Raw genomic sequence first — 56,691 nt, forward strand, 5'->3', positions numbered from 1 at the left:
TCACCACGGCCGAGTGGAGACGCCAGACCACGTCCTGACGATCCGGCGAAGGCGGTGGTGCCGCTCAGGGGGAGTGCTGGGCCGCTGGTTCCTGAGGCCTCAAGTCAGGCAGCCGAAATACAGTGGCGCAGGGGTGCGGACGACGTCACTCTGGATGGCATGCAGCTCACCTTCCAGCATGATCCGCGCGGCGAGAGCCTCACGCTGATCCGGCGGGCGGACGGCGCGGTCTTCACCCTCTCGTCGTACTCGCGCAAGTGGCGCGTACCTCACGACCTCTCCCACGCCGTGACCGAACGAGAGCTCGGCATGGCCGACGGAATCTTCGGCTGCATCGCGGCAGGCGCGGTGTTCGACACCATGCGCCAGATCGAGGGCAAGAAGCGCCACGACGCCAAGGTCCGCAGTGCCCGCATTCTGAAAGCCGCGCAGAACCTCGGCTGGACGGAGGCGATCTCGGCAGTCATCCATAAAGCTGTTGAAACTCGCCGGCCGACGCCCTACGCCCAAGCCCGCGAAGCGTGGGGTATCGCCGCCCAGGATCCCTATCCCTATCTCGACGAAGACATCCGCCGGGCCACGACGACTCTGCGCGAACTGGGCGAACTATGGAGCGCCGGCTCCGAACCCCTTGAGTTCCCCTGGCCAGACAGACTGCGTGCGACCGAACCGAGGCGCTAGGCGTCTCGCCGCGCGACGCGGGAGTAGATATCGCGGCTGCGTGGTCAGCGGGTGTAGCGGCGGTCAGCAGGCTCAGGTTCGACATAGCCAAGGCGAGGGCGATCACGGACGGGATCTGTCCGCTATCTACGCAAGGCTGAAGCCGTGACCGACCAGACCTGGAATCCTTTCCGCGACCAACTCGCCCACCACTGGACCGCCCGACGACCGGCCCAGCTCGACGGCGTCCCCGACGATGAGTACATCTATCTGCACACTCATGGAAAGGAGCAGTGAGATGGCACGCGAGATCCAGGTGACGTTCGACTGCGCCGACCCGGGCGCGCTGGCACCGTTCTGGGCGGAGGCGCTCGGCTACCGGGTGCAGGAACCGCCGGGGAACTTCGACTCCTGGGACGAGGCGCTGGCGGCGATGGGCGTGCCCCCGGAACGCCGTAACGACGCGTCGGCGGTTGTGGACCCCGATGGCGCCGGCCCTCGCCTCTTCTTCCAGCAGGTGCCCGAAGGCAAGGAGACCAAGAATCGGGTGCACCTAGACGTCCGGGCGGCGCCTGGCCTCGAGGGCGAACAGCGGATGGCAGCCCTCGAGGCCGAGTGCGACCGGCTGGTGGCCCTCGGCGCCAGCCGAGTCCGCCGCTTCGAGCCCGATCCGCCTCTCGGCGCCGGCTTCATCGTGATGACCGACCCCGAGGGCAACGAGTTCTGCCTGGACTGACCTCACGGTCGCCACCCCGACACGGGAACGCTGGTGAGCCCAGCGACCCTGGCTGCTTCAGCGTCAGACCGACTGAGCTGTCACCGGAGTTCGCCCCGTTCCAATGGGTCTACGGGGATCTCGTCGGGTCGGAACCGCAGCGTGCGGAAGACAGCGGCGGCGTCTAGCTCCAGATGCTCGGGATCCAACTCTATGCCGAGCTCGTCCTCGACGTCCTCGGCGGCGCCGATGAGTACGACCTCCGCCCCGGGCTGGTCGAGGAAGCGTGGGTCGTCGACCGGAGCGAACCGTCGGCCTCTGAACCGCTCCATCAGCTCGGGCGGGTACTGCGCGCGGGCGTGCGGGGGCAGACCCCTGCCGGGTGGTGTCGCGGCTTCGGGATTTCGGATCGCCATCACGAAGCTCGCCTCGGGACGGACACCGAACGTCGCCTGGGCGGGACCGGGCTCACGTGGCAGCTCGAGTACGTACGCGAGGTGCGTATGGCCTTCGTGGTCCACGATTGCGTACCGGCCTTCACCGACCGGACGCGCCTCGGGCTCCACCCGGGTCCCGCGGGTGTTGGTCTCGTACTCCCGCCGCTCGAGGTCTTCCTTGAGCTTTTCCGGATCGTCGACCACTTCGTAGACGAACGCCCACTCGCGCTCGTGGTGGTCCGGCTCGGGGAGGCGTTTCCGGCCGACAATCACCCTCCGGTACCTTCGCTTCCGGTCGGGTTTCAGGATGAAGGAGAACCGGGCCACGTCGCCGAGCCCCCTGACCTCCTCGACCCCGACCCGAGGTTGGTAGAAGAAGAAGATCTCACCCTGCTCGAGGATTCGACTCACACCGGCTGAGTGCCCAGGAGACCGCGGACCATTCGCCGTTCTACCGCTCCTACCAGAGCGGACCGCGAACCGGCCGCGAAATACCGCAGTACCACATTTGCCGGCTGCAGGTGTCGGGCCAGTCGAAGGTCATCGATGACACGGTCGCTGCCGCCATGAAGGCAAGGGTTGCGATGACGAACAGGCCGCCTACGACCTGCGAGGCTCCCCGCGACGACGCAGCCGATGGAACAGTTGCGGCGACGGATCGCTGACACCTCTGCTCTGCGCCCCATGCGTCACCCGGATTCCTTCACCGCCGCGCACGAACTGTCAAGAAGTCTGCAGGGAGAGGCAACTCGCCGTCGCTGCCAATGTTTAGCGTTGATGCAGTAGGCCTGCCAGATATCGGCAGGCCGGGCACATCGGCGTACGGCGCTATCAGGGCTGCGCTCCGTTCGCTGACGCACTTGGGCGACGGAGCTCAAAGCGGCCGCCGTCCGCGTGGTCGCACGGCTGCTTAGGACTCGGGACCTCCGATGGCGCGAGCGTAGCCGCGCCGGACACGCTCCTTGACCGAGTCGCCGTAGGAGGACCGTGCTCGCGCCGCTGCACCAACCCGCCGCGGTGGACCAGAGCATCGATTCGTTGGGGGACATTCCGCGCCGCGGGACCGTTGAGAGGTGGAACCGAATGGCCCGGTTGAGAACCCGACAGCGCCGCCCGGTGGCGGACGAGGAGCTCATCCGTACGTTGTGCAACGAGCACGGCAACGCGATGCTCGCCTATGCCACCCGGTTGACCGGCGATCGGGCGAGTGCCGAGGACGTCATCCAGGAGGCACTGGTGCGGGCCTGGCGGCATCCCGACAGCCTGACCAACGGCAAGGGCCCGCTGCGCGGGTGGCTGCTCACGGTCGTGCGGAACATCGTCACGGACCGGGTCCGGGCGCGCAACGCCCGTCCGGCCGAAGTGGCCGAGTCGCCGGCGACCGAGCCAGTCGAACTCGACCACGCCGACCAGGTGGTGAACACGATGGTGGTTCTAGCGGCCCTGGACCAGCTTTCGCCTGAGCATCGCGTCGTGCTGGAACAGGTCTATTTGCAGGGGCGCAGCGTCACCGAGGCGGCCGAAGTGCTCGGGATCCCGCCCGGCACGGTGAAATCACGCTCCCACTACGCGCTCCGCGCACTGCGCGAGCGCTTTTCCGCCCGTCGCGTGGGGATGGAACGAGTGGTGCGAGACGGGCGTCAGCTGCGAACCGCCGGGCACCTCCCGGATGTGGGAGTGGGCCGTGGCGGAGCGCACTCCTCTACCCGCTAGCAGGAACCCCTACTGGGTGCGAGCCGCAATCTCTGTCTCCTTCTTGAACCAGGCCGTTGGATCCCCGCGTGTGGAGGGTGTGTCAACTGTTCAACACATCAAGGAGAAACCTGAGATGAAACGTATCGCCTTCGTCGTCGGCACCGCGGTGGTCGGACTGTCCACCCTGACCGCCTGCGGCGGCAGCACCAATGCCTCCTCTCCCGTCTCGCAGAACACTCCCAGTGCATCGGCGCCGGCAACCGCCAGCCCGTCAGCGCCGGCCACCACTGGCGCGGCCAACCTGTCCACGGCCACCGTGGGGAACTTTGGCAAGATAGTTGTCGACGGCACCGGTCGCACGCTGTACGTGTACGACCTGGACACCGCGAAGCCCTCGAAGTCGAACTGCAACGGCTCGTGCGCGACGGCTTGGCCACCGCTGCTGGCCGGCACCGGTACGCCGCAGGTGAGCGGGGTATCCGCCTCACTGGTGGGCACGGTGACTCGTTCGGACGGCACCAAGCAGGTCACTCTCGCCGGGTCGCCGCTCTACTACTTCGCCAACGACGCCAAGGCCGGTGACGCGAGCGGCCAGGCCGTCGGCGGGATCTGGTGGGTCGTCGGCGCGAACGGCCAGAAGATCACCACCCCGGCCTCCCCGAGCAACTCCCCGAGCAGCCCCCCGAGTAGCTCCTCCGGATACTCCGGCTACTGATTCGATGAGCCAGCTCGACCGGCTACGGCCGCCCGAGGGTCCACGGAGAAGACCTCGGTGGGGCATCGGGCCGCCGTCCGGAGCGAGCCGTCGCGCGCTGATCTGCTCGCTCTACGCCGGGGCCGGTCCGTGCCAGGTGCCGCGGCACGTCGTCACCGATCGGCCCCCGGGTTCGGCCCGGCCAGTGCATCTGACGAGATTCGAGGGCACGAGGATGGCTGACAGACCGGTCCGCGACAACCAGATCACAGTGGGCTGGTAGCGGATGCTTTCCACTACAGCTGCCGGCGGTGCTCGGGAAGCGCTGCGCAGGTTGGGCCGCAGCAGCCTCGATCCGCAAGGGTTCCTGTACGAGGTGTCGGCCCTCATCCGCCGCACGGTTCCCAACGACGTCTCCGGGTGGATGACGCTGGATCCGGACACGCTGCTCTCCAGTGGCACGCTCGTGACCCAGAAGTCGCCAGAACTCGATCGCGCCTTGTGGCGCAACGAATTGCTGCAGGACGGCGAGGTGCACAAGCTGGCTGAGCTCGCGACGCGGCGGTCGCCCGTCGCTGCGTTGAGCGAGCTCGATGCCGCGACCGCGGCGAACAGTCCGCGCGTTCAGCAGATCCTTCGCCCGGCCGGGATCGGCGACGGGTTGAGAGCCATGTTGCGTTCTGGCGGATCGACCTGGGGGCACGGCGCGATCTACCGGGAGCTCGGTGCTCGCGACTTCGACTCCGACGAACGGACGTTCCTGGCGGCGATCGCCGATGACATCGCCGAGGGCTTGCGGCGGAGTCTGTCCCGTCGACCGGAGCCCGGCGGCGCCGCAGTCGTCGTCCCGGGTGTAGTGGCCTTCGATGCTCAGGGCCGGGTCGTTTCAGCAACTGCCGAGGCGAGCCGGGTGATAGCGCTCATGCCGGGTGATGCCACCTCGACGCTTTATGCCGTAGCGATCGCGGCCGGCCTTCGCGACCGCGCGTCGGCGCGGGTGCGCCTGACCGACGGCCGGTGGCTGCTGGCCCAGGGCGGGCGAATGCACGGCGCCCCGAACGACCGCCTGTGGGTAACGCTCACGCTCGTGCAGGTCCCGCGTGCAGACCTCACCTCGCTGCTGCTTCGCCTGCACACACTCAGCGCACGTCAGCGTGAGGTGGCCGAGCTACTGATGAGCGGCCCTCGGACAGACGAGATCGCGGCGCAGCTTCACATCTCGCAGCACACCTTGCACGATCACGTGAAAGCGATCTTCGCCAAGCTCGGAGTCCAAGGCCGCGCCGAGCTGATGGCCTTGGTCACGGACTATGTCCAGCCGGACCTCTCGACCAACCTGCACAGTTCCCCCAGGTAGGGGATTAACCAAGCCCGCTTGACGATCAACGATTCAACTAACAGGTTTCGCGCCGGCCTCGCCCGGCACAACCCGAAGGAGAACAGGAAACATGATCGGAAAGCGTCTACCCGGAATGGTGCTCGCAGCCGCTGCCGTGACCTCGGCCGCGCTCGTCGCCACCGGACCCGCTGTCGCAGCGCCGTACCAGCAACCACACCGTCCGGCGCCGGTGCATGGTGTGGTGCACGGTGTGACCCAGACGAACCTGGTGTCCGACCAGCCGGGAAAAGCCCAGCTCACCGACCCCAACCTGGTGAACGCATGGGGCATGTCCCGTGGCGCTGACACGCCCGTTTGGGTGTCCGACACCAACACGGGCGTCTCGACGTTGTACTCCGGTGCGGTCAAGGGCAGCCCGGTCGTGGCCGCACCCGCGGGCAAGCAGTTGGTTGTCAAGGTGCCCGGCGGCCCGGTCACCGGCCAGACCTTCAACAGCGCGTCGTCCGGTTTTGTCGTGCCGGGCACCCACGCGTCGGCCAACTTCATCTTCGCCACCATCGGCGGAACCATCGCCGCGTGGAACGGCGCGGCCGGCACTCAGGCGGTAACTGTCGCCACCACTCGCGGCGCCATTTACACCGGCCTCACCGAGGTATCAAGCCGGTTCGGTCCGCTACTGCTGGCGGCCAACTTCCACAACAACAGCGTCGATGTCTTCAATTCCTCGTTCCACAAGATCAATGCGGCAAGCATGTTCCGTGACCGGTCGCTGCCACGCGGCTACGCACCCTTCAACGTCCAGGTCCTCGGCAACGCTGTCTACGTGGCCTTCGCCAAGCAGGACGCCGACAAGCAGGACACCGCGGACGGCGCTGGTCACGGCTTCGTCGACCGGTTCACGACCATCGGCACCAACGAGCAGCGGGTCGCGTCTGCCGGCGCCCTGAACTCACCGTGGGGGCTGGAGATCGCACCACAGAAGTTCGGCAAATTCTCCAACGACCTGCTCGTCGGCAACTTCGGAGACGGGACGATCCACGCCTACAACCCGCACAGCGGCCGGTTCCTGGGCACCCTCACCGACACCAAGGGCCACGTGATCAAGATCGAGCGGCTGTGGAGCCTGCTGACCGGTGACGCTGTCGCCGGTGGGCCGAACTCGGTCTGGTTCAGCGCCGGACCCAACGACGAGCAGCACGGTCTGCTGGGCATCCTGACCGCCCGCTGACAAGCTCGCTGGTCCCCGGACGACGGCCACGGGGACCAGCGACACGGGACCATAGGAGATGCAATGCGGAGTTATGAGTACGTGGTGGTGGGCGGTGGCACTGCGGGATGCGTGCTGGCGGCACGGCTGTCGGAGGACGGCGTACGGGTGTTGCTTCTCGAGGCGGGTAACGCGCGGCCGCTGGAGTCGATGGCGGTCCCGCCGGCATGGCCTAGCCTGATGGGATCCACAGCCGACTGGGCTGACCAGACCGTGCCTCAGCAAGCCACTGGCACTCGCGTGGCCTGGCCGCGCGGCCGCGGGCTGGGCGGGTCCTCGTCCATCAACGCGATGAACTTCGTGCGTGGGCATCGAGCGAGCTACGACGCCTGGGTCACCGCAGATGCGAAGGGTTGGGGCTTCGACGACTTGTTGCCGGCCTTCAAACGCAGCGAACACACCGAAGGGCGCGATCCCATGGTCCGCGGTGTCGGTGGCCCGCTGAGACCTGGGCCTGCCGTCCAGCGGCATCCCATCGCGGAGGCCGGCCTGGAGGCAGCCGAGCAAGCCGGTTTCCCGATTGCGCGGGACATCAGCGGCGGCCTGGAGGAGGGCTTCGCATTCTGCGACCTGAGCATCGTTGACGGTCGCCGCCAAAGCGCGGCGGATGCCTATCTCACCCCGATCCTGAGCCGGCCGAACCTGGATGTGGTCACCGACGCGCTGGTAGATCGGCTGCTGATGGACGGCGACCGATGCAGGGGACTGGAGTATCACGTAGGCGCCGGCACCTCCGTCGCTGAATGTACGGGTGAGGTCGTGCTCGCGGCGGGCACCATCGGCACGCCGCAACTGCTGATGCTGTCCGGGATCGGGCCGGCGGATCATCTGGAGGACCTCGGTATCGAGGTGGTTGCGGACCTGCCCGGCGTCGGCGCGAACCTGCACGACCATCCAATGTGCGGACTGGTCTACGAGTCCGCACAGCCGGTGCCGCATGGGATCAACAACCACGGCGAGGTCCAGGGCCTGCTCAGCACCGGGATCGGGGGGCACGGCCCGGATGTGCAGATCATGTTCGTGGACGTTCCGCTGCGTGCGGAGTCGTTGCCGGGTCCCGCTATCGGTCACGGCTACGCCATCATGGTCTCGCTGATGGCGCCCTTCAGTCGCGGTTCCCTTCGCTTGGCCGGGATCAGCCCTGGTGCACATCCGTTGATCGATCCCGCGTACTACACCGACCAGCGTGACGTCGACATCGTGGTTGCAGGACTGCGCATCGCCCGCGAGATCGGCGCCGCGCCGGCCTTGTCCCCGTGGTGCGGTAGGGAGGCGCTACCCGGACCGGATGTGCGTGGCGAAGAACTGCGGAGCTACATCAGGTCGAACCTCCGCAGCTACTCGCACTACGCCGGAACCTGCGCCGTCGGTACCGATGATCGGTCCGTGGTCGACACCAGCCTGCACGTACACGGCATCAGCAACCTGAGGGTCGCCGACGCGTCGGTGATGCCCTCTCCGATCTCCGCCAACACCAACGCAACCGTCTACGCGATTGCCGAGCGAGCAGCGGAACTCATCCGTTCGTGACCAGCGACGGATGGTCTACAAGGGAGCCAACAACATGAGGAAAAGTCTGTGGGTCGTCGTCGGTGGTGTGGTGGCAGTCCTGGGGCTGCTCTTCACCCTGCAGGGCACCGGCGTCATCGGCGGCAGCGCGATGAGTGGAAACACCTTCTGGGCGGTGGCCGGACCGATCATCATCGTGATCGGACTGGTAGTGGCTGCGGCGGGAGTCAGGGGACGAGGTCGGTGAGGTGTCGGTTGTGTCCGGGGGCCGATGGTGAGCGAACGGCAGTGGGAGCGTGTCCAGAGCTACATCCGGCGCGGTGTCGAGGAAGGCGCCCGGATCGTCGTTGGCGGACCCGGCCGCCCCGAGGGACTAGCGGACGGATATTTCGTGCGGCCGACACTGTTCGCGGACGTCACCAACGACATGACGATCGCCCGCGAGGAAATCTTCGGACCGGTGCTGTCGATCCTCACCTATCGCGACGAGGATCACGCGGTTGAGATCGCCAACGACACCGACTACGGCCTGCATGCCTATGTGTTTTCGTCGGACATCGCGCGAGCGCATCGCATCGCGTCGCGGCTTGAGGCGGGCCGGGTGGCGATCAACGGTGGCTTTGAGCCGCTGTCCCCGTTCGGGGGGTTCAAGCAGTCGGGCATTGGGCGGGAATACGGCACCTTCGGTCTTGAGGGCTTTCTCGAACCGCGGTCTGTGATGGCCTGACTTGCATGCCCCGGCCTGGCCCTTGTCCTCCGCTGAGCCGTGACCGCACCGTTGAGCCGGTCGCCCGCCGCTGACCTGGTTCAGCGCGCTGGGCGGCCGTCGACGGTGTAGAGGCCTTCGACGCGTGGTGAACCGGACTGGATACCGGAAACCGGGGCCACCAGGCTGCGGGTGTAGAAGGCTTGGGCGCGGAAACAGAACAGGACAGAATCGCCCGGACGCAAGGTTCGACCCTCCGTTTGCGCGAGCCGGCCGTAGAAGTCGATCACCTGGTGGTTCTGGCTCAGGGCTGCGTCCACGGACTGCTTGACGGCTCTCTCGAAGTCGGGGCCCACCAGCGCCTGCGGTTGATAATCCACCGAACCGATGCACAGGTAGAGTCCACCGCCGAAGCAGAACGCCGCATCGCCGTCGAGGTGGGACACCTCACTCAGATACAGCATCGCCGGACGCTCGGGAAGTTCGGCGAAAGCGTGGTAGGCACCGGTGGCGGTGAAGCCGTGACCTGGCTCTACCTGCGTGACCCCGGCGTTCGCCAAAGTGGCAAGGGTCTCTGTCGAGGTCTCACCCGGACCGTTGACGCTGAGCCCGCTCCGGCCGCCCCGGCGCAGGCGCTCAATCGTGCGTTCCAGCGTGCCAAGATTCGGCGTCGGCACCACCTTGCGGGCCACCCGGTCGAAGGTCAACGCAGGATAGGTGGTGATCCCGCCGAAGTGACCGCCGTCCAGGGCGTCGAACCGATCGGCGACAGCCTCGATCTCGTCGGCATCGAAGCCGCCTGCGTGGGTCTCGATCACCATCCCGTCCAGGTCATACACCCGTGCCAGCAGTCGCTGGTCCAGGCCGGCGGCGCCGGCCGCCGCGGCGGCTTCCTCGGCCTTGGTGTCGCTGAACACCGTCCAGTTCTGCGGTCGCATGGCGGCCGCGGCCGGTGCCTCGTGCCGGGGGATCTGGACCAGGTGGCCGACGTGCCCCACCGGTTGCCCCGCGCGGTCGATCGCCCGGGCGCAGGTCATGTCGACTGCGACGAAGGAATCCACGCCGTTCTTCTTCAGGGTGTCCAGCGCGACCGGGTTCCGGCCGAACTGCTTGGTCATCGCGATGACGTCGAGTCCCAGCCGGTGCGCCTCCGAGCAGAGCGTCTCCGCGTTCGTCCCGAGCATGTCCAGGTCGATGACGTAGGTGTCGGGGGGCAGCTCACCGGACTGGTGGAGCTCGATCGCCGCGCGGGCGAACGCCGGGTTCTGCGCGACGAGGTTCTTGAGGAACATGGTTTTCCCTTCAGCAGCAGGCGGCTGCGGCTCAGACGTCCGCTTCCTGTAGGCCGGTGATCATCGAGACGATCTCGTTCTTGTGGGTTTCCGCGGTGACCCGGGTGCCGATCTGGTTGCCACGACGCAGTACGGCGATCCGGTCAGCGATCCGGAACACCTGGTCCAGGTTGTGGCTCACCACCAAGACAGCCGCACCTCGCTCACGCAGCCGCAGGATGAGTTCCTCCACCTTGGCGGTCTCGGCCACACCCAGTGCCGCGGTCGGCTCGTCCATCAGCACCAGGCTGCTGGCCCAGTGGGTGGCGCGGCAGATCGCGATGCCCTGACGCTGACCACCGGACAGTGCGCTGATGGTCACCCTGGCGGACGGGATGCGGACGTCGAGTGTGTCCACCAGCGTCTGGGTCTCCCGGGCCATCCTCTTGCGGTCGAGCAGCCGCAGCGGTCCCTTCACCAGTTCGCGGCCGAGGAACATGTTCATGTAGACCGGCTGGTCGTCGACCAGGGCGAGGTCCTGGTAGACCACCTCGACGCCCTTGCGGCGGGCGTCCGAAGCGTCGGTGAAGGAAACCTGCTCGCCACCGAGCCAGATCTCGCCCTCGCTCGGTTTGTAGAGGCCCGAGATCATCTTCACCAGGGTGGATTTGCCCGCTCCGTTGTCGCCGACCAGTGCGACGATCTCGCCCGCGGCGACCTCGAGGTCGAACCGCCGGACCGCGACCACGCCACCGAAGTGCTTCGCCAGTCCGATCAGCCGCAACGGCGGCACGGACGGATCCGCCACCGCGGTCGTCCCGACCAGCTCAAGGTTCTCTGCCATGGTCACCTCACCTCTTCACGTACGTCGTACGAAACCAGCGGGGCGGAGCCGTCGGAGGCCCAGACACCTTCTACCCGCGGCGATCCCGAGGAGATCCCCGAGATCGCGGCGGTCAGTCCACGGGTGACGAACACCTGCGGCCGGAAGCCGAACATCACCGTGTCGCCCACCGCCACGTCGTTTCTGCCACCCAGCGGGATCGGCGCGTAGTAGTCGATGGCCTCGGGCGCAGGCATGTCGACCGGCAGCACCGGCGCACTCGCGATCCCCTTGTCCAGCGCGTCCCGGGTGACGACGATCGCGGAGGTGCTCGAGCGGCCGAGGACGGGGTCGACGTACAGGCCGCCACCGAAGGTGTAGGCCTCGTCGTTCCAGAGGTGCGAGACCTCGCTGACATAGACGATCGCGGGTTCCTCGGCGAGGTCCTCGACGGCATGCCACGGGGTCGTTCCGGTCAGGCCGTGCCCCGGCTCCACCTGGGTGGCGCCGGCCTCAGCGAGCCGCTCGAGCATCGCGGTGGACGTCGTACCGGGGGCGTTCAGCTCCAGGTCGGTGCGACCCGCGGCTCGCAGTACGGCAGCGGCGGCGCGAAGCGTCTCGAGGTTCTGCGTCGTCTTGACCGTGCGGTTCTCGGCGTCGAAGAGCGTGGCGGGGAAGGTGGTGATGCCCGCGAACCGCGCGCCGTCGAGCGCATCGAGGCGATCCGCCAACGCCGCCACGTCGGCGGCGGGAAAGCCGCCCTCGTGCCCGCGGTAGTACCGGTCGTCCGGGCCGATCAGGCGCGCGAGCAGATCCTGGGTCCGTCCGAGGGCAGCGCTCGCCGCGGCCGCCTCAGAGGCCTTCTCGTCGTTGAACACAGTCCAGTACTGCGGTTCGAGCGCCGCGCCTGCGGCGGCTTGGTATCGGGGAATCTGAACCAGATGGCCTAGGTGGCCGGTGCGAAGACCACCGGATGCGGCGGCGACCGCGCACTCCAGGTCCACACCCACCGCATGGGTGATCCCCGACTCGACCAGCCTGCGCGACACGTCGGGATTTCGGCCGAGTTGCTTCACCATCGCGAAGGTCTTCAACCCCAGGCGGTCCGCCTCGGTCCGGATCGTGGTTGCGTTCCGCCCGACCGCGTCCAGGTCGATCGCATAGCAGTTCGCCGGCAGCCGGCCACTGCGGTGCAGGCTCGCGGCAGCCTCGAGGAGGGCCGGATTACGGCGTCGTAGCAGGTCAAGGAACATTGTCAGGTCTTCCTTTACTGGCTCTTCTTGCCGCGGAGCGAGAACGACACCGCGATGAGGATGATGATGGCGCGCGCGATCATCTGCTGGGACACGGTTAGACCGGCCAGGACCAGGCCGTTGTTCAGCATGCTCATCAGCAGACTGCCGATCAGGGCACCGACGACCGACCCCTTGCCGCCGAACAGGCTGGTCCCGCCGACGATCGCGGCGGCGATCACGGTCATCAGGTCGGCCTCGCCCAGCGTGTACCGGGCGCCCTGAAGGCGGCCCGCGTAGAGCAGACCCGCCAGGGCGGCCGTCATGGCACTGCCGACCAGCACCATCAACCGGACCCGGTTCACCTTGATACCGCTCACCCGGGCGGCGGACGAGTTGTTGCCCACCGCAAGGACATGCGCGCCGTACCGCCGCTGGCGCAGGAACATCCACCCGACCGCGATCGCGACGGCGGTCCACCAGATGAGGATCGGGATGCCCAGCACGCTGCCACCCCCGAAGAGCGACACGAAGGTGGCGTTGGTCACCGGAACCGATTGCAGGTCCGTGAGCTGCCTGGCCAGACCTGCCACCAGCCCCATCGTCGCCAGCGTGACGAGGAAGGACGGCAGCCGGACCATGGTGACGAAGAGGCCGTTGAGGAGGCCGACCAAGGCGCCGACGAGGAGGCCGGCGGCCGCGGCGAGCAACCACTGGTCGGTGCTCCGCAACGTCACGGCCGTGACCAGTGCGGAGAGGGCAACGACCGATCCGATCGACAGGTCGATCTCACCGGCGCTCAGGACGAACACCATCCCGACGGCCATCACGGTCACCGGCGCCGCCTGGATCACGATGTTCGCGAGGTTGGTGCCGGTCAGGAAGTACTGCGTCTGGGTGATCGCGAAGTACAGGAACACCAGCACGAAGCCGACGTACACGACATAGTTCTGCAGTCCCAGCCGGCGCCACCAAGGCGCCTGCATCAGTTCGGCCGAGGTCGTCATCGCCCGGCTCCGCCCGCTGCGGCGATGTCAGTCGGAAGGGACACTCCGAAGGTCGACTCCCAGCCCTTGGCCAGGTTGTCCTTGGTGACCGGGAAAGCGGGAACGATCACCATCGGCGGGGCCTTCTTGCCCAGCAGACCGTACGCCCCGGCGACCGCGAGCGAGTTGCCGAACTCGACGGCCAGTGTGGACGTCATTTCCTTGATCATGCCCCCCTTGGCCATCTCGAGGGCATTGGTGTTGCCGAGGTCGATCGTGTAGACGCCGACGTCAGTCCGCCCGGCGTTCCGCAGCGCCGCCACGACCCCCTCGGCCGCGGTGTCCCAGGGAGCGAAGATCGCTTTGATGTCCGGATGCCTGGCGATCATCGCCGCGGCCACGTCCTCGACCTTGGCCGGATCGGCCATCGGGACCCGATCCACCACCTCGATGCCGGGATACTTCGACTTCAGGGTCTGCTCGAACGCCTTCTCCCGCTGGTTGGTCACGTAGAAGTTGGCGTCATAGTAGATCTGGCCGATCTTGCCCTTGCCGCCGAGACCGTTGCCGACGGCATCGGCCGTCGCGTTGCCCAGGCCGCTCAGGTCGTACGTCACCAGGCTGACGTACTCCTTGCCTGCCTTGTAGTTCTGCGGCTTCACGCTGGCGAAGACCAGCTTGACACCCTGGTCGACCGCAGGCTTGAAGGTGGCCACGTCGGCTACCGGGTCGATGGCGATCGTGATGATGACGTCCGGCTTCAGCGCGAGGACGCTGCGGACGTTGTTGGCCAGCGTGGTCTGGTCGAAGTTGGCCGCGGTCGTCGAGACGATCTTGATGCCCAGCGCCTTGTACGTCTGCTCCACCCCCTTGCCGAGGGCGTTCATGAACGGGGAGGCCTCCTGCCACACGATCGCGGCGCGGTAGTTGCCCGCCTTGACCCGCTGGACCTCGGCAGAGGTCAGATTCAGCTGCGTGTACCAAACTGGCTTCTCCCCGTCGGGACCGCGAGTGTCCGTGCTGGCCGGCAGCGCCACCGGCGAGACGTAGCGGGACAGACCTCCCGGGTCCGGGGTGACGACGTTGGCGATGGGAGTGCCGCCGGCTCCGGCCGCCGTGGCACTGTCGTCGGTCGCGTTGACCGAGCAGGCGCCTAGCAGCAAACTCGCGGTGATTGCGGCGACCACCGTGATTCGCGTTCTGGTCATTCAGAGACTCCTTGTTGTGCTGGCTGGGAGCCAGACGATCCGATCAGGGGAGTGGGCATCCGGCTGGGGGACCGGCGCCACGGTGTCAGCCGAGCGCCTCCTTCACGGCCTTGGGCAACTGCTGGTCCCACGCGGAGTACCCCTCGGTGAGAGTGCTCTTCGTGACCGTCACCGCTTCGACGATGCCGAACTCGGGCGCCTTCTTGCCGAGGATGGCCAGGGCTGCCGACACTGCCATCGCCCTGCCGAAGTCGTACGCCCGGTCACAGGCGAGCGCGACCGTCACGCCACCACTGGCCATGTTCGTGGCCATGGTGTCGTCCAGGTCGAGGGTGACCAGTTTGGTCCGTGTGTTCCCGGCGTTGTTCAGCGCCGCCAGGACCCCCTGAGCAGGCTGCGCCCAGCTCGTGTAGATGCCGCCGAGGTCGGGATGCTGGGCGATCATCGCGTTCGCGATGTCCTCGGCCTTGTTGGGGTCGGAGAAGCCCTGCTGGGCAACGATCTTGATGTTCGGGTACTTCTGCTGCAACGTCTTCTTGAACGCGGAGTCGCGCAGGTTGGTGACGTGGAACTGTGCGTCGTAGAACAGAATCCCGACGTTGCCCTCGCCGCCCATGGCCTCGCCCAGTGCCTCGGCGGCGCGACGTCCCAGCTGGAAGAGGTCGCCGGTGACGATTGCTTGGTACTGCTGCGGGTAGGTGAACCCGATCGGCGCCTGGTCGGCGAAGACGAGTTTCACGCCCTTGACGACGGCCGGCCGGTAGGCGGCGGCGCCTGTGGTCGGATCGACGGCCTGCCCGAGGATGACGTCGGGGTTGGTGGCCAACGCGTTCTGGATCTGGTTCGCCTGGGTCGCGGGGTCGAACTTCGCGTCGGCGGTGGCGACCACCCGGATCCCCAGGTTCTTGAACTGGTCCAGCGCGCCGCGCTGGACGGCGCTCGACCAGGCCGACATCTCGTGCCACAGCAGCGCGGCCCGATAGTTGCCGGCCTTGACCTTCGCGGCGTCGGCGGGACTCAGGGCGAGGTCGGTGACTCGCGTCGGTTTCTCGCCGTGCGGGCCCACCGTGTCGGTCGCGGCCATGTCGATCACCGTGTGGGAACCGACCGCTCCTTGAGCCTGCTTCCCGCCGCCATTGCAGGCGGCGAGCAGCAGGCAGAGCACGATCGCCGGTGCGACGACCAGCTTGTTGACCTTCATACTCGTTCCCTTCGCGACAGTCCGGAGGCGGTGCCGGGTCATCGTCCGGTCCCGTCGTCGAGGTCGCGGACACCGCAGTGCTCCGCGATGAACCGGACATAGACGGCCACGGCCGCGAGGTACTCGTCGACCGGCACGTGCTCGTCGAAGGTGTGGCAGTGACTGATGTCGCCCGGCGCGAGGTAGACCGTCGGAATCCCCAGGTCTCGCTCGAAGAAGGGGCCTTCCGACCAGTACGGCCCGGCCGCGATGTCACCGCGGTCCGGCAGGAACTCCTTCACCGTGGCCTGCAGGTGGGCCACGACGTCGAGCTTCGGGTCAGTGACGAGGGCGGATCCGCCGACCGCGTGATCGCGAGTGGCCGGATACGACGTACCGACCTCGATGCGCTCGTCGGTGACCGCGCCGCGGATCACGTCCTCGAGCTCCGCGCGCGCGGCGTCCAGGTCCTCGTCGGGCGTGAGTTTGCGGATCAGGCTGATCCGGCATTCCCCTGGTACGGCGATGTAGCCACCGCCGGACATCCCGGTGACAAGCAGCGAGGGTGCTCCGATCAGGGGATCGGCCGGCCGGGTCGACAGGTCGTCGCCGTACGCCCACAGGGCGCGGAGCACCTCGTCCGCGGGACGGAGGGCGTCGACGCCGAGCTCCGGCGTACCGAAGTACGCGGCCTTGCCAGTCAGGGTCACGTCGGTGATGAAGAACCCCATGTGCGACGTGAAGACCTGCATGGTGGTCGGCTCGCCGTAGATGACCAGGTCCGCCGAGATCTCCTGGTCCCCGTCCCGTGCGACGGCGATGGCGCGGCGGACGCCATCGCTGGTCCCGCTGCCCTCCTCGCCGCTCTCCTCGTCGGCGAGGAACAACGCGGTGACCGGCGCGACCGGTGCGAGTCCGGCCCGGTGGAGCTGCTGGAGTGCCGCGATGGCGACCGCAACCCCCGCCTTGCAGTCGGCCGTGCCGCGACCCCAGACGGCGCCGTCGATCACCGGCGCGGCGAACGGGCTCTCCCGCTCGGTGCCGGCCCAGTGCTCCTCCCAACCACGGACATGCACCGTGTCCAGGTGCGAGGCGAGCACCAGACCGCGGCGGTTGGTCGGGTCGCCCACCGACCAGCGAGCCCAGGTGTTCGCCCGTCCGGGCGCGAAGCTGTCGACGTGCACCTCGGTCGTGACCCGGCGAAGCTGCTCCGCCGCCCAGTGGGCGACGGCCTCCTCCTCACCAGTGACGCTCGGCACCGACACCGCGCCGCGCAGTACGTCGATCGCGCTTCCGTCGTCCGCTGCTGCGGCGAGGCGAGCGGCGACATCGTCGCTGATGGTCATGTTGGCTCCTGAAGATTTGCGTGGTCGATGGGTCAGTGAGCGGGGATGACTTCCGCGACGCCGGCCGGGAGTCCTAACTCGTGGAGTGCGAGTGCGACGGCGCCGTGGAGTGAGGCGTCCTGGGTGAACCGCGCCGGCTCGAGCTCCGGAGGGAAGGGCACGGCCCGGGTGAGGCGGGCGCCGATCACCGGCAGGATGGTGTCGGCGGAGGCCATCAGCCCACCCCCGATCACGACCCGTTCTGGATCCAGCAGGATCGCGACGTTGGCAATCGCGGTACCGAGGGCATCGAGGGCCTCGCCGACCAGTCGCCTGGCCGGCTCGTCCGTGCGGGCGAAGAGTTCGGCGGTGGTCACCGGCGCACCGAGGGCAGTAGAGGCTCGCTCTCCGAGTGCCTTGCCGCCGACGATCTCTTCCAGCGGAGCGCGCCCGGCTGCGATGTCCGCAGGGAGGCTGGGCTCGACCGCGAAGTACCCGATCTCTCCAGCAGCCTGGTGTGCCCCGGCGATGACCCCGCCGGCGGTCGTCACGGCGGCCGCGACACCGGTGCCCAGACTGACATACAGCCCGGGATCGACCCCCTGCAAGGCACCGAATCGCAGCTCGGCGAAGGCGCCCGCCCGGACGTCGTTCGCGACCGGCACGAACGGTACGCCGAGGCCGTCCTCGAGGCGCCCGGCCAGTGCCAGGCGTTCCCAGCCCGGCAGGTTCGGCGCCAATAGGATTCCATCCGGTCGGATGACACCGGGGCAGACGGCCGCGTGCCCGGCCACCGGTACGCCGTACCGACGGTCCGAAAGTTCCGTGAGCAGCTTTACGGCCGACAACACGCGCTCGATCGCTTGGTCGGGACCGGCCTCTGCGCGCGTCTGGAGCCGGGTCCGGTCAAGGATCCGCCCGGCATCGTCGGCCAGCGCCACGTCGATCTTCGTACCGCCGACATCGATCGCGACGACGTGCCGCGGCTGGTCAAGCGGAGGCGTCTGGGTCATAATTAGGAGTCTTTAATAAAGAGTCCTAATGTGTCAACTCCCTTCCTCCCGGCGGGGGGATGCTCGATCATGGACCGGCAGCGCCAGCCGCCGACAACGACGACCCCGAGGTGACCGATGTCCCCGACCGAGCGGCCACCGTCAAGGCTGACCGCGGCCGTTGCGCCGTCACTGCTCCGAGAGATGAACCAGCGCCTGCTCCTGGACCTGCTGTTCAGCTCCGGCCCGGCGACCCGGCCACAGCTCGCGCGCGACGCCGGACTCTCACAACCGACCGTATTCGCCGCTCTATCGGGTCTCGAGAAGGCTGGGCTCGTGCGCCCCGCCGGACGGCCCGAGGTCAGCTCCGGGCGTCCCGCGGTGCTCTACGAGGCAGACCCCTCGGCGGGCTCGGTGGTCGGCGTCGACATCGGCCGGAACTGGCTGCACCTCGTCCTCGCGGACCTGGCCGGCGACGAAGTCGCACGTCTCGATGTCCGCAACACCGCTCGGACTTCGCGCTCGTTGGTGGACCAGGTCAGCGTGGCCGTCCAGCAGCTCACCGCACGGGCCGGCCTGACCGCTGAGGCTGTCACCCACACCGTCGTCGGGTCGCCAGGCGTACTCGATCCGCACCGGGGGAGGGTCAGGTACGCGGGCAACCTGCCGGGCTGGCAGCGCGCCGGCCTTGCCGAGGCACTTGCCGACAAGCTGGGCATGAGTCTGACCATCGACAACGACGCCAACCTCGCCGCCTTGGGCGAGTACACCTTCGGTGCCGCACGGAAGGCGCGGCAGTTCGCCTACCTGCACATCGGTACCGGTGTAGGGCTGGGTTTGGTCATCGACGGTGAGCTCTACCGGGGTTTCAACGGATCGGCCGGTGAGGTCGGCTACCTGCCGATCCTGGGCGAACCGCCCTCGGGCGAACCGCAGTGGCCCCAGCGGGGAATGCTCGAGATGGCGCTCGCAGCCGATGCTGTCGTCCGGTATGCCACCGAGGCGGGGATGGCCGACAACCTCACGGCGGAGGACGTCTTCCTTGCCGCTGGCAACGGCGATCCCGCGGCGCGGCAGGCTGTCGTCACAGAGGCCCGGGTCCTGGCTCGCCTGGTCACGGGTATCTGTGCCTTCTTCGACCCGGAGTTGGTGGTGGTCGGTGGCGGTGTCGGTCAGAATCTCGCTCAGCTCGAGCACCCGATGCGGGAGGAGATGGCCCGCTTCACGCCGATGCGACCGCAGATGGCAGCCGGGGACCTCGGCGCCGACGCGGTCGTCCGTGGGGCGATCGCGACGGGCATCCATATCGCCCGCGAGATCGTCTTCACCTCGCAGCTGGCCGGTACGGCCGCTGGCGGCGACGAGGCAGGATGAGCCCGCCGGCGGAGTGGCGTTGGGGGGCTTTGCAGTCCCAGAAAGCGCCAAGGCCCAGGAGCAGATTGCGATGTCTGCCTGGGCCGCTGTGCTGGTGCGCCGCAAGGGACTCGAAGCCCGAAGGTTCATCGGGGTACGCTGCCCGGTCATCGACGTCGACGACCTGAAGATCAGCGCTGGTACGCGCGGGCAACGGGAGTAAAGTTTGGTGCCGTGGCTCGTGGAGGAGAGCTCGCGGGGGGTGATGGCGGATCACAGCGATGGAGACCTACCGCGGGACTGTTCGGTCGCGACACTGAACTCGAACAGCTTGGCGGCTTCATCGCCACCGCCGCTGTCAGCGGCGGTGGTCTGCTCCTGACCGGAGACGCGGGCATCGGCAAGTCGGTGCTCCTGGATGCCACTGCGGCCCGGGCGACGGCACAAGGAACCCGGGTGTTGCGGGCCGCCGGTGTGGAGTTCGAGGCGGACATGAGTTTCGCGGGACTCCACCAGTTGGTGCATCCGCTCCGTGAAGAACTCAATCGGCTCAGCGACAGACACCGCCAGGCGTTGGAGGTCACGGCCGGCCTCGAGGACGGGACCCCGCCGGACCAGTTGACCGTTTCCAACGCGATGCTCGTACTGTTCACGGAAGCGGCGGCGGACAGACCTCTGTTGGTGATCGTTGACGACATGCCGTGGCTGGACCGCATGAGCGCCGTCGTTCTCGGGTTCGTCGCTCGCCGTCTGACGGGCAGCCGGGTCGGGTTCCTGGCCGCGTTCCGGTCCGACGAGGTCAGCTTCTTCGAGCGCGGCGGCCTGCCGGAGCTCGAGGTGCCGCCGCTCGCGGATGATGCTGCCACCGCGCTGGTGGATGATCGTTTCCCTACATTGGCGCCACGGGTCCGGCAGCGTCTCCTCGAGGATGCGCAAGGCAATCCGCTGGCATTGCTCGAGATGCCGATCGCTCTGAGCGGCTACCGGGCTGCCCGGGCTCCGACGTCTTCGGTGCGCCCGCCACTCAGTCGGCGCCTGCAATCGCTCTTCGCGTCGCGGATCAGCAACCTGCCGGACGCGACGCGTGGCCAGCTACTCCTGGCTGCCCTGGAGAGCACCGGAGACTTACGCATCGTGCGCAAGGCCGCGGCGGGGCTGTGGGGAACGCAGTCACTGGAAGCGGCCGAACGGGCGCGACTGATCCACGTCGACGGTGGAGCCGGACGGGTGGCATTCCGGCATCCGCTGACTCGGGCCGCAGTCGTCGAGCTGTCGACCAGTGAACAGCGCAGGGAAGCCCATCGAGCCTTGGCCGGGCAGTTCGAGACTGACTCCGAGCGGCATGCCTGGCATCTGGCGGAAGTTGCTGTCGACCCGGACGAAGAGGTCGCAGTCCTGCTCGAAAGAGCTGCCACCAAAGTACGTCGGCGAGGGGATCCCGTCGGCGCCATTACCCTGTGGCTCCGCGCCGCAGACCTGAGCCCCCAGGAGCCTGATCGGAAGCGGCGATTCGGTATGGCCGCCTTCATCGGCGTCGACATCACCGGCGATCTCCAAAACACGCCGCAACTGCTGGACGTTCTCGAACCCGCAACACCCGGCGACCAACCGACTGCTGCCCTCGCTGTCGCCGCTGCCGCATACCTGCTCAACGTCGATGGTGCCGTCGACACCGTCCACCGGCTGATCATCAGCGCGATCGAGACCTGCCCCGATCCGAGCGACGCAACTGACGAGATCCTCGTCGAAGCCTTGTGGGTTCTGCAGTCGGCGGTCGCTTTCGGCGCACGGCAGGAGCTGGTCGAGTCGTTCCGCAAAGTGCTCGCGCGACTTAGGCCGGGACCTCCTGGACTGATCGATCTGCTGGGCAGCACCTTCGTGGAGCCGGCGCGGCTGGCATTGCCGGCGCTCGCTCGACTCGACAACGAGGTCGCCAGGCTGACTGAGCCATTCGATCCAGCGCGCACTATCCGCGTCGGCGTCGCCGCACTGTACGTCGACCGGCTGCCGGCCTGCCGAGCCGCGCTGTGGCGGGCAGTCGAGCACGGCCGGGTCGGTGGTGCGATCACCTCATCGATCGAGGCGCTGCTCCTCTTGGGGTGCGATGGGTTGCTCTCCGGAAGCTGGGATGAGGTTTCTCGGCTGGCCGACGAGGCCATCGCCCAATGCGAGGCGCAGAACTACCAATTGCTCGCCTATTTGTTGCGGTTCCAGCACGCCCTGATCGCCGCTGCGCGTGGGGACGAGCCCACGATGAGCGCCCTGACCGACGCGATGATCCAGTGGGCCGGGCCGCGCCGGTTCGGATTCGTTCTCAACTACGCGTTCCACGCCAAGGCGCTCGCCGCGCTCGGCCGAGCTGACTACGAGGCGGCGTACCAGCATGTGACAGCGATCAGCCCGGCTGGCACTCTGGCGTCGCACTCGGCGCACGCGCTCTGGGTCATCCTGGACGTCGTCGAGGCCGCCGTACGATCCGGCCGATATGCCGAAGCCGCCGCACACGTCGCCGCGGTGGACGCCGCCGGAATCAGTGAGATCTCGCCACGGTATGCGTTCGTCACGACGGCCGCGGCAGCTCTGGTTGCCGCCGAGCCAGAGGACCGCACGTTGTTCGAGGCAGCTTTGGCCGTACCAGGCGCCGAGCGTTGGCCTTTCGAGTTGGCGCGTGTACACCTTGCGTACGGCGAACGCCTGCGCCGGGCCAAGAGCCCCGGCCAGGCACGCAGTCATCTCACCGCCGCGCGCGATATCTTCCTGCGCCTCCGCGCCGCACCTTGGTCGGAGCGGGCTCGCTCCGAGCTGCGGGCCACCGGCCTACCGGCAGCACACGCCGACGCCGTGCGGAAGCTCGATCTCCTCACTCCACAGCAGCGCGAGATCGCACAGCTCGCCGCGGCCGGACTGACCAACAAGCAGATCGGGGACCGGCTCTTCCTTTCTCCGCGGACGGTCGGAACGCACCTGTACCAACTGTTCCCCAAACTTGGCATCACGTCCCGCGCCGCCCTTCGCGATGCCCTGGCGGAACACCCGACCGACTAGCCGGTCCACCTACTGCCTGTCGCCCCGAAGGCCATATCTGTCACCCAGTCATATGACGTAAGCGGTGGACGGCGCCGCGAACCTACCTTCGAGTCACCGAGTTTTCGGTTCACAGAAAGAGGAGTAATCATGACCACCACTACGCCCGTACGAAACGTCGTCCTCGTGCACGGAGGCTTCGTCGACGGCTCCGGCTGGCAGGGTGTGTACGACCTGCTCGTCGAGGACGGGTACCACGTCAGCATCGTGCAGAACCCGACCGTCTCGCTGGAGGAGGACGCAGCCTTCACCAGCCGGGTCCTCGACCTTCAGGATGGCCCGACCGTCCTAGTCGGGCACTCCTACGGTGGGGCGGTCATCACCGAAGCAGGTACGCACGAAAAAGTCGCAGTGCTCGCCTATGTCGCCGCGTTCGCTCCGGACAAGGGCGAGTCGGTCAACGCCCTGATCGCCGACCCGCCGCCGGATGCACCGGTCCCGCCGATCCTGCCTCCCCAGGACGGCTTCCTGTTGCTCGACCGCGCCAAGTTCGCCGACTCCTTCGCCGCCGACCTGCCGCCGGCGCTTTCCTCGTTCATGGCCGATGCTCAGGTGCCCTGGGGTGTGGACGCCCTGGCCGGGACGATTACCGAGCCGGCGTGGCGCGTGAAGCCGAGCTGGTACCTGGTCGCTACGGCGGACCGCATGATCCCTCCGCCCGCGCAGCGGGCCATGTCAGAGCGGGTAGGCGCGACAGTGGTCGAGGCCGCCGGCAGCCACGCGATCTACGTGTCACAGCCGCAGGCTGTGGTGGATCTCATCAAGCAGGCGGCCTCAGCGGCGGGAAGCCGACAGTAAGTTCGAGCGTCGAAGCCGGCGGTCTCCAATCTGCGGCGATCGCGCGCACGCCAGCACAGCGCCTGGTACCCCGGTCACGGCCCGGCTCGGTTCCCCGCCCGAGCCGGGCCTCACTCCGACCGACGGTAGTTGCTATTAGCAACTATCTGAGAAGCCCGTCTGATGCGCGCTGATGGCAGACTGCCTCAGCTGTGGCGCCGCTACTTGAGCCTGGTCTTCGACGGCATCCGTTGCCAGACCTCGGAGCCCCTGCCGCACCCCCTGCCGGCCCGCCTCGAGTTCACCAGCCCTTAGGGGGTCGGCAAAGTGGTCCTGCGGGGTGAAGGAAGGTTTGCGACACCGCCGGTGGCGGGTGATGCCGGACGGGCGTGGCCCGTGACGTGATCGTGGGGTTCCTACGCCGGCCAGATCCCCGCAGAGGGGTCATGCCCGCCGAGTCATCATCACAGATCGGCACCGCACCGCCACCCCACTCGAGCGCCGGCTGGCGATCGCCACCCGCGACGGGACCGGCGCATAACCGCGGCCCGGTTCAACCCCACCGAACCGCGTGGCGGCAATGTCCCGTTCGCCCTCCGGTTAAGGTCGCCGCCGGACGCCCGGCGTGCGACCAACTGGGTGCGTGGATGCGGCATACTCCGCCTGCTGAGCATCACCAGCCGTGCTCGCGAGGTCACGCTACGGTGATTGACCGGCCAATTCAACACGTGTAAATATGACGCCCACATGTAGTCAACTCGTGTTGAGGAGGAACTGGTGGAGCGGATCATCCTGGACGTCGACCTCGCGATGGGTGCCCCCGGCAGCGATATCGACGACGGTTTCGCGCTCGCCCTGGCACTCGCCGATCCCGGCATCCAGGTCGACCTGGTCACGACGGTCAACGGCAACACGGACGTGGCCACGGCCACCACGCTCACCCTTGAGCTCCTGCACCAACTGGGCCGGAGCGATATCCCCGTGCACCGTGGCGCACTGCGGCCGCTGATCCGGCCCCAGACTCGCCACGGCATGGTCCCCGAGGGGGTCCCGGCGCGTGAGCCGCACCCAACGGCGGCCGCGGTCGCCATGGTCGACCACGTCCGGGCGAACCCCGGTGAGATCACGGTCGTCGCGGTTGGCCCGCTCACCAACGTCGCGCTCGCTATCCGGCTCGACCCGAGCTTCGCCGCCAACCTGAAGCAGCTCGTCATCATGGGCGGCGTCTTCGACGGGCACACGCACCGGGCCTCGATGCCAGGTGAGTTCAACATCTGGAACGACCCTGAAGCGGCGGACATCGTGCTGACCTCCGGTATCGCCGCTCGCTGGGTCGGGCTCGACGTCACTCTGCAGGTTCGGGTCTCCCGCGGCGAGGCGAAGGCGATGGAGGCGAGTGACAAGCCGTTCGAATCATTCGCCGGGAGGTACACAGCGGCGTGGATCGACCACTTGAACCTGCGGAACACCGAGCAGGTCGACTCCTGCGCGATGCACGACCCGCTCGCCGTCGCCGCCGTCACCCATCCGGAATTCCTCACCTGGGCTCCGGCGTACGTGCAGGTCGAGACCGGAGATCGGATGCGCGGCGCCTTCGTCACCGACTACCTCGACAGTGACTGGGCGCCCGACGAGAGCAGGGTGTCGCTGAGCCCCAACGCCCTGGTCGCCAGAGCCGTGGACGCGGCCGCGTTCCACGAGTTCTTCCTCACCAAGATCAAGGAGCTGTCATGAAGGTACTCACAGCACTCCGCCTGACCGCGGCCTGTGCCGTGACCGCGCTCGTGGTCACCGCCTGTGGTGGAGGCTCCGGCCAGGACAACGTCGCGTCCTCGGGGACCTGGTCGGTGCCAAAACAGGACCCGACCGCGACCCTCAACGTCGTCGGCATCCTCGACCCGAAGGCCGACGGCATGGCCGCAGTGGTGGCCGCGTTCGAGAAGGAACACCCGACCATCAAGGTCAACTACCAATACGTGCCGTTCGACAACCTCAACAGCGTGCTGGACTCGCGGATCACCTCGAAGACCGGCGACCCGGACGTCTACTGGGTCGACCAGCCCCGCGTGCCGGCGCTGGCCAAGCGCGGTTACCTGGAGGACTTGACCACGCCGTTCAGCGGGCTCACCAGCGGTCTGCAGGAAGCCACCGTGAAGAACAGCTCATACGACGGCAAGCTGTGGTCGCTGCCGATCGCGAACTCCACGCAGGTCCTGTTCTACAACAAGGATCTGCTGGCCAAGGCCGGCGTCAAGCCGCCGTCGGTGGACCCGAACCAGCGGACTACTTGGCAGCAGCTGAAGACCGACGCGCAGAGTGTTCAGCAGCGGGGCGGTGCCCGCAACGGCCTCCTGTTCGGCCAGCCGAACCGCTACTACCAGCTCGAGCCGCTACCGGTCTCCGCGGGCGGCGGGACGGGTGCCACTGGTGATGGCAACCTCGAGCCCGCGGTCAACAACGACGGCTGGGTCAAGGCGATGACGTACTACGGTTCGCTGTTCGCCGACAAGGTCACACCGCGCGGAATCGCGGCCGAGCAGATCGACTCCACGTTCCTGGCCGGCAAGACGGCGTACCTGGTGGAGGGCAACTGGATGGTGGGCAAGCTCGCCGACTCCAAGCTCAACTGGGGTGCCGCCCTCAACCCGGTGTGGGAGGGCGGCAAGCCGGCCACGCCGAACGGTTCCTGGTCGGTCGGCCTGAACCCGTTCTCCAAGAACAAGGAGGCCGCGGCGGTCTTCATGAAGTGGCTGGCCATCGACGGTGAGAGCGGCTATGCGAAGTACCGGGCGTACGCCGAACTGCCGGCCAACGCCGCCGGACTCAAGTCGTACCTGGCGAGCAAGGCCTTCACCGGTTCGGAAGGCGGTAAGCAGGCGGCGACCGTCGTCGGCCAGGAGACCGAGAACACGTCGGTCGGACGCGTTCCGACGGTCGGCTACATCGAGTTCGAGGACATCATCGGCCGGGCGTTCTCCGACATCGCGAACGGCGCCGATCCGAAAACCGCGCTCGACTCGGCCCAGTCCCAGCTCAGCACTGCCTGGAAGCAGTACAAGTAAACGCATCGGAAGAGAGTGGTCGCTGTGCAGTCTGGTACTGCTCGCCTGTCGCCTCGGCGCAAACAGGTGGTCACGGCAGTCTTGTTTCTCGCTCCGGCTCTGCTGGCCATCGGCCTGCTGCGGATCGTGCCGTTCGCCGGCGCGGCGTGGTCGACCCTCTACAAGAGGGTCGGCGTCGGGCTTCTGGCCGAGCAGAGGTTCGCCGGCATGGACAACTACGTAACGCTGTTCAGCGACCCTCTCTTCCGCGGGACGCTCGTCCGAACCGTCGTCTTCAACCTGATCCTCAACCCGGTCCAGATCGCCCTCGCGATGTGTGTCGCGGTGCTGATGACACGCGTCATCCCGTTGCGAGGACTGTGGCGGACGGCGGTCTTCATCCCGTGCACGATCCCGTTGGTCGGTTCGTCGATCGCGTGGGGCATCGCGCTGCGCGGTGACGGTCCGATCAACGGCCTCCTGCAGGCCCTCGGGTTCGGACCGCAGCCGTTCTTCACCTCGCCGCACCAGGCACTTGCCAGCATCATGCTGGTCGCCTCGTGGGTCGGCATCGGCTACTGGATGCTCTTCCTGATCGGGGGCCTGAATGACGTCAACACCGAACTGTACGAAGCGGCCGGCATCGACGGGGCGAACAACTGGCGGACGTTCTGGCACATCACGCTGCCGCTGATGAAGCGGCCGCTGCTGTTCGTCCTGGTGGCCGACACGGTCGCCAACTTCGTCCTGTTCATCCCCGTCCAGCTGCTCACCAACGGCGGTCCCCAGGAGTCGACGACGTTGCTGATGTTCGACGCGTACCGGCGGACCTACAGCTACTCGCAACCGAACCTCGGGGCGACGTCCACGCTCATCCTCACGCTCATCATGCTGGTGATCGTCGCCATCCAGTTCCGGCTGCTGAAGGACGAGGACTGACCGATGACCATGGCAACAGTCAAGAGCCGCTCCGTCAGTGCAAGCCCCGCCGCGGCCCGTCGGGTGCGGCACCCGCAGAGGCGGCTGCTGAAAGTGCTCCTCACCGCGCTTGCGGCCATCGTTGCGATCTTGTTCATCCTGCCCGGCCTCTGGATGCTGCTCGGCTCTCTGCGCCCGGGCAACCAGGTGATCGAGAGCGTCAGCCCGCTCGGTTGGCACACGCTCTTCCCGACCACCTGGACGCTCGATAACTACGTCGCGCTGTTCGGCGAGCTGCGCTTCGGGCGGAGCATGGCGAATTCGCTGTTGGTCGCGTTCGCCTCGGTCGTGCTGGGACTGGTCATCTCCGTCCCGGCCGCGTACGCCGTCAGCGTGCTGAAGTTCCCCGGCAGGGAGGCCGTGTTCACCATCCTCGTGGTCGGCTTCATGATCCCCTTCGAGGCGATCGCGATCCCGTTGGCCCAGTTCTTCACGGACTGGCACCTCAACAACAGCTATCTGGGACTGATCCTGCCGGGCATCGGCAACGGCCTGGCGATCTTCAACCTGCGGCAGTCGTTCCGCGGCGTGCCGTCCTCACTCCGAGAAGCGGCGTTCATCGACGGCGCTTCGGATCTGCGCATCATGACCCGGATCTACGTCCCGCTGAACGTCACCACGTTGATCAACTCGGCTCTGCTGATATTCCTGGCGCAGTGGTCGTCCTACCTGTGGCCGTTGCTGATGGTCTCCGACGAACGGCGGCAGGTCGCGCCGATCGCGATCGCCCGCACCTACACGGACACGCAGGTGAACTTCGGTCAGATGTTCGGCGGCACGTTGCTGATCAGCGTGGTCCCGGCCTTGCTGCTGCTGTTCCTGCAACGGTTCTTCGCTCGTTCCATCGCAACGTCGGGAGAAAAGTAGTTGGCCGCCATCGCGATCGTCGGCTCCGTCAACCGCGATCTGCACCTGAGGGTGGACAGTCTTCCAAGACCGGGTGAGACCGTCCTGGCAGAAGAAGTGGCGGTGACCACGGGCGGCAAGGGAGCCAACCAGGCCCTCGCCGTTATCGCAGCCCAGGGGATCTGCCACCTGGTGGCCGCTGTCGGGGACGACTCGGCCGGTGCGGCGGTCCTCGAGACACTGCGAACCCACGGAGTCGACACCACTCAGCTGCACCAGCTGACCGGTTCGCCCACCGGTACCGCGGTCGTGACCGTCGATTCTCACGGCGAGAACAACATCGTGGTGGCTTCGGGCGCGAATCTCGCGCTCACAGCGGATCAGGTAGGCACGTCCCTGCAGGCGATCCCCGATGTCACCACCGTGCTGACGCAGTGCGAGGTGAGTCCGGCAGTCGTCATTGCCGCCGCCGATCACGCCCGCGCTTCGGGAGCCCGGTTCGTCCTCAACCTCGCGCCGTACCGCGGTACTGACCTGTCCGTCCTGAAGCAGTGTGATCCTCTGGTCGTCAACGAGGTCGAAGCCGCGGCCTTGGCGACCGAACTGGAACTGGACACCGACGACCTCGGCGAACTGGCCCTCGGGCTTGCTCAGCTCTGCCAGTCGGTCGTTATCACCGTCGGAGCCGACGGAGCTTGGTGTGCCCGTGGCTCCACAGCGACCTCGGTCCCTGCCCCCGTCGCCGAGGTCGTCGACACCACCGGAGCCGGCGACGCGTTCGTCGGCGCATTGACGGCCTTCCTCGACCGGACCGACGATCTGGTGCAGGCCTGCCGGGCCGGGGTAGACGCTGGTAGCCGAGCTGTCCAGCACCGCGGCGCTCAGCCGTGATCGACCCGGCGACGGGGCCCATCACAGGGAGGGGTTGAGATGGCTGTCACGAGGGCGGACGTCGCGAGGCGAGCCGGCGTGTCACCGGCGTTGGTGAGTTATGTGCTGAACTCCGGTCCGCGGCCGGTGTCCGCGGCTGCCCGTCAGCGCGTGCTGCAGGCCGTCGAGGAGCTGGGATATCGCCCCAACCGGATCGCACGCGCTCTGCGCGAGAACCGCACGCACTCGATCGCGATGCTGATCCCGGACCACGTGAACCCGCATTTCGCCGAGCTTGCGCAGGCGGTGGAGAACGAGGCATTCCTCCGCGACTACATGCTTCTGATCGGCACCGCCAACAACGACATCGCCCGCGAGCGGAGCTACCTGCGCTCGTTCGTGGACCGGCAGGTCGACGGTCTGCTGCTCATCTCCGCCGCGTCCTCTCCCGATGTCGAGCTCATTACGGAGGCGCGGATTCCGGTGGTGTTGCTGGACCGCGCCCCGCACAACTCCGGGTTCTCGACGGTCACCATCGACAACCAGCGAGCCGCACTGGAGGCGGTGGAGCACCTGCTGACGCACGGCCGCCGGGCGCCGGCCTGCATCGCCGGGCCCCGTGAGCTCGACGCGGTCGAAGCGCGCGTCGTCGGCTGGCGCCAGGCGCTCGAAGGCTCCGGAATCACGGACCTGCCGCCCTTGGTGCACACGACGTTCTCCCGTGAGGCGGGCTACGCGGCGATGAAGAAGCTTCTCCAGAGCCCGGATACCTTCGACTCGGTGTTCATCGCCAGCGACGCGCAGGCGATCGGCGCGATGCGAGCGTGTGATGAACTCGGCCGAGCGATACCGGACGACGTCGCCCTGGTGGCCTTCGACGGCACCAGGGCCGGTGCGTTCACCCGGCCGCCCTTGTCCAGCGTCGAGCAGGGCGTGCCGGACATCGCTCGGGTGGCCGTCCAAGAACTGCTGGAACGGATCAGGAACAACGGCAGCCCCGCTCGCCACCAGGTACTGCAGCCACACCTCCGCATCGGCGGCACCTGCGGCTGCTGACCTCAGCGAGTTGAGCGAGCCCGACCCGAAGTCGAGAATCCGCCTTCTGCGGTGAGCAAACCAGCTTCCACGCGACAGCTCGGAGGATCAGTCCTTGACGGTGGATTCTCTGATGACCAGTTCGCACGGGACGGTCTCGAGGCCGCTGCGGGGTCGGCCGGCGATCGCGTCGAGGAGGTGGCCGGCCGCGATCTCGCCGACCTTGCGCAGGTTCATGTCGATCGTGGTAAGCGGTGGCCGGGCCGCCATCACCATCTCGCTGTAGTTGTCGAACCCGACGACCGCCACGTCGTCGGGGATCGAGACACCGGCTTCGCGCAGTACGTCGCAGACCCCGCGGGCTAGGTGGTCGCTGGCGCAGAAGACGGCATCCAGGTCGGGGACGCTCTTGAGCAGGATCTGCGCGGCCTGCCGGCCCCAGGACTCACGCCACTCGCCGAACAACGGTTCCCCGTGCGGCTGGATCCCGGCCTGTTCGAGCGCCGTGGTCATTCCCTGCAGCCGAAGGTGGCTGGCGTGGTACCGCTGTGGCCCGCCGACGTACGCGATCCGCCGACGTCCGATGGAGGTGAGATGGTGTCCGGCCAGCACGCCGCCCTGCAGGTCGTCTGGGACCACCGACAGGTCGTTGGGGTTGTCCGACGGCGTGTACGCGTACACCACCGGAACCGGTAGTGAGGCGGTCAGCGACGGGCGCGCGTCGCTGCGGTGGCCCGTGACGATGAACCCGTCCACCTGACGTGCCAGCAGCGTGCGGATGTAGTGCTGCTCGCGGATCCGGTCAGCCCGCGCGTCGCACAGCAGGATCGCCATTTCGCCGGTCGCCAACAGGTCCTCGGCGCCGAGCAGTACCGGGATGGAGAACCGGCCGAGGCTGTCGCTGGTGAGCAACCCGACCGTATAACTCCGGCCGCTCAGCAAGCTTCTGGCCGCCGGACTTGCCTCGAAGCCGAGCTCCTCCGCCGCCGCTATCACCCGCTGCCGCGTGGACGCCCGCAGTTGACCGGCTCCGTTGAGGGCCTTGGAGGCGGTGCCGCGGGACACACCGGCGCGCTGCGCGACGTCGACGAGCGTGGCGCGCCGTTCCGACATTGCGGAAACAGTTTCCGCCTCGTTCGCCGAGTGGGTCCGATCAGGCAAGGGGTTCTCCCGGTTCCGCTGAACACTACGTCAGCCGAGGATACCTCTCCCGCCGAGGTGATCACCCCATCCTCGCCCCCTGTTCTCCTACGCCGGCTCGCAGCCGCTGGCGATTGTGGGCCGCCACCCTTGACCGTTTCCGCAGAAGCGGTCTAGATTGCCGGAAGTTTCCGAATCGGAAACCCAATTCCTCAGAAAGGTGCGACGTACGTGGATGCAGCGGCGAGCAGATCCGGAAACCTGACCGTGGCACTCGTGGGGCTGGAGTTCGGGGCCGAGTTCGTGCCGATCTACCAGGCCCACCCCGATGTCGCGGAGGTGGTCATCTCGGACCTGGACGGTGACCTGCTGAGGACGATAGGAGACCGGTTCGGGGTCGCCCGCCGGTACTCCTGCCTGGAGGAGGTGCTCGCCGACGAGAGCATCGACGCGGTGCATCTGGTCACGCCGGTGACCGATCACGCCGCTCACAGCCTCGCGGTTCTGGAGGCCGGGAAACACTGCGCGTGCACGATCCCGATGGCGCTGACCTACGAGGACCTGCACAAGATCATCGCGACCCGGCGCGCCGTCGACCGCGTCTACATGATGATGGAGACCGCCGTCTACACGCGGGACTTCCTTTACGTCCAGGACCGCCTCCGCCGCGGGGACTTCGGGCGGATCGCCTTCGCCCGTGGGGCGCATCTACAAGACATGCACGGCTGGCCGTCGTACTGGTCGGGCTTCCCGCCGTTGCAGCACATCACGCACGCGATCTCCCCGGTCCTGGCCTTGCTCGGCACGTGGCCGACCAAGGTGCATTGCTTCGGTTCCGGCCGGCTGCCACAGCACCTCGAGGAGACGTACGGCAACCCGTATCCGGTCGAGACGGCGATCTTCCAACTCGAGGGCTCGGACGTCGCCGTCGAGGTGACACGATCGATGTTCGAGATGGCTCGGCCCTACACCGAGGCGTTCGCCCTGTACGGCGACCGGCTCGGCTTCGAGTGGCCGCAGTTGGAGGAGGAGCAGCCGCTGCTGTTCGAGATGGCGGCTGACGGGACCTCGCGGGGACGACCGATCAAGGTGACCCGGCTCGACCCGCCGGATCGTGCGGACCTGCTGCCGGCCGAGATCGCCCGGTTCACCCGCCAGGGCGTGCTGGCCGAGGACGAGCACCTGTCGGTTCTGCAGGGTGGCGGGCACGGCGGCTCGCACCCGCATCTCGTCCACGAGTTCGTCCGCAGCGTCGTCGAGGGCCGGACGCCCGTGATCGACGACCTCACCGCCGCTCGGTGGACAGCGGCAGGCCTCGCCGCTCACGAATCCGCAGTACGCGGCGGCGAGGCCGTCGACATCCCGACCTTTGAGGGCTGACAGCCCCCACGAACCGCATCAGACGACAGGAGTGCAGATGTTCGACACCACGGTCGCCCGACCCAGTCGGCGCACCATCCTCGCGGGCGGCCTGGCCCTCGGTACGACTCTGCTGGCGACAGCCTGCGGTGGCAGTGCCGGCCAGGCCGCGGACAACAACACGCTAACGCTCTGGGATTACTACCAGGAGCCGGAGCCGACGTACCTGAAGCGGCTGAGCGACTTCACCGCGAGCAGCGGCGTCAAGATCGAGCGGACCTTCGTCAAGTACGACGACTTCCTCGGCAAGATCCTTCAGGGCGCCGCGGCCGGGAAACTGCCCGACGTGATCCTGATCGACAACCCGTGGAACTCCGCGATGGCCGACCAGGGTGTGCTGGCCGATCTGAGCGACAACGTCGAGAAGTGGGGCAAATGGGATCAGTTCTATCCGGGACCGCGGGCCTCGGCGACCTGGAAGGGCAAGATCTACGGTGTTCCGAACGAGAGCAACTGCCTGATCATGTACTACAACGTCGACATGCTCCGGGCGGCGGGGGTCGCGCCGCCGACCACCTGGGAGGAACTGGAGGCGGCGGCGGGTGCTCTGACCAAGGGCGGTGTCAAAGGTTTCTCCACCGCGATGTCGAAGAGTGAGAACGCCGTCTTCGTCTTCGAGTCCCTGCTCTGGCAGTCGGGCGCCGACCTGGCCACGCTCGACAGCCCGGAGGGGCTGCGGGCACTGACGTACCTGGTCGGACTGGTGCAGAAGGGCTACCTGTCGAAGGAATGCCTGAGCTGGGATCTTCGCGACGGCTTGACTCAGCTGGCCAACGGCCGGTCGGCGATCTGCTTCCAGGGCACCTGGGACGCCGCCTGGCTGAAGAAGAACATGAAGGCCAAGTGGGACGTCGCCCTGCTTCCGGCCGGACCGGCGGCCAACGCATCGAACCTGGGTGGTGAGAACTGGTCGGTGACGGCCTCCAGCACCAACGCCGACTCCGCATGGAAGCTGATCGAGTTCGTCAACCAGCCGTCCCAGCTCGTGCCGGACCTGGTGGCCCAGGGCCAGTTGCCCTCCCGCAAGGACGTCGCGTCCGACGCCGCCTTCGGCAAGCATCCGCTGAGCATGTTCATCAAGCAGGAGTCCGTCGCGAAGGCCCGCGTCTACGGTGCGAACTACCCGCAGATGGCCGACGCCCTTATGCAGGCCTACCAGGGCGCGATCTCCGGACAGGCGACACCGCAGGCCGCGTTGGCGGCGGCCGCGGCCAAGATCAAGCCGCTGCTGAGCAAGGGCTGAGATGAGCGCCTCCTCACACCTGGTGGTAGAGGCAGACCCGCCGCGGCAGTCCTCCGAGCCCAGCGCACATCAGCGGCTGACGGGCAGAGGTCCGGCCGGCAGGCGCCGGCACCGGAGTCCGTCGGCCGGTGGCTATCTGTTCCTGGCGCCGGCGGTGGTCTTTCTGCTCGTGTTCGCGATCTATCCGATCGCGGTGACCGTGGTCTACAGCTTCCGCAACGTCACGGTGGCCGGCCTGCTCAGTGGCCGGCTCCCGTTCGTTGGCCTGGGCAACTATCGCGAGGTGCTGGCCGACCCGCAGTTCGTGCACTCGGTGACTGTGTCGGTCATCTTCACTGTCGCCAGCGTCGTGTTTCAGTTCGGCATCGGGTTCGCCCTCGCGCTGCTGTTCAACGAGCGGTTCCCCGGCCGGGGCGCGATGCGGGCGATCGTCATGATCGGCTGGGTGCTGCCGCTGGTCGTGGTCGGCACCATCTTCAAGTGGATGTTCCAGAGCGGCGAGGGTGTCGTCAACACGGTGCTCGCCGCTGTCCATCCCTCCCTCGCCGTCGCCTGGCTGGAGGAACCGAGGTCGGCTTTAGGGGCGATCATCCTCACGAACATCTGGCTCGGGATTCCGTTTGACATGGCAATGCTGCTCGCCGGTCTGCAGGCGATCTCCCCGGTGATCTACGAGGCCGCCCGGATCGACGGTGCCGGACGCTGGCAGTGCCTGCGCTACGTCACCCTCCCGCTGATGCGCGGCCCGAGCCTGATCGTCGCCACCCTGGGCGTGATCTACACGATGAATGTCTTCGAGATCATCCTGATCGTGACCGGCGGCGGTCCGGGCGACGCGACCACGGTCGTGCCGTACTACGCCTACCAGCGCGTCTTCCAATTCTTCAAGGTCGGCCAGGCCAGCGCCGTCACCGTCTTGATGCTGTGCCTGCTCGCCCTGGTGTCCGCCCTCTATCTGCGGTTGCTCCGCAGGAGCGAGAGGTAATCCCGTGACAGCTCACCCGGTGAGCCGCCGGTTCTTCGTCACCGGCCTCGGCCTGTTCGTCACCGGCATCATCGCCTTCCCGATCTACTGGCTGATCGTCACGTCCTTGCGTGCGCCGGCCGATCTTCAGAACACCCCCTCGCTGCTGCCCGTCCATATCGATGCCAGCGCGTACGTTGCGCTGCTGCACCAGCCGGAGCTGCTGCACTACCTCGTCAACAGTGCCTTCTATGGCATCTGTACTACGGTGCTGACCGTGGCGCTGGGTGCATCCGCGGCTTACGCCCTGGCACGGCTGGAACTGCGGGGCAAGACAATCACCTTGTTCGGGCTGCTCGTGCTGCAGACATTTCCCTCGATCATGCTGGCGATTCCGCTGTTCGTGATGTTCTCGCGGCTGCACCTGATCGACTCGCGGATGTCGGTGGTCGTCGCGATCACCACCAAGACGTTGCCCTTCGCCATCCTGATGCTGCGCCCATACTTCATGACGCTGCCGAAGGATCTTGAGAATGCCGCAGCCGTCGACGGGTGTGGCCGGATCAGCACGTTGGTGCGGGTCATCCTGCCGCTGTCACTGCCCGGCATAGCGACCGTGGCCGCGTTCAACTTCCTGTCCGGTTGGGGCGATCTGCTCTTCTCGCTGACGTTGCTCACCGACGAGAGCAAGAAGCCGATCAGCCTCGGTCTGTACAAGTTCATGGGCGTCTACGGGACCGACTGGAATCAGCTGATGGCCGCCTCCGTGGCAGCAGCCCTGCCGGCCCTGCTGGTGTTCGCCGCGTCGCAGCGTTTCCTCATCTCAGGTCTCGCCGCAGGCTCCACCAACGAGTAGGCGCTGCCACTCGCTACTGAATCGAACGGGCTCGCGGGTATTCGCTGCCGCTCTGCGACGCGCGACCTTGCTTCTGGGCCGTCGCGCAGACCTCCGTCCTTGATGCAGACCACGACGGACCGGTTGGCAGTGAACAGCTCACCAGGAGGTTGGCGAATGGTGCTTGAGTTGGTCAAGAGGCCGTATAGCGGGCAATCACGTCCACGCAGCGCCGGAACTGCGCCGGCGAAGCAGGGTTCTTCCAACCGAGCTTTTCGAGTGTCCAGTCGATGGCGAAGGCTGGCGTCAACCCGGCATCGGCCGACTCGGGATCAGCGACCCGCGCGTACCCGCGGCGCACCAGGTCCAATCGGTCATGCAAGGGGTCGCCGGCATCCACCTCCCATTGGGCTAGGTCGTATGCCGGCGAAGCAGGGCCAGCGAACTCCCAGTCGATGACGCCGACGACCGTCCCTTCGTGAATCAGGAGGTTCTTGGGGCAGAAATCGCCGTGGGCGAGCGAGAACGGGGGCGCCGGACGGGTCGCCACCTCTTGGCGCAGGAAGTCAGCACCACGCTCGACGACCGCGGCTGCCGCCGGGCCGAGTGTCTCCCTGACGACGCGTGCGACTCGGGTGACTTCGCGCTCTTCGGGCAACCGCAGCTCGTGCCGGATGCCTCGATCGTCGTCCGGGACCACGCTGTGCACCCGTGCCAATATCTCACCGGCGTCCATGACCAACCGCTCGAGATCAGAGGCAGGCAGTTCGCCGATGACCTGCTGGAGCGAACGGCCCGGCAGGAACTGCTGGATCGAGAAGGAAAGCAGCTCGCCGTTGTGATCCAGGTGCTCGAGGCCGAGCACCTGCGCTGTCGGCACGCCTACGGCACGCGCCTGCTCCATAAGGTGCGCCTCGTCGATGAACCAGGGCGTAGGCTGACGCGCGATCCGGACGACCACAGCGACATCGCCGGCAAACTCGGCGCGGTAGGTCTCATTCATCCCGCCACCGGTGAGGGGAACGAGGCGCTCGACGCCGCGGCCGCAGACTGACCGCACCACTGAGTCGATGATCGGGCGAGGGGTTGTCACCATCGCGCAAGTCTCGTTCAGCGATCCTGACCGGGCCAGCCAATAGAATTGATTCCCCGGGTTTGATCGACTGATGCATCTCGGTGTTGGCGTCGCAGGCCGCACCGTTGTGCAGGGCGGCCGGAGAGCTGTGGGAGAGGCCGCAAGTCCGCTGCCTGATCCAGGCTCCAACCGATGCCACACATCCTGCGTATCAAGATCAGTCGTATTTGCTCGCCCTGGGCCTGATACCGGCCGGTGAGTGTGCTGGGTAGGCCGACGCCTGAGCGCGGGTGCTCACGGTGTGGGTGCCGGACCATCGTGGAGTTTGCGCCGCGTCGTCACTGACGCAAGGTGGGCCGGGAATCCCTCGTGCGTGGCGAGCGCCTCGATCGATGGCGCGATGGTCCAGAAGTCACTCTCGCTGAGGGCTGCGGTCGCGATCGTCGTGAGGTAGGTGTGGGCAGTGACGCCGCTGACGCTCTTCGCGAAGCCTGTCGTCGGCAGCGTGGCTGGTGTGCCGATCGAGAAGTTCGACGCCGAGAAGGGCGTCCATTGCCCCATCAGGACGGTCCCCGCGTGCCGGACGCCGGCCAGCCAGCTTTCCGGGTCTGCAACAGCGAGTTGGACGTGCTCCGAGGCGTAAGCGTTCGCAATCTCCAGCGCCTGTTCGTCGCTCGCGGCCAGTATCAGGCCGCCGTTGTCGCAGATCGAACTTTTGGCGTAGCCACGGCGCGGTTCAGGGAGGCCGCGCCACTGCGACTCGAGTTCTTTGGCGACTCGCTCAAGCAGACCGCGGTCGGTCGAGACCAACACGGCCGAGGAGTCCGCGCCGTGCTCGGCCTCGTTGAGGAAGTCCGCAGCCAGGGTGACGGGGTCGGCGGTGCTGTCCGCGACGATCAGGGAGTCAGTCGGGCCCAGGCCGGGTGCGACCTGGACGCCCATGGACTGCACGAGCTGCTGGGCGATGGTCACCGCGGGGCTGCCGGGACCCACGATCTTGCCGACCGCGGGGACAGTCTCGGTGCCAATCGCGAGGGCGGCCACTCCGGACGGCCCGTTGAGGCAGTAGACCTCGTCGAGGCCGAGTTCCTCGGCGACAACGAGGGTGGCAGCGTCGACCTGGGTGCCGCCAGGGGTCGGGTTGGGCGGGACCACGACCACGATCCGGGACACGCCGGCGACGACGGCAGGCGTACCGATCTGGATGAGGACCGAGGGGTAGGAGCCCTTTCCTGAGGGCACGAAAAGCCCCGCCGACTCGATCGGTCGCGCGACCTCGCCGACGCTCGTGCCATCGGGCCCCGGCATCGACCAGGACGCCCGCTCCACGATCGCCTCGTTGAATGCGCGCGAGCGCGCGATGCTCACCCGAATGGCCTCGATCAGCTCGTCGCTCAGCTTTGCACGCGCCTGCGCGAACTCATCCTCGCCGACCCGAAGCGTGTCGGGAGCCGCCTCGACACCGTCGAACTTGCGAAGCGCAGCGACGAGGGCAGCGTCGCCGTCATGGCGCACGTGTTCAACGAGTTCGGCGATGGAGCGGTTGAGGTCAGTCACGCGTGTCAGACCCTGTTGAGTGCCATTGCGAGTCAGCACCCGCTCGCGGTCGGCCGCGTCGGCGTTGGCCCAGTCCAGGACATTGAGGTTGATCGACGACATGGTCAGCATCCTCTCATCGGCCGTGGCCGCGGCTGCTCCGGTCAATGGCCGGCAATCGGCCGACCGGCGTAGCGGGCCCATGGGGCGGCGGCCTTGTCGGCGTGCAGGAAAGGCGACCTTGGCGCTGTAGCCGAGTGCTCGCATCGACGAACGGAAAGCTCTTCGGCCGGGCGGCCGCCAGCGAGTCGACGCTGTGTTACGCGAGCACCGCCCGGGAGCGCTGCGCCAGCTCGATGACGAATACGAGCATTGGGTCGACGGTTTGTCTTCGCAGTACCAGAAAGCACGAAGGCCCAGGAGCCTCGACCCAACAATCGCTGCGTTGTCTTCCGGATGTGGACCAACCAGATCTCGACTGGGAGTCCCGCTACGAATCTTGAGCAGTGTGGCCGAAGACGGCAAGGAACCGTTCGTGTTTTCCGCAACGGATCAGCGGTGACGCGGATTCCGCCGCGAGTCGGCAGCAGGAGGATCGAGTGGACAGACTGCACCGACGAAGGAGCTCCGATGCGCTCGGACACTGACCTGGTCGACAAGGTCTTCAACGACCTGCGCTGGGATCTTGGCGTCGACAACGATGCGATCGCGGTGTCGGCAGAAGCCAGCACGGTCCCGCTGCACGGCATCGTGGGGAGCCTGCGCGAGATGCGGGCGGCGAAGAAGTCGTTATGAGAGAAGGTTCAGCCATGCCTACCGATGCCCCATCGGCGAAGCGAATCGCCCGGTTCATCGAGCCGTTCCGGGTGACCCCGGGCTCGCACGTGACACTGTCCGATGACTTCGATCCCGCGTTCAAGGCGGGGGTCGAGAAGAAGAAAGACGGCGCCGAGCTGCTGCACGAGGGGATCGCGCTGCTTTCGGACTACCAGGCCCGGCTTGCGGCGCAGGACACCATCGGGGTTGTCGTCGTCCTGCAGGCGTTGGATGCGGCCGGCAAGGACGGGACGATCCGCCACGTGATGAGCGGCGTGAATCCCCAGGGCGTGAGAGTCGAGAGCTTCAAGGTTCCTTCGGCGGGCGACCTGAACCACGACTTCCTGCGCCGGTACCAGGAGCGCCTGCCGTCCAGGGGCGAGATCGGCATCTTCAACCGCTCCCACTACGAGGAGGTGCTCGTCGTCCGGGTGCACCCGGAGAACCTCGTCCGCCAGAAGCTGCCGCTCGAGACATGCGAGGACCACGTCTGGAAGCACAGGTACGAAGCGATCAACAACTGGGAGCGGTACCTCGTCGAGAACGGCTTCCGGATCGTGAAGCTGTTCCTCAACCTCTCGAAGGAGGAGCAACGCGTCCGCTTCCTGAGGCGCATCGACCTGCCAGAGCACAACTGGAAGTTCTCGACGCACGACGTGCAGGAACGCAAATCCTGGGACGACTACCAGGAGGCGTTCTCGCAGATGCTGAGCCACACGAGCACCGAGTGGGCTCCCTGGCATGTGATCCCCGCGGACCGCAAGTGGTTCGCCCGCATTGCCGCCGCAGCGGTGATTACCAACGCACTGATCGAGCTCGATCCGCAGTACCCAACGCTCGACGGCGATGCGCTGCGAGGCCTCCAGGCGATGAAGCGCGAGCTCGAATCGCAAGCACCGAAGGGGGCGGCCCCGGATCCGTTCGAACCGCCTCTCGCCGAGCGGGAGGTGTGAGCGATGGCGGGCAGGTTCGTCGCCGCCATCGACCACGGCACCACCAGCACGCGGTGCTTGCTGTTCGGCGAGGATGGCACTGCCGTCGCGACCGCGCAAAGGGCACAGACCATGCACTACCCCGGACCGGGCCTGGTCGAGCTCGACATGGCCGAGGTCTGGCAGCGAACCCAGGAGTGCATCCATGAGGCGCTCGCCGCGGCAGATGCCCAGCCGGCGGATATCGCCGGGATCGGGATCACGAACGAGCGCGAGTCCGTCGTACTGTGGGACCGCCGGACGGGACGCCTGGTAGCGAACTCGATCACCTGGCAGGACACCCGGACGGCGGCCGCCGCCGACGCGCTGGCGGCCGACGAAGGGATCCATCGGTTCCAGCAGCGCACCGGCCTGCCGATCTCGACCTATTCCTCGGCTCTCAAACTCCGCTGGCTGCTCGACCAGGACCCGGCCAGACGGGAGGCGGCCGGCCGGGGCGACCTGTTGTTCGGCACACCCGACACCTGGCTGCTGTGGAACCTCACCGGCGGTCCCGACGGCGGCGTACATGTGACCGAGCCGAGCAACGCCAGCCGAACGCTGCTGATGAACCTGCGCACGATCGAGTGGGATCAGGAACTGCTGGCCATCATGGACATCCCGTGTGCCCTGCTCCCCGAGATCCGCTCCTCGAGCGAGGTCTACGGCACCGCGAAGGGCGAGCTGGCCGGCGTCCCCGTTGCCGGCGTACTCGGCGACCAGCAGGCCTCGTTGCTGGGTCACACATGTTTCGACCACGGTGACATGAAATGCACCTACGGCACCGGGGCCTTCCTGCTCGTCAACCTCGGGACGGAGCCGGCGATGTCCAAGCACGGCTTGATCACGACAGTCGCCTGGAAGCTGGGTGACGCCGACGCGGTCTACGCGCTCGAGGGCTCGGTCTCGATGGCCGGCGCGCTCGTCCAGTGGCTCAGCGAGAACCTCGGAATCATCACCGACGCTTCCGAGGTCGAGTCCCTCGCGCGCTCCGTCGAGAACTCGGGCGGCGTGGTCTTCGTCCCCGCGTTCTCCGGCCTGTTCGCGCCGTACTGGCACGACGATGCGCGCGGGGTGATGGTAGGCCTGACGCGGTTCGCCAACAAAGGACACATCGCACGGGCGGCGCTGGAAGCTACGGCGTACCAAACCTACGACCTGGTTGAAGCGATGCTCGCCGACACCGGCCTGACGCAGCTCGGCGAACTCCGGGTCGACGGAGGCATGACCAAGAACGAGCTGCTGATGCAGTTTCAGGCAGACCTGCTCGGCACCCACGTGGTCGCCCCGGCCGCGGCCGAGATCACCGCCACGGGCGCCGCCTACGCCGCAGGGCTCGCGACCGGGTTCTGGTCCGGGCTCGACGATCTGCGTGGGAACTACACCATCACGCACGGCTGGGAACCGTACATGAGCGCTGACCAACGGGCACGCGGCGTCGCCGGCTGGTGCATCGCTGTGGAACGGACCCTGGGCCTGGCCGGAAAAACAGGCTGACGAACCGGCACCGATTGGGCGCTCGGGGTCGAGGCGCGTTCCCGGGCATTGGTGAGCGACGGCGAGACCGCTGATCGTCTGTACCGTGAGGCGATCGAGCGGCTCGGCCGCACCCGCATGCGTGTGGATCTGGCCCGCGCGCATCTGGTCTACGGCGAATGGCTAGGGCGCGAGCAGCGCCGTACCGATGCGCGCGACCAGCTTCGCGTCGCCTACGAGATGCTGACTGCGGTGGGTATGGAAGGGTTCGTGGACCGAGCCCGCCGAGAGTTGCTGGCAACCGGGCAGACCATTCGCAAGCGCACGGTCGACATCCTCGCCGATCTCACCGCCCAGGGGGCGCAGATCGCCAAGCTGGCCCGGAGGGGATGCACTAACCAGGAGATCGGCGGCCAGCTGTTCATCAGCCCCCGAACCGTCGAGTGTCACCTGGGCAACGTCTTCGCCAAGATGGGCATCAGCTCACGCAAGGACCTCCGCTGATCCGTCGCCGCCCCCCGTGCCGGGGAGCAACCCGGGGACTCTACCCGGGGCTGTACCGGGGCCGACAGGCGCGGCTGGGCGCGACAGTGATTGCATGAACGAGACCTGTGACCGGTGTGGACCATCGGTGCTCGCGGCGGTCCGCGCCGAGCGAGCCGAGCGAGCTCTTTACCTCTGCCGACACTGCGGCAACCGGCTATGGCCGGCGCTGACCGCACACGGCTGGACCATCTGGCCCGCCGGCGAGCATGCGTTCGCCCCTCAGGCGACCTAGCCGGCACCGAGCCGATGCCGCTCAACAGGCCGGCCCGAGCAGTCGTACGACGCGAAAGCCTCGGCATCGACACCCATTTTGACCCGGCATGTACGAGACCGCATCCGGAGGCAATTCCTCCGGGCCTTGGATGGACAGCTCAAGATGATTGGTTCTCACGCGAGGTCTGGGTCTTCGAAGGCTTGTTGGAGGGCCTCAGCGGCGGCGGGGTTGGCGGCTTGACGGCCCAGGTAGATGTCTTGGGTGATAGAGACTTTGGCCTGGCCTAGCTGGTCGGCTATTTGGCGGGCGGTGTGGCGGGCCCGATGTGATGTGACGCACGGTCACGATCAGTCGAAGGCCGGGCCGGTAGTCCAGTTCCCGAACTGGAAGGTGAGTCCGCGGATCAGATCGGATCGGACGCGACGCAAAGTGGTGCGTAAACGGTGCATTGAGGGCATCAAGAAGCCCAGGGCACCTCGGTGACCTGGGCTTTGGTGCGCCGCCAGGGACTCGAACCCCGAACCCGCTGATTAAGAGTCAGCTGCTCTGCCAATTGAGCTAGCGGCGCATGTTCTGTTGCGTGGTGCTGGTGTTACTTGTGGTACTCGGCGTTGCGATCGAACGAAGAGGATCGTAGCAGGGTCGGTCGGCAGATACGAAATCGGTATCCGGTACCTGCCGACCTTGTTGGTCAGGGGCGGAGTTCGAGCAGCGCCATGGCGGCGTTGTGGCCGGGGATGCCGCTGACGGCGCCGCCTCGGCGGGCTCCTGAGCCGCAGATGAGGAGGTTCGCCGCGTCGGTTTCGACACCCCAGCGGCCGGCCTCGGCTGGGTCGTCGACCCAGGGCCATTGGAGGTCGCCGTGGAAGATGTGGCCGCCCGGCATGCCGACGGATTGCTCGATGTCGTTGGGGGTTTTGGCCTCGATGCAGAGGTTGCCGTCGGTGTCGCGGGCGATGCACGGTTCCAGCGGCTCGTCCAGGTATGACTCCAGGCCGGCCAGCACCCGGCGTACCGATTCGTCGCGGGCAGCATCGTTGTCGGCGGCAAACAAACGGGCGGGGAAATGGACGCCGAAGACGGTCAGGGTTTGGTGGCCCGAGGCAACCAACGAAGGGCTGAGGATCGACGAGTCGGTGAGGGAGTGGCAGTAGACCTCGGAGGGCGGAACCGCCGGCAGGGAACCGGACGTCGCCTGTCGGTAGGCCGACTCGAGTTGCGAATAGTCTTCGTCGATGTGGAAGGTGCCCGCGAAGGCGCGGGAAGGATCCTCGCCGGAACGCAGCCGGGGGAGGCGTGACAGCAGCAGGTTGATCTTGAGCTGGGATCCCTCGGGCTTCTCACTCGTACTACGGCCGCGCAGCGCGTCCAACGTCGTCGGCGCGACGTTGGCGAGCACGAAGGAGCAGTCGACGGATCGTTCGCCGTCCCCGCCGAGCCACGTGACGGAACCGCGCTTGCCGTCCACGTCGATCGCCGTCACCGACGCGTTGGTCACCAGCGAGGCACCCGCAGTACGGGCCGCGAAAGCCAGCGCATCCGTGACCGCGCCCATGCCCCCGACCGGCACCCGCCACTCGCCGGTGCCGTTGCCGATCAGGTGGTAGAGGAAGCACCGGTTCTGGATCAGGGACTGGTCGTGCAAGCCCGCGAACGTGCCGATGACGGAGTCCGTCGCGACCACGCCCCGCACGGTGTCGTCCGCGAACCGCTGCTCGACGATCTCCCCGAGCGGCCGCTCGACCAGGGCCTCCCACAGCGCCGGATCCACCTTCTTTCGCAGGTCTTCCGAGGTTGCGAGCGGATCGAGCAGCGTGGGCGCGATCACCTGGGCGAGCTCCCCGACGGACCCGTAGAACGCGGTCCAGGCGTCGTACTCGGCGTCACCTCCGGTCAGCGCGGCGAAGGATTCCCGCGTCAAAGCCCCCTCAGGTCGTTCGACCATCAAGCCCAGGTCGCGACCACCGCGGCGTACCGGCGTGTACGACGCGACGGAGCGCGAGCGGAGCTCCAGGGCCAGGCCCAGGTCGGCCACGATCTTGTCGGGCAGCAGGCTGACCAGGTAGGAGTACCGCGACAGCCGGGCGTCGACCCCGGGGAACACCTGCTGGCTGACCGCGGCGCCGCCTGTGTGCGGTTGCTGCTCCAGGATCAGCGTGCTCAGACCGGCCTGGGCCAGGTACCCGGCCGCGACGAGCCCGTTGTGGCCGCCGCCGGCGATCACGACGTCGTAGAAATCCTTCATCAGATCGGCCAATCCAGCTTGCGGTACGCGGCGTCCCAGAACATCCACTCGTACCTGGTCGTGGTGGAAAAGTGCCGGTGGCAACGATCTCGCTCGCCCGGCCCGACCTCGGCACCGAGCCGATCCGTCACCGCCAGCACCGACTCTACGACCGCGTCGAACTCCTCGGAACCATAGGCCGCGATCCACTGCGCGTAGACCGGATCGGGCGAGGAGCGCTTCAGCAGCTCCCGGCCGACCTCTCGGTAGATCCAGTAGCAGGGCAGCACCGCGGCCACCGCCTCGGCGTACGTACCGGTCGCGCAGGTGGCAGTCAGATAGGACATGTACGCCGTGGTCGTCGGCCCTGAACCGGTCGCGTCGACGTCCGCGGAGGTGAGACCGAGAGAGCCCAGCAGGGAGCTGTGGAGTTCGCGTTCGACCTCGATCGCGTTGGCGGCGTGCCGGGCGAACATGCTGACGGCGTCCTGGTCGACGGCACGGGCAGCGACCAGGGCCAGGGCGCGCGAGTAGGCCCGCAGGTAGTGGCTGTCCTGCACGATGAAGTACCGGAAGGCGTCGTGATCGAGGGTCCCCTCGGTCAGCCCGGTGATGAACGGGTGCCGGACGATCTCGTCGTACACCTTCGTGGCGCCGGCGTCCCACAACTCGGTGGAAAACGTCATCCTGAGCTCCTCACGGTCGATTGGCACCGACCCTAACCGCCCGGCCGCCGCAGAACATGAGACGAAAGTCACCGAGCAGTCTTACCCTGACGCCATGACGATCCAGGGGGACCTGCGGACCACGGTGGACGACAGCGTGCTGATGCCGCCCGATACGCCGCTGCTGGGCCGGATCCGCTCCTCGGTGATCGGCGACGACCAGGTGATGCCGGGGCCGTACGGGCCGCGCCGGGTCACCTACGCCGACTACACCGCGTCCGGCCGGGCGCTGACGTTCCTCGAGGACTTCATCCGCGAGGAGGTGCTGCCGAGGTACGCGAACACGCACACCGAGTCCAGCGGCACCGGCCTGCAGACCACCCGGCTCCGCGAGGATGCCCGCAAGATCATCCACGACAGCGTCGGCGGAGACGACGAGACCGCGGTGATCTTCTGCGGTTCGGGCGCTACCGGCGCGATCGACAAGCTGATCGGGGTCCTCGGCCTGCGGATCCCGGCAGACCTGGATGACCGCTACCACCTGACCGACCAGATCCCGCGGGTCGAGCGCCCGGTGGTCTTCATCGGCCCCTACGAACACCACAGCAACGAGCTCCCGTGGCGCGAGTCGATCGCCGACGTGGTGGTGATCGGCCAGGACGGCGACGGACACATCGACATCCCGCAGTTGGAGGAGCAGCTCACCCGGTACGCCGACCGTCCGCTGAAGATCGGCTCGTTCTCCGCGGCCAGCAACGTCACCGGGATCGTCAGCAACACGCACCGGGTCTCCGCGCTGCTGCATCGGCACGGCGCGCTTTCCTTCTGGGACTGCGCCGCCGCCGCGCCCTACGTCGAGATCGACATGTACGGCGGCCGCTCGGGCGACCCGTTGGCCTACAAGGACGCGATCTTCCTCAGCCCGCACAAGTTCATCGGCGGCCCGGGCACTCCCGGCGTACTGGTCGTCCGGCGTGAACTCCTGCGCAACCGCGTCCCCGACGTACCAGGGGGTGGCACGGTCGCCTACGTCAACCCGACCGACCACCGGTATCTCGACGACCCGATCCAGCGCGAAGAAGGCGGGACGCCGGCCATCATCGGGTCGATCCGCGCGGGGCTGGTGTTCCAGCTCAAGCGGGCGGTCGGGATCGAGGTGATCCGCGCGCACGAGGACGCATACCTGCGTCGGGCGGTCGAAGCCTGGCGGGACGAGCCGGGCATCCAGATCCTCGGCAACCTCGACGCGGAGCGGCTGTCGATCGTGTCGTTCGTGATCAAGGCGCCGTCCGGGCGATACCTGCACCACAACTACGTCGTCGCGCTGCTGAACGACCTGTTCGGGATCCAGTCCCGCGGCGGGTGTTCCTGCGCCGGCCCGTACGGCCACACGCTGCTCGGGATCGACCTCGAGCGCTCGCACGAGTTCGCCGAGGAGATCGAGCACGGCTGCGAGGGGATCAAGCCGGGGTGGGTCCGGGTGAACTTCAACTACTTCATCTCCGAGGCCGTCTTCTCGTACGTCGTGGAGGCGGTGCGGCTGGTCGCCCAGGAAGGGTGGCGGCTGCTCGGCGACTACCGCTTCAGCCCGGCGAACGGGCTCTGGCGGCACCACCGCGGCCCGGTCGAACCGCCGATGCGGCTGTCCCAGGTCGGCTACGACGCGGACGGCAAACTCCGCTACCCGCGCCACGACACCACCGCGCCGGAGTCAGCGCTGGAGGGATATCTGGCCGAGGCGCGGGCCCTCCTGGCCGCCTGTCAGCACGCCGACACGGTCAGCGAAGCCAGCGTGAACGCGGAGTTCGACCACCTGCGCTGGTTCGACCTGCCGGCGAACTGCATCTCCTAGGGAGTGCTCGCACGAAGTGCCTGTTCGTAGCGGCCGGAGGCGGTCGGGGTCCACGGCGTGCCGTTGATGATCAGCGTCCGCGCGTCGATCGGCGCCTTGGCGGTCGCGAGGACCGGTTTGCGTTGCCACCGGCAGCCGGTCCGGTCGGTCTGCTGTGTCACCCGTACTGCGATCGCGCCCGGTCCTTCGGCGTAGGTCGTGGCGCGCAGAACCCGTGCGCAGCCGACCGGGGTCGCGACGATCAGCACAAGCTGGCGCGGATCCGACACCACCGGGCGGACCTCCAGCACCTGCGCGATCGTGGTCCTGACGACCGGAACGCTCGACCGGGGCTGAGGCCCCGGCTGGCTCTGGGCGACCGTCGAAGCAGCGGGAGCCGGCTCGTCAGGGGAGGAGGACCCGAACACCTTCGCCAGCACGAAAACGGTGAACGCGAGCATTCCGACCAGGAACGTCACCACCACGGCGACCCCATACACGAACCACACGCTGCCGGACGACTTCACCCGTCCGATCCTTCCAGCACAACCGCCCCAACCCCCGCAGGAAAACGCGGAACCGCGCAGTACAGAAAAGCAGAACGGCCCTGCTCGGATCGAGCGGGCCGTTCTGGGGTTGGGGTGAGTGACGGGACTCGAACCCGCGGCCACCTGGACCACAACCAGGTGCTCTACCAGCTGAGCTACACCCACCATGTTTCCTACCGCTGCCGTCCTGACTGCAACGGCTGGGTAATCATAGCGACGAAGGTCAGTTCCCCGAAATCGGGTCCGAGACGAGGCTGGCGGCGGCCGCTCTGGCGGTCTCCGTGTCCGGGCCGGGCTGGGGGACGAACACGGTCTGCCGGTAGTACCGCAGCTCCGCGATGCTTTCGGTGATGTCCGCGAGCGCACGGTGGTTCCCGCTCTTGGCCGGCGTCGCGTAGTACACCCGCGGGTACCAGCGCCGGACGAGCTCCTTGATCGAGCTGACGTCCACGTTGCGGTAGTGCAGGTGGGACTCGACCTTCGGCATGTCGCGGACCAGGAAGGTGCGGTCGGTGCCGACCGAGTTCCCGGCGAGGGCGGCCTTGCGCGGGTCCGGGACGTGGGCGGAGATGAAGTCGAGGACCTGCTGCTCGGCCTCGGCCAGCGGGATCCCGTGCGGCAGTTCCGCGAGCAGGCCGGAGGCGGTGTGCATGTCGCGGACGAAGTCGCCCATCTGCTCCAGCGCGCCGGGCGGCGGTGCGATCACCAGGTCGATTCCCTCGCCGAGGACGTTCAGTTCGTAGTCGGTGACGAGAACCGCGACCTCGATCAGGGCATCCGTCGCCAGATCGAGTCCGGTCATCTCACAGTCGATCCACACCAGCCGGTCGTTCATGGGCACCCACCTTACGGCGGCCGGGCGTTGCCGTCGCGCCAGGCAGCGTCAATACCGGGCGTGGCGGTCAGTCCCGTACTGCGCTGTGCCCCGTCGCGAGGGTGATTCAGCCGGGCGCCTGGCCGATGTGGATGCTGCGAACGGACAGCGCGGCGAGGTCCGTCCGCCGGCCCAAGTAGTGCGAGCTGTCGGGGTCGAGCAACTCCCTCCAGACAGCCAGATCCTCAGCCGGCAACGCCAGCTCCACCGGCAATCCGTCATCGTGCCCGTGTCCGTGTCCATGTCCGTGTCCACTGCCATCGCCGCCGGGCGTTCCCGGGGTCAAGCGGTCGACGCGGTGCTGGAACTGGTTGACCACCTGTTCGCGGTCCTCGTCCGACAGCGGCACAGGCTTCTCCGTCAGCACACTCCGCGTAGTCACCTCGGCCAGCCCGGCCCGCTGGAGCGCATCGGTCCAGCCGTACGGCAGGTCCACTGAACCAGGCAGCGCAGCACGCATCGCGGCGAACCACCGGTCCTGCGCCAGATCGAGCCGAAGCTCCAGTCCGGGCTCTCCGATGCCCAGGTCCCACGGCAGGCTCCGGGCCGGCAGCCCGCCCTCGGCCAGCGCCAACCGCCCGCCCGGCGCAAGTAGCGAGGCAAGCGAATCGACTGCCGCCTGCTGATCCGCTGCGTGATGGACCGAGGCGGAAGCCCAGATCAGATCCGCGGGCGCACCGATTGCCTGCCGCAACGGCTCCGGCCCGTCGTCCAGCGATGCGCGCTCGCAGCGGACGGCGCCGCCGGTATGGATACGGGCCTCCTGCAACACTTCAGCGTCGGCGTCGATCGCCACCACCGCGCCCTCGGGCAAGGCAGCCGCGAGCGCCTTGGCCATCCCGCCTCCACCACAGCCGACGTCCACCGCCAACCGGTCCGTGGCCCGGACCAGGCCCGAGGCAACCATCTTGTTCCAGTCGGCTTCAGCGGTGGCCGAGTTCCTCAGCTGTCGGGCCTGCTCGGCCCAGTCGATCTCGATCATGCCGCCCAGTCTGCCCCCTGCGGCCTGGTCTCCCGGCTTCCCAGGACAGCGCTCCCGCAGTACCAGGAAAAACTCACCGCGAGATCAGGGTCAACACTGTTGCGGAGCCACTACCGACGGTGCTGTCCTGTTCAAGGGTTGGGGACGGGAGGTGAGGCAATGCCTGGGGACGGGGCGCCTGCGCAAGGCACGGTTGATCGGCCGCGGTTGACCGCGCTGCTGGATGAAGGAGCGCAGCGGCGACTACTGACGGTCGTTGCCGACGCCGGCTTCGGCAAGTCCACCTTGCTCGGCTCCTGGGCGGCAGAGCGTCCTTGCGCCTGGTACACGGTCCGCGCCGAGGACCGCTCACTCGCCGCGATGGTGTCCGGCCTGGTGGAGGCAGTCAGGCGTCAGGTCCCCGCATTGTCGGCAGTACTCGCCGCTGAACTACAGGGGCCACGCGGCCCCGATGCCGACGCCGAACAGGACACCAGAGCACTCGCGTACGCCGGTGTGCTGGCTGACGCACTCGAGCAGAACGTTGACGGCGACCTGGTGCTCGTCCTGGACGATCTCCACGAACTACGGCCGGGAGACCCCGCGACCAGGTTGATCGAGGGCCTGGTCCGGATCGCGCCGCCGTCGCTGCACCTGGTGGTGGCCTCCCGGACAGCCATGCCGTTCGGGATCGACCGGCTCCGTGGCAGGGGCCAGGTGCTGGAGATCGACGCGACCGCCCTGGCCTTCACTGTGCCGGAAACCCGCGCCGTGCTGCGCGTAGTACTGGGTGAAGGAGTGGAGGAACTGGCCGAGCCGCTGCAGTCCGCAGTACAGGGGTGGCCGGCTGCCGCGCGGCTGGCGGTGGAGGCGCTGCGTCCTGTGCCGGCTGCCGAGCGGCCGAGCAGGTTGCGGCGTGCACTGCGTTCCGACGGACCGCTGTACGACTACCTGGCCGAGGAGGTCTTCGCTGCAGAGCCTCCAGCCGTACGCCGGTTGGTCGCGGCCGTCGCGGTGTTGCCTCGGTTCGGGTCCGAGTTGTGCCAGGCGATAGGGCTGACTGACAGCGCGGAGATGCTGCAGCGGCTTCGGACGAGAGGTCTGCTGGTCTCGGCCGGAGACGCCGACGGGTATGAGCTCAACCCGCTGGTAAGGGACTTCGCCAACGACAGGCTGGTCACCGACAAGGCAGATGTCGCTGAGCTGACTCTGCGAGCCGGAAGGTGGTTGGAGTCGGTGCGGGACGATCGGGACGCGCTGGCCTGCTTCCAACTGGTCGACCCGGCCGAGGTGTCCCGGATGCTCGCGGAGCGCGGGCACGCGATGGTCAGCGGCGGGCTCGCGGAGGCAGTCGTCGCGGCGGTCGTCGCCTTGCCCGGGGCATTGCGTGATGACGCGATGGACCAGCTGGAAGGCGAAGCACGACAGGTGCTCGGCGACTGGCACGGGGCAGTGGACTGCTTCGACCGGATCATCGGCCCGGAAGGCGAGATTCCGGTCGGCATCGCGTGGCGCCTGGGCCTGATCCATCACCTGCGCGGCCGGACCGACGTGGCCATCGCGACCTATCGGCGCGGCAGGATCGACGGCGCGCAGCCCACGGACGAGGCGCTGCTCCAGGCCTGGTGGGCCAGCGCCCACTGGATGCGCGGGGAGTTCGAGGAATGCCGCGAACTGGTCGGCGCGGCAAAGGTGGCGGCGAAGATCTCCGGAGATCACCGGGCGCTGGCGATCGTCCACACAGTGCTTGCGATGCTGGCAGCGGTCGACAGCGACCCGCGCAGCAACGCGTCTCACTACGTGCGGGCACTCGACCATGCGGAGCGTGCGGGCGACATGCTGCAGTCCATCCGCATCCGGGTGAACCAAAGCTCCCACCACATCGCCGAGGGTGACTACATGCTCGGCCTCGAGGAACTGGACCGCGCACTGGAGTTGGCGGACCGTGCCGGCTTTGCCGTGTTCCGTGCGCTCGCTCTCAACAACCGCGGCGAAGCCCTGCTGAGGCTCGGCCGTCTCGATGAAGCCATCGGCGAGCTGGAAGCGTCGCGAGCGCTCTTCCAGAAGCTGGAGTCCAAGCGGGTCGCACAACCCCTTGCAGTGCTGGGAGAGGTCTATCGCGAACGCGGCGACCGGGCGATGGCCAGGGCCTGCTTCGAGGAGGCCATCGCCATGGCGGACGACACCAAGGACATGCAGGCGCTGGTGCCATCACTAGCCGGGCTGGCGCGGGTGCTTGCAGTGGAGGAGCCCGAGAGAGCAGCGGAGCTTGCCGAGCTCGCCAAGCAGGCCGTGGCTTACGGGCCCGTGCTAGGGCTGTCAGGTGCTCTGGTCGGCCTGGGCTGGGTCACCTTCCATGCAGGAAACAAGATCGAAGCGGCAGCCGCAGCGGAGGAGGCAGCCGCGCTGTGTCGCAAGCGGCGTGACCGAGCTGGCCTAGCGGATGCGCTGGAGTTGTACGCCGCGGCCGGCGGTGGCGAGGTGCTTCACGAAGTACTGAATATCCGCATTGAGCTAGCGGATCCACTGGGGCAGGCGCGGGCTGAGCTGATGCTGGCCAGGCAGTCGCCGGGGGACGAAGGGCGCGTGCTTGCCTTGCGGGCGCACAAGCAGTTCCTTGCTGCTGGAGCCACCCGCTACGCAGCAGCCGCTCTGGCCGCCAGCGAGGAGGCAGGCCCGGCGCCGGTGCGCGTCGAGTGCCTCGGCGGCTTCCGAGTACTGCGGAAGGGCAAGGCCGTCCAGCTCGGCGAGTGGCCGTCGAAGAAGGCCCGGGATCTGTTGAAGATCTTGGTAGCCCGTCGCTGCCGGCCGGTGGCTCGCGTGCAACTGCTGGACCTGCTCTGGCCGGATCAAGCGGAGTCCGTGGCATCACCGAGGCTGTCGGTGGCGTTGTCGACCGTGCGCTCCGTACTGGACCCGGACAAGCAGTACCCAGCGGACCACTTCGTCGGAGCTGACCGGGCCACGATCTGGCTGGACGGCCAGCAGACCGCAGTAGATGTCGAGAGCTTCCTGCACGACGCCCGTGCCGGGCTGGAGAGCAACAGCCTGCCCACGCTCCGCGGTGCAGAAGCGTCGTACTCCGGAGACTTCCTGGAAGAAGACGTGTACGCCGACTGGGCCGCGGGGATGCGGGAGGAGGCTCGGGCGCTCTACGTCCGGGTGGCTCGCGTCCTGGCCGAGCGGGGGAGGCGCGACCCGGACACGGCCGCGGGATACCTGCTGCGGATCCTGCAGCGCGACCAGTACGACGAGCGGGCGCACCTCGGCCTGGTGTCCGCGTTCCAGACGAGCGGCGCGCATGGCGAAGCCAGACGGGCTTACCGCACCTACGTGCACCGCATGGCCGAGCTGGAAGTCGAACCCGCTCCCTATCCAGCCCTCGCCGGTCGCCTTTAAGGGTTTCTGAAGAAGGGTGCGGACGATCTGGGACATGGCAGCACCGGTGCACAACGGAGTGGTGACCTGCGAGTTCGGGGTCGCAGGCCGGCACGGCCCACACCCCGGCCGTGACTACAGAGCCGCCCACGGTACGCCGGTCAGGGCCACCCTGGCCGGGGTCGTCGTACGGGTGGAAGGTGACGAGGTCGTGGTCGAGTCCAACGCGATCTGGCACGTCTACGGCCACCTGACCGAGTTCGCGGTTCGACGGGGGGACACGGTGGAGACGGGGGATCGCCTGGGCCTGGCGGTCGGGCCGAACCTGCACTACGAGGAGCGGACGAATCCGTACCGGCCAGGCGACCACCGCAGCCCGCAGTTCGACCTGCACCCCAACGCCAGACTGCCGTCGTAAGGGCGCGGGTCCAACCAAGGTGGCATCGGACGGATCGGCCGAGGAGGGAGCGGCCGGACCGTGCGGCGCTACCGTTTGCGGATGATCGCCAGCAGATTCGACACCGAGCGGCTCGCGCTGCTCCCGTTGCGAGTCGAGTACGCCGAGGAGATGGCGAAGGTGCTCGCGACTCCAGAGCTCTACACCTTCACCGGGGATGCGCCACCGACCGCCGAAGAACTCGCGGGTCGCTATGAACGTCAGTTGGCCGGGCCCGCCAGGCAGGACGAGTACTGGCTCAACTGGGTGATCAGCTCGCTGCAGGACGCCGCACTCGTCGGGTATGTCCAGGCGACGGTGTCCGGCTCCGAAGCAGAGATCGCCTGGGTCGTCGGTACTACGTGGCAAGGCAGGGGCTACGCCAAGGAAGCCGCGATCGGCCTGGTGAACTGGCTCCGCGCCCAAGGCGTCGAGCGGATCATCGCGCACGTCCATCCCGACCACACCGCCTCCGCCGCAGTCGCCACGGCCGCCGGCCTCAGCCGCACCGACCACCTCGACGACGGCGAGCACCTCTGGCAACTCTGAACCCTTGCGTCCGAAGAACCGTGGGGCGGGACCCCCACCCCTTCGGACGCAAGACCCTGAAGACAGCAAGGGGCTACAGACAAGCAGGCCCGGCCGAGAACGGCCGGGCCTGCTTGGTGGTTCTTTGGATCAGTTTGGTGCGGGGTCGATCAGACCGGGCGGACGTTCTCCGCCTGCGGGCCCTTCGGGCCCTGGGTCAGGTCGAACTCGACCTTCTGGTTCTCATCCAGCGAACGGTAGCCGTCCGTCGTGATCGCCGAGTAGTGCACGAACACGTCGGCGCCGCCGCCGTCCTGGGCGATGAAGCCGAAGCCCTTTTCGCTGTTGAACCACTTCACTGTTCCGTTGGCCATGATCTGCTCCTTTGTGGGGCGAGTTGATGGGCGCGGCGGGTGCCGATCCCAGGCTGCCGAACGAGCCCTCCCACATCGGACCAAGGCCCGGAAATGAGAAAACGCCCTGCGGATCACATACTCCGCGGGCGTCTCAAAACGAACGTGGAACTGCAAAACTGCAACCGACGAAAACGGTAGCACATAGATCCGGTCGGTAACGGATCCACGGCGCCGCGGCACCTGATCAGGCAGAACTTCGCGGTTACCAGGAGCCGCGGTGGTCGGGGACGAGGAAGGTGAAGGGCACGATCAACAGGAGCCCCGCGGCGAAGACGACGAAGGTGTGGGCCTGGGAGGAGCCGGCGTTGGCGCTGTGAGCCAGCAGCGTGGTGGTGACGGACACCGCGATGATGCCGCCGGACTGCCGGAACATCCCCCGCAACCCGGCGATGGCGGAGATCTGGTCCGGCGCCAACTGCAGGCTCGCGTTGTTGGAGGCCGGGATGGACAACCCCATGCCGACACCCGTGACTCCGGCCGCGGCTGCCAGCCAGGCGTACGGCGTCATCCCGTGCGGGGCGAGGGACATGATCGTCATGCCGCCCGCGATCATCAGGAACCCGCCGATCATGGGAGCGCGAATACCGGTACGCCGGAGCGCGAACACGGCGAGGCTGGCTACGCAGATCATCCCGACGGCCCTTGCCGTGAGCAACGTCCCTGCCTCCAGCGGCTGGATGCCGTACCGCGATTCGGCGTACAGCGGGACGAGTGCGCCGAACCCGAGCACGGCAGCGCCGTACATCAGGTTGATCGCGTTCATCACGCCGAAGCCGCGGCCGCGCAGCAGCATGATCGGGATGAACGGGTTGGCCGCCCGGCTCGCGTGCCGGACGAACAGGAAGCCGAAGGTCAGTGCGAGCACCTCGCTCCCGATGAACAGCGGATCGCCCGGCCCGGCGCCGCTACCGCCGAGCGCACTGATCCCGAACATCCCGCAGAGCATGGTCAGCGCGAGTAACCCCGCGCCGAGGGCGTCGACGCGCGAGGCGGCCTTGGGTGCGCTGTGCGGGATGAATCGGGCAGCGAGCGCGATCAGCAGGATTCCCGCCGGCACGTTGACCAGGAAGATCTCCCGCCAGGACCAGTAGGTGACGATCACACCGCCGACGATCGGGCCGAGGATGCCCCCGATCGGGAAGATGCTGGTGAACATCCCGACCGCGCGGTCCCGGTCGCGGCCGAACTGCTCGGCCACGATCCCGGTCGCCGTCGGCATGAACGCGCCGCCGCCGATCGCCTGGAAAGCGCGGAAGATCACCAGCAGGTAGATGCTGTCGGCGAGGCTGCAGGCCAGCGAGGCGATGGTGAACAGGACCGCCGCGCCGAGGAAGATCCGCTTCCGGCCGAACTGGTCGCCCAGGCGCCCGGCCAGCGGCATCACGATGATCTGGCCGAGCGCGTAGATGGTGATCGTCCAGCCGCTCCAGTTCAGCTCCGCGTGCAGGTCGCCACGGATGGCGTTGAGCGCGGTGGCCACTATGGTCTGATCGATCGAGGCCATCAGCAGCGCGATGGAGACGATGCCGAAGACGATCCGGCGGTGGGCCTGCGGCTCATCCCCGGGTGGTGCTTCGACGGCGACGTTTCCGGTGGTCAGGCCGGCGGAAACGTCTTCGGTGGGTACGTCGACGAGAGCGTCGGTCGCGTCGCTGCGCTGAGGTGAACCTGATCGTTCCATTGATTCTCAGAGTACGTTGCTTGCCAGCAGGCAATAAAGGGGATGTTCACATGACAGACACCGAGACGTTGAGCAAGCTCCGCGGCGTGGTCCTCAAGCTCGCGCGCGAGCTCAACGCCACGGCGACCGGTGAGGGGCTGACGCCGACCCAGGCCTCGGTGCTGGGCCTGATCGCGTTCCGCGGTCCGCTGGGCCTGACCGACCTGGCTCAGCTCGAGGGGCTCAACCCGACCATGCTGTCCCGGGTGGTGGGCAGGTTGACCGAGCTCGGACTGATCCAGCGCGACCCGAATCCGGATGATCTCCGCGCGATCCGGGTCGAGGCGACGGATTCGGGCCGCCTGCTGCACGAGCGGGTGAAACTGCTCCGCAGCGAGGCGATCGGCCAGTGCCTGGACGAACTCCCGGCTGAGTCGGTCCGCTCGATCGTCGACGCGCTGCCGGCCCTCGAAGAACTCGCCCTGGCGCTGCGCCGCTCGACCTCCACGACCGGCGCATGACGCTGGCGATCGCGCCCACGATCGACTACCTTCAGACTAGTAAGTCGATTGGTTAACTAGGGTTTTATGCCTGCGGGGGGCGGATCGAATGACCGAGGGCAAGGCCGACTGTACGGTCGCCGTGATCGGCGCGGGTGCCGCCGGCGCGCTGACCGCCGCGAGACTGCTGGATGCCACCGACCGGGCCCTGCGGGTGGTCCTGATCGATCCGGACCGGGCGACAGCACGGGGGGTCGCCTACTCGACACCGGACGGTCGGCACCTGCTCAACGTCCCCGCGGCGGGGATGAGCGCCCTCCCGGACGAGGCGGACGACTTCGTCAACTGGCTGCACGAGCACGTCGACGCAAATATCAAGTCCTCCACCTTCGTCGCCCGCGCTCGCTACGGC

The 56,691-nt window shown here is 67.5% G+C and carries 55 protein-coding genes and 2 tRNA genes (2 of these 57 cut by a window edge); 36 read left to right on the top strand and 21 right to left on the bottom strand.

What is annotated here, in order from left to right:
- From ABD210_RS04965 to ABD210_RS04980, 4 genes are all read left to right on the top strand, one after another.
- Window positions 1-38: the 3' portion of a GNAT family N-acetyltransferase gene (locus ABD210_RS04965; protein ID WP_344109252.1), read on the top strand. 493 nt of this gene lie to the left of the window's left edge; the window shows 38 of its 531 coding nt (coding positions 494-531); its start codon lies beyond the left edge, outside the window; its stop codon occupies window positions 36-38.
- A gap of 121 nt (window positions 39-159) precedes the next feature.
- Window positions 160-681, top strand: coding sequence for a hypothetical protein (locus tag ABD210_RS04970; protein ID WP_344109254.1), 522 nt, complete (start codon window positions 160-162; stop codon window positions 679-681).
- 144 nt (window positions 682-825) lie between these two features.
- A complete protein-coding gene (locus ABD210_RS04975) occupies window positions 826-957 on the top strand; it encodes a hypothetical protein (protein WP_344109256.1) in 132 nt (43 codons plus the stop codon).
- Between the two features lies 1 nt (window position 958).
- Complete coding sequence (locus ABD210_RS04980; protein ID WP_344109258.1) at window positions 959-1,396, top strand: VOC family protein; 438 nt, start codon at window positions 959-961, stop codon at window positions 1,394-1,396.
- 80 nt (window positions 1,397-1,476) lie between these two features.
- Here the strand turns inward: ABD210_RS04980 and ABD210_RS04985 are convergent, their stop codons facing one another.
- A complete protein-coding gene (locus ABD210_RS04985) occupies window positions 1,477-2,223 on the bottom strand; it encodes a hypothetical protein (RefSeq protein WP_344109261.1) in 747 nt (248 codons plus the stop codon).
- Between the two features lie 672 nt (window positions 2,224-2,895).
- Between ABD210_RS04985 and ABD210_RS04990 the strand changes: the two genes are divergently transcribed.
- From ABD210_RS04990 to ABD210_RS05020, 7 genes are all read left to right on the top strand, one after another.
- The gene (locus tag ABD210_RS04990; RefSeq protein ID WP_344109263.1) at window positions 2,896-3,525 is read left to right on the top strand and encodes a sigma-70 family RNA polymerase sigma factor; all 630 of its coding nucleotides are present in this window, start codon (window positions 2,896-2,898) and stop codon (window positions 3,523-3,525) included.
- A 115-nt stretch (window positions 3,526-3,640) separates the two neighbouring features.
- On the top strand, window positions 3,641-4,222 hold the full coding sequence (locus ABD210_RS04995) for a hypothetical protein (protein WP_344109265.1): 582 nt from the start codon (window positions 3,641-3,643) through the stop codon (window positions 4,220-4,222).
- A gap of 265 nt (window positions 4,223-4,487) precedes the next feature.
- The gene (locus ABD210_RS05000; protein ID WP_344109267.1) at window positions 4,488-5,558 is read left to right on the top strand and encodes a helix-turn-helix transcriptional regulator; all 1,071 of its coding nucleotides are present in this window, start codon (window positions 4,488-4,490) and stop codon (window positions 5,556-5,558) included.
- 91 nt (window positions 5,559-5,649) lie between these two features.
- Complete coding sequence (locus tag ABD210_RS05005) at window positions 5,650-6,768, top strand: TIGR03118 family protein (protein WP_344109269.1); 1,119 nt, start codon at window positions 5,650-5,652, stop codon at window positions 6,766-6,768.
- Between the two features lie 63 nt (window positions 6,769-6,831).
- Entirely contained in the window at window positions 6,832-8,337 is a 1,506-nt protein-coding gene (locus tag ABD210_RS05010) for a GMC family oxidoreductase (RefSeq protein WP_344109272.1), read from the top strand.
- A 34-nt stretch (window positions 8,338-8,371) separates the two neighbouring features.
- On the top strand, window positions 8,372-8,563 hold the full coding sequence (locus ABD210_RS05015; protein ID WP_344109275.1) for a hypothetical protein: 192 nt from the start codon (window positions 8,372-8,374) through the stop codon (window positions 8,561-8,563).
- Window positions 8,564-8,590: 27 nt separating this feature from the next.
- Entirely contained in the window at window positions 8,591-9,043 is a 453-nt protein-coding gene (locus ABD210_RS05020) for an aldehyde dehydrogenase family protein (protein WP_344109277.1), read from the top strand.
- Between the two features lie 80 nt (window positions 9,044-9,123).
- Here ABD210_RS05020 and ABD210_RS05025 read toward each other — a convergent pair whose 3' ends face one another.
- The 8 genes from ABD210_RS05025 to ABD210_RS05060 all read right to left on the bottom strand — a co-directional run bounded on the left by ABD210_RS05025 (window position 9,124) and on the right by ABD210_RS05060 (window position 18,060).
- Entirely contained in the window at window positions 9,124-10,314 is a 1,191-nt protein-coding gene (locus ABD210_RS05025; protein ID WP_344109279.1) for an alanine racemase, read from the bottom strand.
- Window positions 10,315-10,345: 31 nt separating this feature from the next.
- Window positions 10,346-11,137: an ATP-binding cassette domain-containing protein gene (locus ABD210_RS05030; protein WP_344109281.1), complete on the bottom strand. Its 792-nt coding sequence runs from the start codon at window positions 11,135-11,137 to the stop codon at window positions 10,346-10,348.
- 2 nt (window positions 11,138-11,139) lie between these two features.
- Entirely contained in the window at window positions 11,140-12,369 is a 1,230-nt protein-coding gene (locus ABD210_RS05035) for an alanine racemase (protein ID WP_344109283.1), read from the bottom strand.
- Window positions 12,370-12,383: 14 nt separating this feature from the next.
- Window positions 12,384-13,355 carry an ABC transporter permease gene (locus tag ABD210_RS05040; protein ID WP_344109286.1) on the bottom strand — a complete coding sequence of 324 codons (972 nt, stop codon included), beginning with the start codon at window positions 13,353-13,355 and terminating at the stop codon, window positions 12,384-12,386.
- Entirely contained in the window at window positions 13,352-14,542 is a 1,191-nt protein-coding gene (locus ABD210_RS05045) for a substrate-binding domain-containing protein (protein WP_344109288.1), read from the bottom strand. Before ABD210_RS05045 ends, ABD210_RS05040 begins: the two co-directional genes overlap by 4 nt.
- Before the next feature lie 85 nt (window positions 14,543-14,627).
- Window positions 14,628-15,743: a substrate-binding domain-containing protein gene (locus ABD210_RS05050; protein WP_344109290.1), complete on the bottom strand. Its 1,116-nt coding sequence runs from the start codon at window positions 15,741-15,743 to the stop codon at window positions 14,628-14,630.
- 38 nt (window positions 15,744-15,781) lie between these two features.
- Window positions 15,782-17,068, bottom strand: coding sequence for a M20 family metallopeptidase (locus ABD210_RS05055; RefSeq protein WP_344109293.1), 1,287 nt, complete (start codon window positions 17,066-17,068; stop codon window positions 15,782-15,784).
- A gap of 32 nt (window positions 17,069-17,100) precedes the next feature.
- Window positions 17,101-18,060, bottom strand: a complete 960-nt coding sequence (locus tag ABD210_RS05060; protein ID WP_344109295.1) for an ROK family protein — start codon at window positions 18,058-18,060, stop codon at window positions 17,101-17,103.
- 117 nt (window positions 18,061-18,177) lie between these two features.
- On the opposite strand from ABD210_RS05060, the gene ABD210_RS05065 reads away from it, so the two are divergent.
- The 10 genes from ABD210_RS05065 (at window position 18,178) to ABD210_RS05110 (ending at window position 30,044) form a co-directional block, all read left to right on the top strand.
- Window positions 18,178-19,413 carry an ROK family transcriptional regulator gene (locus ABD210_RS05065; protein ID WP_344109297.1) on the top strand — a complete coding sequence of 412 codons (1,236 nt, stop codon included), beginning with the start codon at window positions 18,178-18,180 and terminating at the stop codon, window positions 19,411-19,413.
- A 70-nt stretch (window positions 19,414-19,483) separates the two neighbouring features.
- On the top strand, window positions 19,484-19,615 hold the full coding sequence (locus tag ABD210_RS05070; RefSeq protein WP_344109299.1) for a hypothetical protein: 132 nt from the start codon (window positions 19,484-19,486) through the stop codon (window positions 19,613-19,615).
- An 11-nt stretch (window positions 19,616-19,626) separates the two neighbouring features.
- On the top strand, window positions 19,627-22,437 hold the full coding sequence (locus ABD210_RS05075) for a helix-turn-helix transcriptional regulator (RefSeq protein WP_344109301.1): 2,811 nt from the start codon (window positions 19,627-19,629) through the stop codon (window positions 22,435-22,437).
- A 129-nt stretch (window positions 22,438-22,566) separates the two neighbouring features.
- Window positions 22,567-23,274 (top strand): alpha/beta fold hydrolase, encoded by a 708-nt coding sequence (locus ABD210_RS05080; RefSeq protein WP_344109303.1) that lies wholly within the window; start codon window positions 22,567-22,569, stop codon window positions 23,272-23,274.
- 756 nt (window positions 23,275-24,030) lie between these two features.
- Window positions 24,031-24,987 carry a nucleoside hydrolase gene (locus tag ABD210_RS05085; protein WP_344109305.1) on the top strand — a complete coding sequence of 319 codons (957 nt, stop codon included), beginning with the start codon at window positions 24,031-24,033 and terminating at the stop codon, window positions 24,985-24,987.
- Window positions 24,984-26,315 (top strand): ABC transporter substrate-binding protein, encoded by a 1,332-nt coding sequence (locus ABD210_RS05090; RefSeq protein WP_344109307.1) that lies wholly within the window; start codon window positions 24,984-24,986, stop codon window positions 26,313-26,315. Before ABD210_RS05085 ends, ABD210_RS05090 begins: the two co-directional genes overlap by 4 nt.
- 66 nt (window positions 26,316-26,381) lie before the next feature.
- A complete protein-coding gene (locus ABD210_RS05095) occupies window positions 26,382-27,233 on the top strand; it encodes a carbohydrate ABC transporter permease (RefSeq protein WP_344109309.1) in 852 nt (283 codons plus the stop codon).
- Window positions 27,234-27,236: 3 nt separating this feature from the next.
- Window positions 27,237-28,139, top strand: a complete 903-nt coding sequence (locus ABD210_RS05100) for a carbohydrate ABC transporter permease (RefSeq protein WP_344109311.1) — start codon at window positions 27,237-27,239, stop codon at window positions 28,137-28,139.
- Window positions 28,140-29,009 (top strand): ribokinase, encoded by an 870-nt coding sequence (locus tag ABD210_RS05105; RefSeq protein WP_344109313.1) that lies wholly within the window; start codon window positions 28,140-28,142, stop codon window positions 29,007-29,009.
- Window positions 29,010-29,048: 39 nt separating this feature from the next.
- Entirely contained in the window at window positions 29,049-30,044 is a 996-nt protein-coding gene (locus ABD210_RS05110; protein WP_344109315.1) for a LacI family DNA-binding transcriptional regulator, read from the top strand.
- 87 nt (window positions 30,045-30,131) lie between these two features.
- Here ABD210_RS05110 and ABD210_RS05115 read toward each other — a convergent pair whose 3' ends face one another.
- Window positions 30,132-31,136, bottom strand: coding sequence for a LacI family DNA-binding transcriptional regulator (locus ABD210_RS05115; protein WP_344109317.1), 1,005 nt, complete (start codon window positions 31,134-31,136; stop codon window positions 30,132-30,134).
- Window positions 31,137-31,394: 258 nt separating this feature from the next.
- Between ABD210_RS05115 and ABD210_RS05120 the strand changes: the two genes are divergently transcribed.
- Genes ABD210_RS05120 through ABD210_RS05135 form a run of 4 tightly spaced genes read left to right on the top strand, consistent with a single transcriptional unit; the run spans window position 31,395 to window position 35,645 of the window.
- Window positions 31,395-32,543: a Gfo/Idh/MocA family protein gene (locus ABD210_RS05120; protein WP_344109320.1), complete on the top strand. Its 1,149-nt coding sequence runs from the start codon at window positions 31,395-31,397 to the stop codon at window positions 32,541-32,543.
- Window positions 32,544-32,580: 37 nt separating this feature from the next.
- A complete protein-coding gene (locus ABD210_RS05125; RefSeq protein ID WP_344109322.1) occupies window positions 32,581-33,825 on the top strand; it encodes an ABC transporter substrate-binding protein in 1,245 nt (414 codons plus the stop codon).
- A 1-nt stretch (window position 33,826) separates the two neighbouring features.
- Window positions 33,827-34,810, top strand: coding sequence for a carbohydrate ABC transporter permease (locus ABD210_RS05130; RefSeq protein WP_344109324.1), 984 nt, complete (start codon window positions 33,827-33,829; stop codon window positions 34,808-34,810).
- A gap of 4 nt (window positions 34,811-34,814) precedes the next feature.
- Window positions 34,815-35,645 (top strand): carbohydrate ABC transporter permease, encoded by an 831-nt coding sequence (locus ABD210_RS05135; protein ID WP_344109326.1) that lies wholly within the window; start codon window positions 34,815-34,817, stop codon window positions 35,643-35,645.
- A 172-nt stretch (window positions 35,646-35,817) separates the two neighbouring features.
- Here the strand turns inward: ABD210_RS05135 and ABD210_RS05140 are convergent, their stop codons facing one another.
- Window positions 35,818-36,720 (bottom strand): phosphotransferase family protein, encoded by a 903-nt coding sequence (locus tag ABD210_RS05140; protein ID WP_344109901.1) that lies wholly within the window; start codon window positions 36,718-36,720, stop codon window positions 35,818-35,820.
- Between the two features lie 273 nt (window positions 36,721-36,993).
- Window positions 36,994-38,358: a histidinol dehydrogenase gene (gene hisD / locus ABD210_RS05145; protein WP_344109328.1), complete on the bottom strand. Its 1,365-nt coding sequence runs from the start codon at window positions 38,356-38,358 to the stop codon at window positions 36,994-36,996.
- Window positions 38,359-38,865: 507 nt separating this feature from the next.
- Between hisD and ABD210_RS05150 the strand changes: the two genes are divergently transcribed.
- The 5 genes from ABD210_RS05150 (at window position 38,866) to ABD210_RS05170 (ending at window position 42,276) form a co-directional block, all read left to right on the top strand.
- A complete protein-coding gene (locus ABD210_RS05150) occupies window positions 38,866-39,030 on the top strand; it encodes a BON domain-containing protein (RefSeq protein ID WP_344109330.1) in 165 nt (54 codons plus the stop codon).
- Window positions 39,031-39,044: 14 nt separating this feature from the next.
- On the top strand, window positions 39,045-40,004 hold the full coding sequence (locus ABD210_RS05155; protein WP_344109333.1) for a polyphosphate kinase 2 family protein: 960 nt from the start codon (window positions 39,045-39,047) through the stop codon (window positions 40,002-40,004).
- 3 nt (window positions 40,005-40,007) lie between these two features.
- Window positions 40,008-41,519: a glycerol kinase GlpK gene (gene glpK, locus ABD210_RS05160; protein ID WP_344109335.1), complete on the top strand. Its 1,512-nt coding sequence runs from the start codon at window positions 40,008-40,010 to the stop codon at window positions 41,517-41,519.
- A gap of 51 nt (window positions 41,520-41,570) precedes the next feature.
- On the top strand, window positions 41,571-42,002 hold the full coding sequence (locus tag ABD210_RS05165; RefSeq protein WP_344109337.1) for a helix-turn-helix transcriptional regulator: 432 nt from the start codon (window positions 41,571-41,573) through the stop codon (window positions 42,000-42,002).
- A 94-nt stretch (window positions 42,003-42,096) separates the two neighbouring features.
- Window positions 42,097-42,276, top strand: a complete 180-nt coding sequence (locus ABD210_RS05170; protein WP_344109339.1) for a hypothetical protein — start codon at window positions 42,097-42,099, stop codon at window positions 42,274-42,276.
- Between the two features lie 474 nt (window positions 42,277-42,750).
- Here ABD210_RS05170 and ABD210_RS05175 read toward each other — a convergent pair.
- The 3 genes from ABD210_RS05175 to tenA all read right to left on the bottom strand — a co-directional run bounded on the left by ABD210_RS05175 (window position 42,751) and on the right by tenA (window position 45,168).
- Window positions 42,751-42,826: transfer RNA gene (locus ABD210_RS05175), tRNA-Lys, on the bottom strand.
- Between the two features lie 123 nt (window positions 42,827-42,949).
- On the bottom strand, window positions 42,950-44,503 hold the full coding sequence (locus ABD210_RS05180; RefSeq protein WP_344109342.1) for a phytoene desaturase family protein: 1,554 nt from the start codon (window positions 44,501-44,503) through the stop codon (window positions 42,950-42,952).
- Entirely contained in the window at window positions 44,503-45,168 is a 666-nt protein-coding gene (tenA, locus tag ABD210_RS05185; RefSeq protein ID WP_344109344.1) for a thiaminase II, read from the bottom strand. Before tenA ends, ABD210_RS05180 begins: the two co-directional genes overlap by 1 nt.
- Window positions 45,169-45,262: 94 nt before the next feature.
- On the opposite strand from tenA, the gene ABD210_RS05190 reads away from it, so the two are divergent.
- The gene (locus ABD210_RS05190) at window positions 45,263-46,999 is read left to right on the top strand and encodes an aminotransferase class V-fold PLP-dependent enzyme (protein WP_344109346.1); all 1,737 of its coding nucleotides are present in this window, start codon (window positions 45,263-45,265) and stop codon (window positions 46,997-46,999) included.
- On the opposite strand, the gene ABD210_RS05195 is transcribed toward ABD210_RS05190, so the two are convergent.
- The 4 genes from ABD210_RS05195 to ABD210_RS05210 all read right to left on the bottom strand — a co-directional run bounded on the left by ABD210_RS05195 (window position 46,996) and on the right by ABD210_RS05210 (window position 49,382).
- Entirely contained in the window at window positions 46,996-47,505 is a 510-nt protein-coding gene (locus ABD210_RS05195) for a hypothetical protein (RefSeq protein ID WP_344109348.1), read from the bottom strand. The two genes, ABD210_RS05190 and ABD210_RS05195, sit on opposite strands and share 4 nt — an antisense overlap.
- A gap of 110 nt (window positions 47,506-47,615) precedes the next feature.
- Window positions 47,616-47,691 (bottom strand) — tRNA-His (locus ABD210_RS05200).
- Window positions 47,692-47,749: 58 nt separating this feature from the next.
- Entirely contained in the window at window positions 47,750-48,361 is a 612-nt protein-coding gene (orn, locus tag ABD210_RS05205; protein WP_344109350.1) for an oligoribonuclease, read from the bottom strand.
- A gap of 106 nt (window positions 48,362-48,467) precedes the next feature.
- Complete coding sequence (locus ABD210_RS05210) at window positions 48,468-49,382, bottom strand: class I SAM-dependent methyltransferase (protein WP_344109352.1); 915 nt, start codon at window positions 49,380-49,382, stop codon at window positions 48,468-48,470.
- Window positions 49,383-49,541: 159 nt separating this feature from the next.
- Between ABD210_RS05210 and ABD210_RS05215 the strand changes: the two genes are divergently transcribed.
- The 3 genes from ABD210_RS05215 (at window position 49,542) to ABD210_RS05225 (ending at window position 53,724) form a co-directional block, all read left to right on the top strand.
- A complete protein-coding gene (locus ABD210_RS05215) occupies window positions 49,542-52,760 on the top strand; it encodes a tetratricopeptide repeat protein (RefSeq protein ID WP_344109354.1) in 3,219 nt (1,072 codons plus the stop codon).
- Window positions 52,761-52,794: 34 nt separating this feature from the next.
- Window positions 52,795-53,157 (top strand): M23 family metallopeptidase, encoded by a 363-nt coding sequence (locus ABD210_RS05220; RefSeq protein WP_344109356.1) that lies wholly within the window; start codon window positions 52,795-52,797, stop codon window positions 53,155-53,157.
- 81 nt (window positions 53,158-53,238) lie between these two features.
- The gene (locus ABD210_RS05225) at window positions 53,239-53,724 is read left to right on the top strand and encodes a GNAT family N-acetyltransferase (RefSeq protein WP_344109359.1); all 486 of its coding nucleotides are present in this window, start codon (window positions 53,239-53,241) and stop codon (window positions 53,722-53,724) included.
- A 149-nt stretch (window positions 53,725-53,873) separates the two neighbouring features.
- Here ABD210_RS05225 and ABD210_RS05230 read toward each other — a convergent pair whose 3' ends face one another.
- Entirely contained in the window at window positions 53,874-54,077 is a 204-nt protein-coding gene (locus ABD210_RS05230) for a cold-shock protein (RefSeq protein WP_112239219.1), read from the bottom strand.
- Window positions 54,078-54,321: 244 nt separating this feature from the next.
- Complete coding sequence (locus ABD210_RS05235; protein ID WP_344109364.1) at window positions 54,322-55,800, bottom strand: MFS transporter; 1,479 nt, start codon at window positions 55,798-55,800, stop codon at window positions 54,322-54,324.
- A 50-nt stretch (window positions 55,801-55,850) separates the two neighbouring features.
- Here ABD210_RS05235 and ABD210_RS05240 point away from each other — a divergent pair, with 50 nt between their 5' ends.
- Both ABD210_RS05240 and ABD210_RS05245 read left to right on the top strand, forming a co-directional pair.
- The gene (locus tag ABD210_RS05240; RefSeq protein WP_344109366.1) at window positions 55,851-56,300 is read left to right on the top strand and encodes a MarR family winged helix-turn-helix transcriptional regulator; all 450 of its coding nucleotides are present in this window, start codon (window positions 55,851-55,853) and stop codon (window positions 56,298-56,300) included.
- An 88-nt stretch (window positions 56,301-56,388) separates the two neighbouring features.
- Window positions 56,389-56,691: the 5' portion of an FAD/NAD(P)-binding protein gene (locus tag ABD210_RS05245; protein ID WP_344109368.1), read on the top strand. The gene runs 1,227 nt beyond the window's last position; only the first 303 of its 1,530 coding nucleotides appear in the window; its start codon is at window positions 56,389-56,391; the stop codon falls past the right edge of the window.

The sequence above is a fragment of the Kribbella alba genome, assembly GCF_039529635.1.
Lineage (GTDB): Bacteria > Actinomycetota > Actinomycetes > Propionibacteriales > Kribbellaceae > Kribbella > Kribbella alba.

Excerpts from the sequence above, each read along its gene's own strand:
- ABD210_RS05030 (WP_344109281.1), bottom strand. The coding sequence starts at position 11,137 with ATGGCAGAGAACCTTGAGCTGGTCGGGACGACCGCGGTGGCGGATCCG.
- ABD210_RS04995 (WP_344109265.1), top strand. The coding sequence starts at position 3,641 with ATGAAACGTATCGCCTTCGTCGTCGGCACCGCGGTGGTCGGACTGTCC.
- ABD210_RS04980 (WP_344109258.1), top strand. The coding sequence starts at position 959 with ATGGCACGCGAGATCCAGGTGACGTTCGACTGCGCCGACCCGGGCGCG.
- glpK (WP_344109335.1), top strand. The coding sequence starts at position 40,008 with ATGGCGGGCAGGTTCGTCGCCGCCATCGACCACGGCACCACCAGCACG.
- ABD210_RS05190 (WP_344109346.1), top strand. The coding sequence starts at position 45,263 with ATGACGATCCAGGGGGACCTGCGGACCACGGTGGACGACAGCGTGCTG.
- ABD210_RS05230 (WP_112239219.1), bottom strand. The coding sequence starts at position 54,077 with ATGGCCAACGGAACAGTGAAGTGGTTCAACAGCGAAAAGGGCTTCGGC.
- hisD (WP_344109328.1), bottom strand. The coding sequence starts at position 38,358 with ATGTCGTCGATCAACCTCAATGTCCTGGACTGGGCCAACGCCGACGCG.
- ABD210_RS05115 (WP_344109317.1), bottom strand. The coding sequence starts at position 31,136 with ATGTCGGAACGGCGCGCCACGCTCGTCGACGTCGCGCAGCGCGCCGGT.
- ABD210_RS05150 (WP_344109330.1), top strand. The coding sequence starts at position 38,866 with ATGCGCTCGGACACTGACCTGGTCGACAAGGTCTTCAACGACCTGCGC.
- ABD210_RS05215 (WP_344109354.1), top strand. The coding sequence starts at position 49,542 with ATGCCTGGGGACGGGGCGCCTGCGCAAGGCACGGTTGATCGGCCGCGG.
- ABD210_RS05110 (WP_344109315.1), top strand. The coding sequence starts at position 29,049 with ATGGCTGTCACGAGGGCGGACGTCGCGAGGCGAGCCGGCGTGTCACCG.
- ABD210_RS05180 (WP_344109342.1), bottom strand. The coding sequence starts at position 44,503 with ATGAAGGATTTCTACGACGTCGTGATCGCCGGCGGCGGCCACAACGGG.
- ABD210_RS05015 (WP_344109275.1), top strand. The coding sequence starts at position 8,372 with ATGAGGAAAAGTCTGTGGGTCGTCGTCGGTGGTGTGGTGGCAGTCCTG.
- ABD210_RS05130 (WP_344109324.1), top strand. The coding sequence starts at position 33,827 with ATGAGCGCCTCCTCACACCTGGTGGTAGAGGCAGACCCGCCGCGGCAG.
- ABD210_RS05170 (WP_344109339.1), top strand. The coding sequence starts at position 42,097 with ATGAACGAGACCTGTGACCGGTGTGGACCATCGGTGCTCGCGGCGGTC.
- ABD210_RS05055 (WP_344109293.1), bottom strand. The coding sequence starts at position 17,068 with ATGACCATCAGCGACGATGTCGCCGCTCGCCTCGCCGCAGCAGCGGAC.
- ABD210_RS05210 (WP_344109352.1), bottom strand. The coding sequence starts at position 49,382 with ATGATCGAGATCGACTGGGCCGAGCAGGCCCGACAGCTGAGGAACTCG.
- ABD210_RS05155 (WP_344109333.1), top strand. The coding sequence starts at position 39,045 with ATGCCTACCGATGCCCCATCGGCGAAGCGAATCGCCCGGTTCATCGAG.
- ABD210_RS05240 (WP_344109366.1), top strand. The coding sequence starts at position 55,851 with ATGACAGACACCGAGACGTTGAGCAAGCTCCGCGGCGTGGTCCTCAAG.
- ABD210_RS05090 (WP_344109307.1), top strand. The coding sequence starts at position 24,984 with ATGAAGGTACTCACAGCACTCCGCCTGACCGCGGCCTGTGCCGTGACC.
- tenA (WP_344109344.1), bottom strand. The coding sequence starts at position 45,168 with ATGACGTTTTCCACCGAGTTGTGGGACGCCGGCGCCACGAAGGTGTAC.
- ABD210_RS05065 (WP_344109297.1), top strand. The coding sequence starts at position 18,178 with ATGTCCCCGACCGAGCGGCCACCGTCAAGGCTGACCGCGGCCGTTGCG.
- ABD210_RS05225 (WP_344109359.1), top strand. The coding sequence starts at position 53,239 with ATGATCGCCAGCAGATTCGACACCGAGCGGCTCGCGCTGCTCCCGTTG.
- ABD210_RS05080 (WP_344109303.1), top strand. The coding sequence starts at position 22,567 with ATGACCACCACTACGCCCGTACGAAACGTCGTCCTCGTGCACGGAGGC.
- ABD210_RS05025 (WP_344109279.1), bottom strand. The coding sequence starts at position 10,314 with ATGTTCCTCAAGAACCTCGTCGCGCAGAACCCGGCGTTCGCCCGCGCG.
- ABD210_RS05140 (WP_344109901.1), bottom strand. The coding sequence starts at position 36,720 with ATGGTGACAACCCCTCGCCCGATCATCGACTCAGTGGTGCGGTCAGTC.
- ABD210_RS05000 (WP_344109267.1), top strand. The coding sequence starts at position 4,488 with ATGCTTTCCACTACAGCTGCCGGCGGTGCTCGGGAAGCGCTGCGCAGG.
- ABD210_RS05060 (WP_344109295.1), bottom strand. The coding sequence starts at position 18,060 with ATGACCCAGACGCCTCCGCTTGACCAGCCGCGGCACGTCGTCGCGATC.
- ABD210_RS05235 (WP_344109364.1), bottom strand. The coding sequence starts at position 55,800 with ATGGAACGATCAGGTTCACCTCAGCGCAGCGACGCGACCGACGCTCTC.
- ABD210_RS04970 (WP_344109254.1), top strand. The coding sequence starts at position 160 with ATGCAGCTCACCTTCCAGCATGATCCGCGCGGCGAGAGCCTCACGCTG.
- ABD210_RS05010 (WP_344109272.1), top strand. The coding sequence starts at position 6,832 with ATGCGGAGTTATGAGTACGTGGTGGTGGGCGGTGGCACTGCGGGATGC.
- ABD210_RS05045 (WP_344109288.1), bottom strand. The coding sequence starts at position 14,542 with ATGACCAGAACGCGAATCACGGTGGTCGCCGCAATCACCGCGAGTTTG.
- ABD210_RS05005 (WP_344109269.1), top strand. The coding sequence starts at position 5,650 with ATGATCGGAAAGCGTCTACCCGGAATGGTGCTCGCAGCCGCTGCCGTG.
- ABD210_RS04990 (WP_344109263.1), top strand. The coding sequence starts at position 2,896 with ATGGCCCGGTTGAGAACCCGACAGCGCCGCCCGGTGGCGGACGAGGAG.
- orn (WP_344109350.1), bottom strand. The coding sequence starts at position 48,361 with ATGAACGACCGGCTGGTGTGGATCGACTGTGAGATGACCGGACTCGAT.
- ABD210_RS05050 (WP_344109290.1), bottom strand. The coding sequence starts at position 15,743 with ATGAAGGTCAACAAGCTGGTCGTCGCACCGGCGATCGTGCTCTGCCTG.
- ABD210_RS05070 (WP_344109299.1), top strand. The coding sequence starts at position 19,484 with ATGTCTGCCTGGGCCGCTGTGCTGGTGCGCCGCAAGGGACTCGAAGCC.
- ABD210_RS05100 (WP_344109311.1), top strand. The coding sequence starts at position 27,237 with ATGACCATGGCAACAGTCAAGAGCCGCTCCGTCAGTGCAAGCCCCGCC.
- ABD210_RS05125 (WP_344109322.1), top strand. The coding sequence starts at position 32,581 with ATGTTCGACACCACGGTCGCCCGACCCAGTCGGCGCACCATCCTCGCG.
- ABD210_RS05220 (WP_344109356.1), top strand. The coding sequence starts at position 52,795 with ATGGCAGCACCGGTGCACAACGGAGTGGTGACCTGCGAGTTCGGGGTC.
- ABD210_RS05035 (WP_344109283.1), bottom strand. The coding sequence starts at position 12,369 with ATGTTCCTTGACCTGCTACGACGCCGTAATCCGGCCCTCCTCGAGGCT.
- ABD210_RS05040 (WP_344109286.1), bottom strand. The coding sequence starts at position 13,355 with ATGACGACCTCGGCCGAACTGATGCAGGCGCCTTGGTGGCGCCGGCTG.